This is a genomic window from Bradyrhizobium genosp. SA-4 str. CB756, from assembly GCF_000473125.1.
In the GTDB taxonomy this organism is placed as follows: Bacteria; Pseudomonadota; Alphaproteobacteria; order Rhizobiales; family Xanthobacteraceae; genus Bradyrhizobium; species Bradyrhizobium arachidis.
The window spans coordinates 7,238,306-7,293,705 of sequence record NZ_KI421499.1 but is presented as its reverse complement, the minus strand read 5'-3'; the positions used below and the strand labels follow the sequence as shown (position 1 = coordinate 7,293,705).

54 protein-coding genes (2 of these 54 running past the window's edge) are annotated in these 55,400 nt (G+C 65.4%); 28 read left to right on the top strand and 26 right to left on the bottom strand.

Annotation, left to right across the window (positions count from 1 at the left end):
* The 4 genes from BRAGE_RS0135270 to BRAGE_RS0135255 form a co-directional block, all read right to left on the bottom strand.
* Window positions 1-675, bottom strand: partial view of a CoA transferase subunit A gene (locus tag BRAGE_RS0135270; protein ID WP_027561430.1) — the 5' portion only. Its footprint begins 144 nt before the window's first position; 675 of the gene's 819 nt are visible here — the first part of the coding sequence; it begins with the start codon at window positions 673-675; its stop codon lies off the left edge, out of view.
* 33 nt (window positions 676-708) lie between these two features.
* On the bottom strand, window positions 709-2,022 hold the full coding sequence (locus tag BRAGE_RS0135265) for a tetratricopeptide repeat protein (RefSeq protein WP_027561429.1): 1,314 nt from the start codon (window positions 2,020-2,022) through the stop codon (window positions 709-711).
* A gap of 16 nt (window positions 2,023-2,038) precedes the next feature.
* Window positions 2,039-3,061, bottom strand: coding sequence for an aldo/keto reductase (locus tag BRAGE_RS0135260; protein WP_027561428.1), 1,023 nt, complete (start codon window positions 3,059-3,061; stop codon window positions 2,039-2,041).
* A gap of 301 nt (window positions 3,062-3,362) precedes the next feature.
* Entirely contained in the window at window positions 3,363-3,788 is a 426-nt protein-coding gene (locus BRAGE_RS0135255) for a PaaI family thioesterase (RefSeq protein WP_027561427.1), read from the bottom strand.
* 67 nt (window positions 3,789-3,855) lie between these two features.
* On the opposite strand from BRAGE_RS0135255, the gene BRAGE_RS0135250 reads away from it, so the two are divergent.
* Window positions 3,856-4,485, top strand: coding sequence for an NUDIX hydrolase (locus BRAGE_RS0135250; protein ID WP_027561426.1), 630 nt, complete (start codon window positions 3,856-3,858; stop codon window positions 4,483-4,485).
* A 55-nt stretch (window positions 4,486-4,540) separates the two neighbouring features.
* Entirely contained in the window at window positions 4,541-5,755 is a 1,215-nt protein-coding gene (locus tag BRAGE_RS0135245; protein WP_027561425.1) for a hypothetical protein, read from the top strand.
* Window positions 5,756-5,928: 173 nt separating this feature from the next.
* On the opposite strand, the gene BRAGE_RS0135240 is transcribed toward BRAGE_RS0135245, so the two are convergent.
* Window positions 5,929-6,231 (bottom strand): hypothetical protein, encoded by a 303-nt coding sequence (locus BRAGE_RS0135240; RefSeq protein ID WP_027561424.1) that lies wholly within the window; start codon window positions 6,229-6,231, stop codon window positions 5,929-5,931.
* 194 nt (window positions 6,232-6,425) lie between these two features.
* Between BRAGE_RS0135240 and BRAGE_RS0135235 the strand changes: the two genes are divergently transcribed.
* The 5 genes from BRAGE_RS0135235 to BRAGE_RS0135215 all read left to right on the top strand — a co-directional run bounded on the left by BRAGE_RS0135235 (window position 6,426) and on the right by BRAGE_RS0135215 (window position 11,725).
* A complete protein-coding gene (locus tag BRAGE_RS0135235) occupies window positions 6,426-6,905 on the top strand; it encodes a hypothetical protein (RefSeq protein WP_027561423.1) in 480 nt (159 codons plus the stop codon).
* Between the two features lie 368 nt (window positions 6,906-7,273).
* The gene (locus BRAGE_RS0135230) at window positions 7,274-8,221 is read left to right on the top strand and encodes a TAXI family TRAP transporter solute-binding subunit (RefSeq protein WP_027561422.1); all 948 of its coding nucleotides are present in this window, start codon (window positions 7,274-7,276) and stop codon (window positions 8,219-8,221) included.
* Window positions 8,222-8,381: 160 nt separating this feature from the next.
* A complete protein-coding gene (locus tag BRAGE_RS0135225; RefSeq protein WP_035730440.1) occupies window positions 8,382-10,496 on the top strand; it encodes a TRAP transporter permease in 2,115 nt (704 codons plus the stop codon).
* A complete protein-coding gene (locus BRAGE_RS0135220) occupies window positions 10,457-10,870 on the top strand; it encodes a DUF1850 domain-containing protein (RefSeq protein WP_035730438.1) in 414 nt (137 codons plus the stop codon). Before BRAGE_RS0135225 ends, BRAGE_RS0135220 begins: the two co-directional genes overlap by 40 nt.
* A gap of 48 nt (window positions 10,871-10,918) precedes the next feature.
* Complete coding sequence (locus tag BRAGE_RS0135215; RefSeq protein ID WP_027561419.1) at window positions 10,919-11,725, top strand: SDR family NAD(P)-dependent oxidoreductase; 807 nt, start codon at window positions 10,919-10,921, stop codon at window positions 11,723-11,725.
* A gap of 185 nt (window positions 11,726-11,910) precedes the next feature.
* Here the strand turns inward: BRAGE_RS0135215 and BRAGE_RS0135210 are convergent, their stop codons facing one another.
* A complete protein-coding gene (locus tag BRAGE_RS0135210) occupies window positions 11,911-12,681 on the bottom strand; it encodes a hypothetical protein (protein WP_027561418.1) in 771 nt (256 codons plus the stop codon).
* A gap of 69 nt (window positions 12,682-12,750) precedes the next feature.
* Entirely contained in the window at window positions 12,751-14,328 is a 1,578-nt protein-coding gene (locus tag BRAGE_RS0135205; protein WP_084334590.1) for a cation:proton antiporter, read from the bottom strand.
* An 80-nt stretch (window positions 14,329-14,408) separates the two neighbouring features.
* On the opposite strand from BRAGE_RS0135205, the gene BRAGE_RS0135200 reads away from it, so the two are divergent.
* From BRAGE_RS0135200 to BRAGE_RS0135185, 4 genes are all read left to right on the top strand, one after another.
* The gene (locus BRAGE_RS0135200) at window positions 14,409-15,173 is read left to right on the top strand and encodes a tetratricopeptide repeat protein (protein WP_027561416.1); all 765 of its coding nucleotides are present in this window, start codon (window positions 14,409-14,411) and stop codon (window positions 15,171-15,173) included.
* 132 nt (window positions 15,174-15,305) lie between these two features.
* On the top strand, window positions 15,306-16,745 hold the full coding sequence (locus BRAGE_RS50800; RefSeq protein WP_084334588.1) for a tetratricopeptide repeat protein: 1,440 nt from the start codon (window positions 15,306-15,308) through the stop codon (window positions 16,743-16,745).
* Window positions 16,746-17,025: 280 nt separating this feature from the next.
* On the top strand, window positions 17,026-18,936 hold the full coding sequence (locus BRAGE_RS0135190; RefSeq protein ID WP_027561415.1) for a propionyl-CoA synthetase: 1,911 nt from the start codon (window positions 17,026-17,028) through the stop codon (window positions 18,934-18,936).
* 235 nt (window positions 18,937-19,171) lie between these two features.
* A complete protein-coding gene (locus tag BRAGE_RS0135185; RefSeq protein WP_027561414.1) occupies window positions 19,172-19,441 on the top strand; it encodes a hypothetical protein in 270 nt (89 codons plus the stop codon).
* Between the two features lie 158 nt (window positions 19,442-19,599).
* Here BRAGE_RS0135185 and BRAGE_RS0135180 read toward each other — a convergent pair whose 3' ends face one another.
* Complete coding sequence (locus tag BRAGE_RS0135180; protein ID WP_027561413.1) at window positions 19,600-20,295, bottom strand: DUF1013 domain-containing protein; 696 nt, start codon at window positions 20,293-20,295, stop codon at window positions 19,600-19,602.
* 264 nt (window positions 20,296-20,559) lie between these two features.
* On the opposite strand from BRAGE_RS0135180, the gene ispH reads away from it, so the two are divergent.
* Genes ispH through rnhA form a run of 3 tightly spaced genes read left to right on the top strand, consistent with a single transcriptional unit; the run spans window position 20,560 to window position 22,979 of the window.
* Complete coding sequence (gene ispH / locus BRAGE_RS0135175; protein WP_027561412.1) at window positions 20,560-21,528, top strand: 4-hydroxy-3-methylbut-2-enyl diphosphate reductase; 969 nt, start codon at window positions 20,560-20,562, stop codon at window positions 21,526-21,528.
* A 6-nt stretch (window positions 21,529-21,534) separates the two neighbouring features.
* Window positions 21,535-22,518, top strand: a complete 984-nt coding sequence (locus BRAGE_RS0135170) for a homoserine kinase (protein WP_027561411.1) — start codon at window positions 21,535-21,537, stop codon at window positions 22,516-22,518.
* Entirely contained in the window at window positions 22,515-22,979 is a 465-nt protein-coding gene (gene rnhA, locus BRAGE_RS0135165) for a ribonuclease HI (protein WP_027561410.1), read from the top strand. Before BRAGE_RS0135170 ends, rnhA begins: the two co-directional genes overlap by 4 nt.
* 355 nt (window positions 22,980-23,334) lie before the next feature.
* Here rnhA and BRAGE_RS0135160 read toward each other — a convergent pair whose 3' ends face one another.
* From BRAGE_RS0135160 to BRAGE_RS0135135, 6 genes are all read right to left on the bottom strand, one after another.
* Window positions 23,335-23,820 (bottom strand): peroxiredoxin, encoded by a 486-nt coding sequence (locus BRAGE_RS0135160; protein WP_008543132.1) that lies wholly within the window; start codon window positions 23,818-23,820, stop codon window positions 23,335-23,337.
* Window positions 23,821-23,940: 120 nt separating this feature from the next.
* Window positions 23,941-24,495 carry a DUF924 family protein gene (locus tag BRAGE_RS0135155; RefSeq protein ID WP_027561409.1) on the bottom strand — a complete coding sequence of 185 codons (555 nt, stop codon included), beginning with the start codon at window positions 24,493-24,495 and terminating at the stop codon, window positions 23,941-23,943.
* 16 nt (window positions 24,496-24,511) lie between these two features.
* Window positions 24,512-26,197 carry a long-chain fatty acid--CoA ligase gene (locus tag BRAGE_RS0135150; RefSeq protein ID WP_027561408.1) on the bottom strand — a complete coding sequence of 562 codons (1,686 nt, stop codon included), beginning with the start codon at window positions 26,195-26,197 and terminating at the stop codon, window positions 24,512-24,514.
* A 193-nt stretch (window positions 26,198-26,390) separates the two neighbouring features.
* Entirely contained in the window at window positions 26,391-27,854 is a 1,464-nt protein-coding gene (locus tag BRAGE_RS0135145) for a D-alanyl-D-alanine carboxypeptidase family protein (RefSeq protein ID WP_027561407.1), read from the bottom strand.
* A 176-nt stretch (window positions 27,855-28,030) separates the two neighbouring features.
* Window positions 28,031-29,827 carry a glucan ABC transporter ATP-binding protein/ permease gene (locus BRAGE_RS0135140; RefSeq protein ID WP_027561406.1) on the bottom strand — a complete coding sequence of 599 codons (1,797 nt, stop codon included), beginning with the start codon at window positions 29,825-29,827 and terminating at the stop codon, window positions 28,031-28,033.
* An 84-nt stretch (window positions 29,828-29,911) separates the two neighbouring features.
* A complete protein-coding gene (locus BRAGE_RS0135135; RefSeq protein WP_027561405.1) occupies window positions 29,912-30,979 on the bottom strand; it encodes an ABC transporter substrate-binding protein in 1,068 nt (355 codons plus the stop codon).
* 226 nt (window positions 30,980-31,205) lie between these two features.
* On the opposite strand from BRAGE_RS0135135, the gene BRAGE_RS0135130 reads away from it, so the two are divergent.
* The 7 genes from BRAGE_RS0135130 to BRAGE_RS0135100 all read left to right on the top strand — a co-directional run bounded on the left by BRAGE_RS0135130 (window position 31,206) and on the right by BRAGE_RS0135100 (window position 36,917).
* Window positions 31,206-31,577: a hypothetical protein gene (locus BRAGE_RS0135130; protein WP_027561404.1), complete on the top strand. Its 372-nt coding sequence runs from the start codon at window positions 31,206-31,208 to the stop codon at window positions 31,575-31,577.
* Between the two features lie 116 nt (window positions 31,578-31,693).
* Window positions 31,694-32,098, top strand: a complete 405-nt coding sequence (gene hisE / locus BRAGE_RS0135125; protein WP_027561403.1) for a phosphoribosyl-ATP diphosphatase — start codon at window positions 31,694-31,696, stop codon at window positions 32,096-32,098.
* A 45-nt stretch (window positions 32,099-32,143) separates the two neighbouring features.
* Window positions 32,144-32,746: a YqaA family protein gene (locus BRAGE_RS0135120; RefSeq protein ID WP_084334586.1), complete on the top strand. Its 603-nt coding sequence runs from the start codon at window positions 32,144-32,146 to the stop codon at window positions 32,744-32,746.
* Between the two features lie 46 nt (window positions 32,747-32,792).
* Complete coding sequence (locus tag BRAGE_RS0135115) at window positions 32,793-33,323, top strand: hypothetical protein (RefSeq protein WP_027561401.1); 531 nt, start codon at window positions 32,793-32,795, stop codon at window positions 33,321-33,323.
* Between the two features lie 31 nt (window positions 33,324-33,354).
* Window positions 33,355-34,755 (top strand): aspartate ammonia-lyase, encoded by a 1,401-nt coding sequence (locus BRAGE_RS0135110; protein WP_027561400.1) that lies wholly within the window; start codon window positions 33,355-33,357, stop codon window positions 34,753-34,755.
* Between the two features lie 182 nt (window positions 34,756-34,937).
* Window positions 34,938-35,906: an NAD(P)H-dependent flavin oxidoreductase gene (locus BRAGE_RS0135105; protein ID WP_027561399.1), complete on the top strand. Its 969-nt coding sequence runs from the start codon at window positions 34,938-34,940 to the stop codon at window positions 35,904-35,906.
* A gap of 237 nt (window positions 35,907-36,143) precedes the next feature.
* Window positions 36,144-36,917, top strand: coding sequence for a thioesterase family protein (locus tag BRAGE_RS0135100; protein WP_027561398.1), 774 nt, complete (start codon window positions 36,144-36,146; stop codon window positions 36,915-36,917).
* Between the two features lie 329 nt (window positions 36,918-37,246).
* On the opposite strand, the gene BRAGE_RS0135090 is transcribed toward BRAGE_RS0135100, so the two are convergent.
* Window positions 37,247-38,809, bottom strand: coding sequence for an AMP-binding protein (locus BRAGE_RS0135090; RefSeq protein ID WP_027561397.1), 1,563 nt, complete (start codon window positions 38,807-38,809; stop codon window positions 37,247-37,249).
* Window positions 38,810-38,915: 106 nt separating this feature from the next.
* Between BRAGE_RS0135090 and BRAGE_RS0135085 the strand changes: the two genes are divergently transcribed.
* The 4 genes from BRAGE_RS0135085 (at window position 38,916) to BRAGE_RS0135070 (ending at window position 42,009) form a co-directional block, all read left to right on the top strand.
* Window positions 38,916-39,881, top strand: a complete 966-nt coding sequence (locus tag BRAGE_RS0135085; protein WP_027561396.1) for an NAD(P)H-dependent flavin oxidoreductase — start codon at window positions 38,916-38,918, stop codon at window positions 39,879-39,881.
* Between the two features lie 248 nt (window positions 39,882-40,129).
* Entirely contained in the window at window positions 40,130-40,378 is a 249-nt protein-coding gene (locus tag BRAGE_RS0135080; protein ID WP_027561395.1) for a hypothetical protein, read from the top strand.
* Between the two features lie 134 nt (window positions 40,379-40,512).
* The gene (locus BRAGE_RS0135075) at window positions 40,513-41,226 is read left to right on the top strand and encodes a hypothetical protein (protein ID WP_027561394.1); all 714 of its coding nucleotides are present in this window, start codon (window positions 40,513-40,515) and stop codon (window positions 41,224-41,226) included.
* A gap of 75 nt (window positions 41,227-41,301) precedes the next feature.
* Window positions 41,302-42,009 (top strand): hypothetical protein, encoded by a 708-nt coding sequence (locus tag BRAGE_RS0135070; RefSeq protein ID WP_027561393.1) that lies wholly within the window; start codon window positions 41,302-41,304, stop codon window positions 42,007-42,009.
* A gap of 210 nt (window positions 42,010-42,219) precedes the next feature.
* Here BRAGE_RS0135070 and BRAGE_RS56535 read toward each other — a convergent pair whose 3' ends face one another.
* Entirely contained in the window at window positions 42,220-43,632 is a 1,413-nt protein-coding gene (locus BRAGE_RS56535) for a hypothetical protein (RefSeq protein WP_063617198.1), read from the bottom strand.
* Between the two features lie 435 nt (window positions 43,633-44,067).
* Window positions 44,068-44,292: a cysteine rich repeat-containing protein gene (locus tag BRAGE_RS0135060; protein WP_027561392.1), complete on the bottom strand. Its 225-nt coding sequence runs from the start codon at window positions 44,290-44,292 to the stop codon at window positions 44,068-44,070.
* Between the two features lie 237 nt (window positions 44,293-44,529).
* Here BRAGE_RS0135060 and BRAGE_RS0135055 point away from each other — a divergent pair, with 237 nt between their 5' ends.
* Window positions 44,530-44,820 carry a hypothetical protein gene (locus BRAGE_RS0135055; RefSeq protein WP_027561391.1) on the top strand — a complete coding sequence of 97 codons (291 nt, stop codon included), beginning with the start codon at window positions 44,530-44,532 and terminating at the stop codon, window positions 44,818-44,820.
* Window positions 44,821-44,958: 138 nt separating this feature from the next.
* On the opposite strand, the gene BRAGE_RS0135050 is transcribed toward BRAGE_RS0135055, so the two are convergent.
* The 5 genes from BRAGE_RS0135050 to BRAGE_RS0135030 all read right to left on the bottom strand — a co-directional run bounded on the left by BRAGE_RS0135050 (window position 44,959) and on the right by BRAGE_RS0135030 (window position 51,329).
* Window positions 44,959-46,896 carry a sensor histidine kinase gene (locus tag BRAGE_RS0135050; RefSeq protein WP_027561390.1) on the bottom strand — a complete coding sequence of 646 codons (1,938 nt, stop codon included), beginning with the start codon at window positions 46,894-46,896 and terminating at the stop codon, window positions 44,959-44,961.
* Window positions 46,893-47,576 (bottom strand): response regulator transcription factor, encoded by a 684-nt coding sequence (locus BRAGE_RS0135045; protein WP_027561389.1) that lies wholly within the window; start codon window positions 47,574-47,576, stop codon window positions 46,893-46,895. Before BRAGE_RS0135045 ends, BRAGE_RS0135050 begins: the two co-directional genes overlap by 4 nt.
* A 104-nt stretch (window positions 47,577-47,680) precedes the next feature.
* Window positions 47,681-50,572, bottom strand: a complete 2,892-nt coding sequence (locus BRAGE_RS0135040) for a DUF2235 domain-containing protein (RefSeq protein WP_027561388.1) — start codon at window positions 50,570-50,572, stop codon at window positions 47,681-47,683.
* 239 nt (window positions 50,573-50,811) lie between these two features.
* Window positions 50,812-51,060: a GCG_CRPN prefix-to-repeats domain-containing protein gene (locus BRAGE_RS0135035; RefSeq protein WP_027561387.1), complete on the bottom strand. Its 249-nt coding sequence runs from the start codon at window positions 51,058-51,060 to the stop codon at window positions 50,812-50,814.
* Window positions 51,061-51,086: 26 nt separating this feature from the next.
* Window positions 51,087-51,329, bottom strand: a complete 243-nt coding sequence (locus BRAGE_RS0135030; RefSeq protein ID WP_027561386.1) for a hypothetical protein — start codon at window positions 51,327-51,329, stop codon at window positions 51,087-51,089.
* Between the two features lie 293 nt (window positions 51,330-51,622).
* On the opposite strand from BRAGE_RS0135030, the gene BRAGE_RS0135025 reads away from it, so the two are divergent.
* Entirely contained in the window at window positions 51,623-52,582 is a 960-nt protein-coding gene (locus tag BRAGE_RS0135025) for a helix-turn-helix transcriptional regulator (protein WP_027561385.1), read from the top strand.
* 10 nt (window positions 52,583-52,592) lie between these two features.
* Here BRAGE_RS0135025 and BRAGE_RS0135020 read toward each other — a convergent pair whose 3' ends face one another.
* A complete protein-coding gene (locus BRAGE_RS0135020; RefSeq protein ID WP_027561384.1) occupies window positions 52,593-52,826 on the bottom strand; it encodes a hypothetical protein in 234 nt (77 codons plus the stop codon).
* Between the two features lie 123 nt (window positions 52,827-52,949).
* On the opposite strand from BRAGE_RS0135020, the gene BRAGE_RS0135015 reads away from it, so the two are divergent.
* Window positions 52,950-53,420, top strand: a complete 471-nt coding sequence (locus BRAGE_RS0135015; protein WP_027561383.1) for an SRPBCC domain-containing protein — start codon at window positions 52,950-52,952, stop codon at window positions 53,418-53,420.
* Between the two features lie 16 nt (window positions 53,421-53,436).
* Here the strand turns inward: BRAGE_RS0135015 and BRAGE_RS0135010 are convergent, their stop codons facing one another.
* The 3 genes from BRAGE_RS0135010 to BRAGE_RS50780 all read right to left on the bottom strand — a co-directional run.
* Window positions 53,437-53,739 carry a hypothetical protein gene (locus BRAGE_RS0135010; protein ID WP_027561382.1) on the bottom strand — a complete coding sequence of 101 codons (303 nt, stop codon included), beginning with the start codon at window positions 53,737-53,739 and terminating at the stop codon, window positions 53,437-53,439.
* A gap of 339 nt (window positions 53,740-54,078) precedes the next feature.
* Window positions 54,079-54,327 carry a hypothetical protein gene (locus BRAGE_RS50785; RefSeq protein ID WP_231164185.1) on the bottom strand — a complete coding sequence of 83 codons (249 nt, stop codon included), beginning with the start codon at window positions 54,325-54,327 and terminating at the stop codon, window positions 54,079-54,081.
* 551 nt (window positions 54,328-54,878) lie between these two features.
* On the bottom strand, window positions 54,879-55,400 hold the 3' end of the coding sequence (locus tag BRAGE_RS50780; protein ID WP_051378254.1) for a YihY/virulence factor BrkB family protein. Its footprint extends 630 nt past the window's final position; 522 of the gene's 1,152 nt are visible here — the last part of the coding sequence; its start codon lies off the right edge, out of view; its stop codon occupies window positions 54,879-54,881.

Below are 55,400 nucleotides of genomic sequence, written 5' to 3'. Positions count from 1 at the left end.
CACGGCAACCGCAACGGTGTCGACGTAGAGCGATGGCAGCACGCCGGCGGCCGAATCCTCCGTCTCCAGCAAATTGCGGTCGACGATGCGCTCGACGGTGACCAGCGTGCGTTTGGCGGCATAGGCAAGGCCTGCGAGCTCGCGATGGCGGCCGATACGGACATTGCCGGCGCGGTCGGCCTCCGGCGCGTGAAACAGTGCGACATCGGGGGCGATCGCGGGTACCACGACCACCTTGCGCGCTTCGCCGACGGGACTGTCGATCACCTGCCAGTCGGGCCGCACGTTGAGGAGATCGCTGCCGATGATGCCGGCGATCGGCATGAACGGCACGCCCTTCTGCGCCGCGAGGAGGCCGGCGTAAATGGCGGGGCAGGTCGAATCCCGCAATGCGAAGGCGCCGCTCTTGACGCCGGCCGTGAAGCGCGGTGCGCCGCCGGCCTCGCCCAGCGACACCGCGCTGGTCTCGAGCGAGGCGATCGCGCCGGCGCCGATCAGGAGGTCGGCCTGCATGCCGGAGATCGGCACGCAGATCAGCCTGACATCGCTGATCCCCGTCTCGAGCAACGCCGCGGTCGCCGCCATCGCGACGCCGGAACTGTCGACCGGGATCGCCAGCGACTGTCCCGGCGCAATGCGCGCGACCAGCGCCTCCAGCGCGACGATCTCGGTCATGGCGTCCTCCGGTCTGTTTTTCTTAATCCTGCCTCAAGCCATCGCCGCCTGCCAGCGCGTATCGCGCAGGGACGGGCGGCGGTGCAGGCGGGCATCGAGCAGCGCGCGGGCGCGAGGCACTTCGCCGCTGCGCATGAGGGCGACGATGTAGGTGTCCTCGATCAGCTCGCGCTGGGCGTGGCTGCCGCCGATGCGCACGACCTCGCCGAGCGCGGGCGCCAGCGTCTGCACGCAGGCTCGGTAGTCCTCATCCGCGAAGGCCGCGAGCGCCCGGCAGATTGCCGGCACCACGGAGCCGGCCGGCAGCTTGCCCTCGGCGAGCCGCTGCTCGATCACGGCAAGGCGGGCAGTGAGCGCGTCGCGATTTTGCGTCGCGGCCGCGAACAGCGCCATGTGGACGTCGGCAAAGGACAGGCTCGATTTCGGAAACAGTTTTTGCGCGGCGGCGTCGGCCTCGACCCAGAGCGCCTGCGGCACGTCGTGGCCGTAGGCCGACAGGCGCCAGAGCAGCGAGGCGCTGTCGGTGACGACGTTCAGCGGTGGCGCCTGCGTGGCGGAAGGCTGCAGCACGTCGGCATAGATCGCGAGCGCGCGAGCGGCATCGCCATGCTCGAGCGCGCCGAGCGCCTGATGCCAGCGGATATGGCCGTGCAAAATTCCGGCGCGATCATAGGTTGGGATCCACTGGTCGACCAGACGATCGGCCTCCTCGATCGAGCCGTCCTCGAACATCGCATGCAGCACGGCATGCGCGGCGTGGGCGTTGGCGCGGCGCAGATCAAAACCACGTTCGGTGACACCACGGCCGCGCGCGACATCACCGTTCTCGGTCATGGCCCAGCCATACAGGGTGAGGAACCACCAGTCTTCGCCATAGTGATGCGCTACGCGCTCACACAGCTCAAACCGGGCGCGGTCGTGGTCGGCCATGCCGGAGAAGGCGAACAGGCCGAAGGCGCCGAGCGGCAGCGACAGCACGACGGCATCGCGCGGCCATGCCTCGACGTGCTTCAGCGTCGATGCGATCGCCTCGGGCAGCCGGCCCTCGATGGCGAGCGACAGCGTCTCGACATGCGAGCGCTCGCGATCGGTGCCGCGCCTGGCGACGAGCTCGCGCGCGAGCGCAGCCTTCTGCCGTGCGAGATCGCCCTGCTGGTAGAAGGCATGCACGCGGGCGCGGGCGATGTGGGCAAGCGCGAAATCCGGATCGGCCGCGATGGCGCGCTCCAGCGTCTCCGCCGTGCCGGTCCACCCCGCAAGCATGAGGTCGACGCCGTCGCGATAGTCCGATGCGGCCTCGGACGAAGTTGTGGAGAGCGGCAGTCCGTAGCGGTCTTCAAGCGCCATCGTCGCCTCCAAAAATTCAAGCCGTCCGCGCGCGGCGTCCTTCGATCGGATAGGCCGGGTCGTTGTAGCCCGGCGTCGAGGGATGACCGGGAACGACCAGACGGTCGATCAGCGCCTCATCATCGGCGGTGAAGCGGTAGTCGAGCGCGCTGATATAGCCGTCCCATTGCTCCTCGGTACGGGGGCCCGCGACGATCGAGGAGACGAACGCGGAGTTCAGCACCCAGGCGACCGCGAACTGGCCGGCGGTGATGCCCTTTTTCTCGGCGTGGCTCTTGATCTCCTGCGCGAGCTGGAGCGATTCCGGCCGCCATTCGGTCTGCATCATGCGGGTGTCGTTGCGGCCGGCGCGCGTCTCCTTGTCGGGAGCAGCATCCGGCTTGTACTTGCCGGTGAGCACGCCGCGCGCCAGCGGGCTGTAGGGTACGATGCCGAGGCCGTAATAGGCGCAGGCCGGAAAGTGCTCGACCTCGGGCATGCGGTTCATCGCGTTGTAATAAGGCTGGCTCACTGCGGGCCGGTCGACGCCGAGCCGGTCGCAGATGTTGCAGATCTCGGCGACGCGCCAGGCGCGATAGTTCGAGACGCCGAAATAGCGCACCTTGCCCGCGCGGATCAGGTCGCCCATCGCGCGCACGGTCTCCTCCAGCGGCGTCGCATGGTCTTCCTTATGCAGATAGTAGATGTCGATGTGATCGGTGCCGAGCCGCTTCAGGCTTTCGTCGGCCGCCTGCAACACCCAGCGCCGCGACAGGCCGACGCGGTTGGGATCATCGCCGGTACCGGCGTTCATGGGATTGGCGAGCTTTGTGGCGAGCACCCAGGCGTGGCGGTTGCCGGCGATGGCGCGGCCGACGACTTCCTCGGATGCGCCCTTTGAATAGGCATCCGCCGTGTCGATGAAATTGATGCCGGCGCCGCGCGCCTTGTCGATGATCCGCTTCGAGGCGGCTTCATCGGTCGGCCCGCCGAACATCATGGTGCCCAAGCAGATCGGCGACACTTTCAGGCCGCTGCGGCCGAGCTGACGGTATTGCATGGGCGGGTCCTCAACGCTTCGTTGGGGCGCAGCATAGCCGCCCAGTTCCGTCATTGCGAGCGCAGCGAAGCAATCCAGAGCTGCGTCCGCGGAGAGATTTCTGGATTGCTTCGCTGCGCTCGCAATGACGGGGTGGGGCGCGGTCATGCCCCACACTCGGTGTCATCGCCCGCGAAGGCGGGCGATCCAGTACTCCGAGACAGTTGTGATCGATCGAGAGGCCGCGGCGTACTGGATTCCCCGCCTTCGCGGGGAATGACAGCGTGGGTCTGGCGACCTGCAGTGGCAGCCTGACCGCGACCTACCCCGGCCCCTTCAAGATCTTGAACACACCATTTGCCATCACGATGCAGCGATCATCCACCGTCACCTCGGTGCTCATGAAGATCAGGCTGCGGGTCGAGCGGACCACGCGGGGGCGGGAGATCAGGATGTCGCCGATCTGGCCGGCTTCGACGAAATGGGTGTCGAGCTGCACCGTCGCCATGTATTCCTTGCCGGAGACGTAGCGGGCTGTCATGCCGCAGGTGCGGTCGGCGAAGGTCATCATCACGCCGCCCTGGACCATGCCGCGACGATTGTGATGCTTGTCTTCTGTCGCGAGCGCGAATTCGTAATGGCCGTCGACCTTGCGCTCCCACAACGGGCCGATCAGGTGCAGGAAGCCCGTGGTTTCCATGATGGTCCAGCCGTCTGATTTCAGCCTTGCGGCGGCCTTGCTCGTCATCGCTCCGTCCATTCCTGCAATGCTGTCTCTCCTCGTTTCATCAGATGCGGTCCTGGTGTAGTCAAGCATCATGAGAGCTTTCGACGATGCCACCAGACGGAATATCGCAGAGGCCTGCGCGGCCTTCGCGCGGCTGCCTGATGAGGCCGAACCGTCGGCGCTGAAGCGCGCCGCGGTCGTGCTAGCGCTGACTGAATCCAGTGACGGCGACGACACGGCCTTCCTGCTCACCAGGCGTGCATCGAGCTTGCGTGCGCATCGCGGCCAATGGGCGCTGCCGGGCGGGCGCTGCGACGCCGGCGAGACGCCGGTCGAGGCGGCGCTGCGCGAGCTCGATGAAGAGCTCGCGCTCAAGCTTTCAGCCGACGCGGTGCTCGGCCTGCTCGACGACTATCCGACCCGCTCGGGCTATCTGATCACGCCGGTCGTGGTGTGGGCCGCCGACAGTGCCGCGATCAACCCGAATCCGGACGAGGTCGCCTCCGTCCATCGCATCGCGCTCGACACGATCGAGCATGACGACGCCTTCGATTTCACCGCGATCCCCGAAAGCACGCGCCGGGTGATCCGCTTCCATCACCAGATGAGCCTGATCCACGCGCCGACGGCGGCGCTGATCTACCAGTTCCGCGAGGTGCTGGCGGGGCGTCACACCCGCGTCACCGACCTGGAACAGCCGGTGTTCGCCTGGAAATGAGATGGTAAACGGCGTGTTAACGTGACGGTTACCGGATGCCTGCTAAGAGGGCAGCATGCATCACTCGATTCGAAATTCTCTGGCGTTGGTTCCGTTCGCGTTTCTCCTGCTCGCGCCCACCGCGCGTGGCGGCGAGGCCGATGCGCTGCCGCCGGCCGTCCGCAACGCCAATGCGCAGCTGCTGTCGCAGTTCTTCGCGCAAGGTGGGGCGTCTGCTGCCGTGCTCGAATATCGCCGCAAGCTCGGGGAATATCAGGCGGCGCGCGCGGCCTTCGACGAGGAGGCCGGCGCCTATTGGAGCCAGATCTCGGAGAAGCGGAAAGGGCGCAACGCCAAGCGGCGCAACGGCCAGCAGGTCACGCTCGACGATTACGTGCTGGAGCACCCGCCGCTCTATAACGGGCCGAAGCGGCCGGTGAACCCGGAGCCGGAGGAGACGCCGGAGCGTCCCACCAGGAAGCCGATTCCCGTCGTCGCCGATCTCCTGCGCGCGGCGCAGGAGCTCTACCAGTTCACGCCGCAGCGCCCGTCCAACGAGCTCGAGTTCAAGCGCGCCTATGCGCGCTACGCGCTCGGCTCGGGGCTGACGCGCGAGCAGGCGGTGCGGGTCTATTCGTTCGAGACCGGCGGCACCGGCAGCTACGACGTGCAGGCCGGCATCGAGCATGGCGGCAAGCGCGCGATCTCGACCGCGATCGGCTACAACCAGCTCTTGACCACCAACAGCGTCGAGCTGCTGGCCGAGCAGGGCCATGAATTCATCCGCGCGCTCTCCGACAAGGTGGCGCGGACCTCCGGGCCGGCGCGCCAGTCGCTCGAGCACAAGCTCGCCGTGCTGAAGAAAATGGTGGCGCATGCGAAGTCGGTGCCCGACACCTGGTCGGAGCACGAGAAGATCGGCAACACCGCGCAGGGCTGGGCCATGCATGCCATGGTGCTCGACGTCGATGTCGGGCCGATGCTGCAGACCCACAAGCTCCTGACGTCGGTGCTGTTCGCGCGCGCCAAGGGCTTCACCCGTCCGCTCAGCGCCGCCGAGCTCGAGATGATGAACCTCACCGGCGACGGCACCGGGCTCGACATGGTGACGATGCCGCAGGCGATGCGCGAGCAGGTGCCGACCTCGAACTTCTTCCAGCGCGGCGGCTACGAGCGCAACCCGGTCGCGATCCGCCACAACACGGTAGCCAAGCTGTTGGCGGTGACGGATACGCGGATGGACTCGAACAGCAGCAATGCCGGCGCGAGGGAATTGGCGGGGGCGTTTTAAGACGCTGTCTTTTGCACCTCTCCCCGCCTGCGGGAGAGGTCGAATTCGATCGCAGATCGAATTCGGGTGAGGGGGTACAGGTCCCTCGACAAATCTCATGCGCGGAGAGAAGCCCCTCACCCCAACCCTCTCCCCGTAAGAAAGGGGCGAGGGAGCGCACCGTCATCGCCGTCCTACTGGTCCGGCCCGAACTTGAACTTGCCGTCGCCTTCGAGATACGGGCCGCTGCGCATGTAGAGCTGGCCGTTGTGGCCGATGAAGAACAGCGTGCCCTTCGGCACCTTCTTGGCGCCCTTCAAGAGCTCGCCGGCGTTGCTGGTGCCCATCCTGTAGGAAAAGGTCTTGCCTTCCTTGTCATAGGCATAGCCCGTGTCGGGCTTGAGCTCCCACGGCGTTGCCGGGGCTTGCGCGCATGCGGGCGCGGCAAATGCGCCGAGCACGGCTACAAGTGCAAACGTCTTCGTTGAAAATGCCATCATCCATCCTCCCCATCGTTGGGGCATCCGTTTTGAACAAATCACGAACGGTGTGTCCGGGTCAATTTGCGATAGCGCCGCGGCGCAGCACGTCCTGCCCAGCAGTTTGTGATTTTCCCTTCGTCCCCGCGCGACTATGTTCCGCTTTCAGTCTAGAACGCAATTCGACAAAAATATTGGTGGGGGTGATTCGGATGAAGCATGTGATGAGAGTTTGCCCGGCTGCCGCGCTGCTGCTGACAATGCTGGCGCCGGCCGCCAGGGCCGATGACTACCAGCTCAGCCACAACCAGCGCATTTCCTGCAGCCGCGGCCTTGCCCCGGGCAAGCTGAACACCGCGACCTGCAAGTCCTACACCTATCTCTTCAACACCAAGACCTCGGAATATTTCCGTTGCCAGGTCTCGCTGGCGCTGACCCGCGACAACAAGGAGGTCATCAACGTCCAGACCGACGGCGGCTGCACCAAGAAGCCGCGCATCTTCGAGACCGACGGCAAGTACGATTTCGACGCGACCGAGACCGAGCCGCCGAACACCAACTCGTTCTTCGGCCCCGGCGGCTATTCGATCTGGGCCGCCGACGTCACCGCGCAGAAGGTGCGCGGCTGCATCACCATCTCCTCCGGCCTCGGCTCCGACATCTCCAAGTGCCTGGACATGACGTTCCAGTGATACTGCGCCGTGACGCGCGCTTGATCGTCGCCCCGTAGAAGGTGAGCTCCCTCGCCCGCTTGCGGGGGAGGGTTGGGGAGAGGGTGTTGCCGCAACGGGATAATCCCCAGGAGGAGAAAGCCCTCACCCGCGCCTTCGGCGCGACCTCTCCCGCAAGTGGGAGAGGTTACATCGAGTCCAGCGGCACGAGTTCTTGACCCTCACTCGGGTTCGCTCGCATCCGCCTGCGCCACCTCGCCGCACCGGCCGGTTCCCAAAAAGTCGAGCCGGAACGGCCGTTTACCGCAGTGCTGTTTTGCCTTTTGGATGGGTTGACCCGCATCCCTCATCCGGCCAATTTCGCGGCCGGTTTGGGGAGTACAACAACCATGAAACGGACGATTTTCGGCGCGGCCGCGGCTCTTGCTCTGGCGGCGTCGGTACCTTGCGCGCATGCGCAGTCTTTCATCAACGTGCTGACCGGTGGCACCTCCGGCGTCTACTATCCGCTCGGCGTCGCGATCGGGAAGATCTACGGCGACAAGATTCCGAACGTGAAGACGCAGGTGCAGGCCACCAAGGCGTCGGTCGAGAATTTGATCCTGCTGCAGCAGGGCCGCGGCGAGCTGGCGTTCACGCTGGGCGACTCGCTCAAGGCTGCCTGGGATGGCGAGGAGGAAGCCGGCTTCAAGAACAAGCTGGACAAGCTGCGCACCATCGGCGCGATCTATCCGAACTACATCCAGATCGTCGCGACCGCCGAGAGCGGCATCAAGACGCTGGCCGACCTCAAGGGCAAGAGCCTGTCGGTCGGCGCGCCCAAATCGGGCACCGAGCTGAATTCCCGCGCGATCCTGGCGGCGGCTGGCATGAGCTACAAGGACCTCGGCAAGGTCGAATATCTGCCCTTCGCCGAATCCGTCGACCTCATGAAGAACCGCCAGCTGGGCGCGACGCTGCAGTCGGCCGGCCTTGGCGTCGCTTCGCTGAAGGACCTCTCGACCTCGGCCTCGATCACCGTGGTGTCGGTGCCGAAGGAGACCGTGGACAAGATCGGCCCGCCCTTCATCTCCGCGACCATTCCGGCCAACACCTATACCGGTCAGGACAAGGACGTGCCGACCGCGGCCGTGGTGAACTATCTCGTCACCAGCTCGGCGGTGTCGGATGATCTCGCCTATCAGATGACAAAGCTGGTCTACGAGTCGCTGCCCGAGCTCGCCAACGCGCACGCCGCCGGCAAGGAGATCAAGCTCGAGACCGCCGCCACCGGCAGCCCGGTTCCGCTGCATCCCGGCGCGATCCGCTATTACAAGGAAAAAGGGCTGATCAAGTAAGTTCGGCTCTCGCAGTAGGCGTCATGGCCGGGCTTGTCCCGGCCATCCACGTTCTATGGGCAGGCGAGAAAGATCGTGGATGCCCGGGACAAGCCCGGGCATGACGGCGCGGGTGGACCGTGCCAAGCTATAAGCGCTGGACGGCTGAGGACGATTTAAAATGCTGGAAAAGACAGAGGGCACCGCGGCGGCGCCCATCAAGGTCGAGTTCGATAATTTCGAGCATGGTTTTCCGGAAGGCTTCGGCCCTGGCTGGTGGGGCACGCTCGCCTATTGGGTCGGCATCGCGTTCGCGACCTTCCAGCTCTATGTCGCCGCCTTCAATTATCTGCCGAGCCAGGTGGTGCGCGGCGTCCATGTCGGCTTCCTGGTCCTGCTCACCTTCGGACTGATCGCCAATTTCACCGCGAAGAGCAATGCGGGCCGTGCGCTCGGCTGGGTGATCGGCGCCGCCGGTTTCTTCTGCGGGCTCTATCAATGGATATTCTATGCCGATCTGATCGCGCGCGACGGCGATCCGACCAAGCTCGATCTCGCGGTCGGCACGCTGCTTGCCGTGCTGATCTTCGAGGGCACGCGGCGCCTGATGGGCGCGGCGCTGCCGCTGATGTGCGGCGCGTGCCTGCTCTACTGGTTCTTCGGGCAATACCTGCCGTCGCCGCTCAATCATCGCGGTTATGATTTCGACCAGATCGTCACGCATCTGTCGTTCGGCACCGAAGGCTTTTACGGCGTGCCGATCTACGTCTCGGCGACCTACATCTTCCTGTTCATCCTGTTCGGCTCGTTCCTGGAGCGCGCCGGCATGATCCAGCTCTTCACCGACGTCTCACTCGGCCTGTTCGGCCGCACCCGCGGCGGCCCTGCCAAGGTCGCGGTGTTCGCCTCGGGCATGATGGGCACGATCTCCGGCTCGGGCGTCGCCAACGTCGTCACCGTCGGCCAGTTCACCATCCCCCTCATGATCAAGTTCGGCTACCGCCGCGCCTTCGCCGCGGGCGTCGAGGCGACGGCCTCGATGGGCGGCCAGATCATGCCGCCGGTGATGGGTGCAGTCGCCTTCATCATGGCCGAGACGCTGGGCGTCCAGTACTCGGAGATCGTCAAGGCCGCTGCGATCCCCGCAATCCTCTATTTCGCCTCGGCGTTCTGGATGGTGCATCTGGAAGCCGGCAAGCACGGCCTCGTCGGCATGAAACGCTCGGAGATCCCGAGCGCGTGGAAGGCGCTGGTGACGCGCTGGTACCTCGTGCTCCCGCTCGCCGCTCTCGTCTACATGCTATTCGAAGGCTTTACGCCGCTTTATGCCGGCAGCATGGGCCTTGCGCTCACGGTGGCCCTGATCCTCGGCACCGCCATCACGACCGGCGCGTCCTCGAATGTGATCCGCACCATCTTCTGGGTCGGCCTCGCGCTGGTCGTCGCCGCGCTGTCGCGTGACGGCCTCCAGATCGTGCCGGTCGCGAGCGTCGTGGTCGGGCTGATCGTGATCACGGCCTTCATCCGCGGCGGGCTGAAGGCCTTGCGCGAGTGCCGCGATGCGCTGGCCGAGAGCGCCAAATCCGCCATCACCGTCGGCATGGCCTGCGCCATCGTCGGTGTCATCATCGGCATGATGTCGCAGACCGGCGTCGGCACCATCTTCGGCAGCTGGGTGATCGGGCTCGGCGAGAAAAGCCTGTTCCTGGCGCTGATCATGACCATGCTGCTGTCGATCCTGCTCGGCACCGGCATTCCGACCATCCCGACCTACATCATCACCGCCGCGCTGGCCGCGCCGGCGCTGGCGAAGTTAGGGGTGCCCCTGATCGCGAGCCACATGTTCGCGTTCTATTACGGCATCATGGCCGACCTCTCGCCGCCGGTGGCGCTCGCCGCGCTTGCGGCGGCGCCGATCGCGAAGGAGAATCCGGACAAGATCGGCTGGGAGGCGATGCGCATTGCGCTTGCCGGCTACGTCATTCCGTTCATCTTCGTCTATTCGCCTGCGCTGATGCTGCAGGCCGGCGATCCCATGGCGGCCAAGCTCGGCTTCTACGGCGCGGTGGCGCTCGCGAGCTTCAAGGCGCTGGTGGCGATCGCGCTGTTCGGCATGGTGGCGATCGGCTTCCTGTTCACGCGGCTGACGCTGCTCGAACGTGTGGTCGCGCTCGGCGCCGCGATGTGCCTGCTCGGCGATTTCGCCTTCAGCGACACCGCGGGCTTCGTGCTCTCGGCTGCGCTGGTGCTGTGGCAGTGGCGGCAGCGCCCGCCGGCAGCAGTCGAGGCGGTGTGAGCCTCTGCTTCGCAACAGCGGGAGGCGTGAAGGCGCTCGCGCTGTCCGCCTTCACGCTGGTGTGGACGCATTCGATCGCCAGGGTCGACTGGCAGGAAGACTGGCGCGTGACGCCCGCCGGCCTTGAGCTGGTGCAGGCCCGCGTCAAAGGCACCGGGCCCGGAATGGAGCCGCCACCCGAGGCGCGGCTGGTCGACGGCTGGTTTCAATGGCAACCGAAACGCGCGCCGATGCCGGAGGTGGTGCTGGGCAATTCCGGCGCGGCAGGAGAATGGCGGCTGTGCCATCACGGTACGTGCCAGACGCTTTCGGAGATTGTCGGCCATCCCATCGGTGCTAACGTCACCACGATGAAGATTTGCAGCGATCCGTAGCCCGCCACGCCCGGGCTACAATCAGAACAACAACACGGGAGAGACGCGATGGATCGGCTCAAGGGCAAGGTTGCGATGGTGGTTGGCGCCGGCTCGATCGGGCCGGGCTGGGGCAATGGCAAGGCGACCGCGGTGACTTTCGCGCGTCAGGGTGCGCAGGTGTTTTGCGTCGACCGCAACGGCGCGGCGGCCGAGGAGACCGCGAAGATCATCACCGGCGAAGGCGGCAAGGCGGCGGCCTTCACCGCCGACGTCGCGCGGCCTGCCGAAATCGAGGCGATGGTCGCTTCGTGCCTCAAGGCCTATGGCCGCATCGACGTGCTCGACAACAATGTCGGCATCGCCGAGATGGGCAGCGTGGTCGAGGTCACCGAGGAGAGCTGGGACCGCGTCTTCAGCGTCAACCTCAAGAGCGCCTATTTCGCCATGAAGCACGTCATCCCCGTGATGGTGAAGCAGGGCGGCGGCTCGATCATCAACATCTCCTCGATCGCCTCGATCCGCCACATGGGCATCTCCTACGTCACCTACGGCACCTCGAAGGCGGCGATGAATCAGATGACGCGCACCACCGCGATCGAGTTCGCGCGCCATCATGTCCGGGTGAACGCGATCCTGCCCGGCCTGATGAAGACGCCGATGGTGGAGCATTCGGCGGGCCTCGCCAGCAGCTACGCCAAGGGCGACGTGGAAGCGATGTGGCGCGCCCGCGACGCGCAGGTGCCGATGGGGCATATGGGCGATGCCTGGGACGTCGCGAATGCGGCGCTGTTTTTGGCGTCGGACGAGTCGAAATATGTGACGGGGATCGAGCTCGTGGTCGACGGCGGGATCACGTGCAAGGCGGGGGCGTAGCCCCAATCTCCGCTGTCGTCCCGGGGCGCGCAAAGCGCGAACCCGGGACCCATAACCACAGGGAGAAGTCGTCGCGCGAGCTGGTAACTCCGAGTCTTCGCCAAACCACTCCCTGTGGCTATGGATCCCGGATCGGCGCTTCGCTTCGCTGCGCTTGTCCGGACGACAGTGGAGTGTTTGGCGCCCTACTGCGCCAGCGCCAGAATCCCGCCGGCAAACGAATGCCACGCCGCGGTCTCGCTGATCGGCCAGTTCAGGAACTTCACCGCCAGCATCGCGAGCGTGCCGTAGATGTAGACCGGGTGCACGCGGCCCTCAGTGCGCCAGTCGCGCACCATGGCGACGACGAGCAGCAGCGAGGCGACCACTGCCGGGGCGATCGTGACCGGCACCGGCGGCGGGCCGGGCGGTCCGGGAGGGGCGAGGAAGGTCAGGAACCAGCGCGCGATCGCGGCATCGAGGATCGAGACCGCGGCGAGCAGCATCAGGCGCTTGTGAAGCTCGGGCCTGCGCGTGTTCATGATCGCGAGCACGAACACGATGGCGAAGAACGCGATGCCGCTCATCGGCACGATCGAGAAGGCGATGCCGGCGTCGGTCTGCCCGAGCGCCGCGGCGTGCTTCATCGACGTGACCGAGGCGAGGAAGCCGAAGATCGTCATCGCGGTCGCAAGCGACACGCCGGCGATGCCGAGCGCGCGGTGATTGACCACGCGGCCAGAAGCCGCGAGCCAGGTCTGGAGCACGAAATAAAGCGTCCAGGTGAAGAACAACAATCCGTGAAAATGAATCACCGGGCTTGCGGAAAATGTCCGGTGGACGAGCGGCATCCAATATGTCGGTGCGAAGCCGAGGAATGCAGTGGCCGCGCAGGCCAGGGCCATGTGGAGATAAAAATATCGTGCAGGCGACGCATCACGCGCGCGTACACGACGGTCGTCGATCAAGGTCGTCATCAGGAATGTGTCTACGACGACACCATCAGGTTCAACGCCGGATCGCTTGTGTGATCTGGCGCACGTTGCCTATCCCCCGGCGCTCAACTCCGCGCGATCGAGCTCTTCCTCGACCCGGTGGAATGCATCGTCGCCGATCACTTCGGTATCGCGAAGGCCGAGGATCGACTTGCGCGCAGCCTCGATGGCGCGGAGGCGCAGCGCGTCGGCGGGGAGACGGCCGTGGGCGATTCCGCCGTCAGGATCGTCATCCGCCTGCATCAGGATGGCGCGGTATTCGAGCCGCAAGATTTCGGCTTCCTCCGAGGGATCGTCTTCGATCGCATCGAGCGCGGCGCGATAGGCGACCGCGCGGGCGCGCGCGACCTCGAGGCCGACGGGATCGTCGTCCTTGAGGCCGAAGGCCAGGATCAGCGGGCGCAGGGTCAGGCCCTGGATGATCAGTGAGCCCAGCACCACCGCGAAGGCGATGAAGACGATGAAGTCACGATAGGGAAAATTCTCGGGCAGGGCGAACGCGGTGGCGAGCGTGACGAGCCCGCGCATACCGCACCAGGAGATGATGAGGCCGCCTTTCGGCGAGGCGACGGCCTTGGGATCCTTCGGATGATAGAGCCCGCGCGCGATCAGCACGCGCAGCGTGGTGCGGTAGAAGGTGATCCAGGCGAGCCGCACCAGCACCACCGTGAGCAGGATCCAGGCTGCGGCTACGCAATATTCCCAGCGCACTTCCGTATCCAGCCGCGTCCAGATCGGCCGCATCTGCATGCCGATCAGCATGAAGGCGAGCACGTTGAGGACGAACACGATCGTCTCCCACACCGCATAGGACGGCACCCGCAGCCGTGCCGGCATGCGCGCGCCCGCCGTGCGCGCGATGGTGATGGCGTAGACCACGATGGTGAGGATGCCGGAGAGGCCGAGATGCTCAGCCGCGATCCAGACCATGAAGGTGGTGGCGAACTGGACGATAATCGCGCTCGGCGCCTCCTTCACGCGTTCCAGGAACAGCGGGATGATGCGTCCCGCCAGAAGACCAGCGAGGACGCTGCCGACCAGCCCGAGCGCAATCGTCGGCGCGACCTCGCTCCATTTCAGGTGCTCCATAACGACCGCACCGACCGCGATGCGATAGATCAGCAGCGCGCTGGCGTCGTTGAGCAGGCTCTCGCCCTCCAGCACCTTCACCATCCGATAGGGCAGCTTCACCTGGCTCAGGATCGCAACCGCGGCTGCGGCATCCGGCGGTGCCACGATGGCGCCGAGCGCAATGGCCGCGGCCCAGGGCATGTCGGGCATCAGCCGGTGCGCGACGAAAGCCACGCCGATCGTAGTCAGGCCAACCGCGGCCACCACCAGGGTGGAGACCGGAACCCAGTTGTTGCGCAAATCGCGCAGCGAGGTGTCGAACGCGGCGTCCATCAGCACCGGTGCGACAAAAAGCGCCAAGGCAAGGTCGGGTTCGAGCGTCCAGGACGGGCTGTTCGGCACGAAAGCGATCAGGGCGCCGCCGATGGCCAGAAAGGTCGGGTAGGGGACCTTGATCCGACGCGCCGCCGCCGATAATGCAACGGCGCCGAGCAGAAGCGCGATGATCCATTCGAATGTCGACACGTCGATCCCCGAGACCAATTTGAGCGGCGCCACAAGCTAGCACCAATCCGGCCGTATGGTGGATAGTACGGCCTCAAGGCAAGACCGAAGACGACCTTCCGACTGCAACGAGCATGCGTTTTCAAAATCTCATTCAACTGGCAGGTGTCGTTCTGCTCTCCGCGCTCTCGCTCGCCGCAGCCCATGCCGCGACCGGCGGCGAGCCGGCCGCGGTGCCGCCGGTCGATGTCGCGCCATGCCTCGCGGCGACCGCGGCCGACGACATCGACAAGGCCGCCGCCGCCTGCGCGGCCGTGATCGACAACGAGAAGACGGCGAAGGCGGACCTGGTCAAGGCGCTGATCGCGCGCGGTGCGCTCTATGCGCGGCATGACCAGATCGACCGCGCGATCGCCGACGACAGCCGCGCGCTCCTGCTCGACCCCACGCTCGCCGATATCTTCAACGCGCGCGGCGAGCTCTGGCTGAAGAAGGGCGACAAGCCCAAGGCGGTGCAGGATTTCGGCGCTGCGCTCAAGATTGATCCGAACCACGAGAAGGCCAAGGCCAATCACAAGGCGATGGCGCGCGAGCTGGAGCGGATCGGGGCGCAGATGGCGGTCGCCGGCAAGCCCAGCTTCAACTGCGCCCGCGCATCCCGCGCCGTCGAGAAGGCGATCTGCGCGAGCCGCGAGCTCGCCGATCTCGACCGCGAGATCTACGGATCGCATTTGCGCGCCATCCGCGAAGCCCAGAGCCCGGCGGAGGCGCGCAAGATCCAGCACGAGCAGGACGAGTTCATCGCCCGGCGCAATGCTGGGTACGGCCGGCCGGGGTATGATCTGAAGAAGGCGATGCAGGAGCGGCTGCAGCGGATCAACGGCGTGGACGGGTATTGAGTGCCTCCTTCGCCTCTCCCCGCAAGCGGGGCGAGGGGGCGATGCGCCGGTGCATCCCTAACAGGTCCAAATTGAACCCATTCTTTTCCCGCCGCGACAATGGTGAAAACCTGATGTCACGGAGCCTTCCTGATGTGCGGCACGCCTTCTTCCGCGCAAACGTTCCCGTTTGCCAAGATCTCGCTGCGTAGCTTCCTCCTCGGCGCGGCGATGAGCCTGGCCCTTGCTGCTCCAGCCTCTGCCGCCGACTGCGTCATGGGCACCAAGGCCGCTCCGGCCGAGCTGATCCCGGCCTGCAGCGCCATCATCGACCAGGCTTCGAATTCGACGAGCGACCGTGCCGCGGCGCTGCTGGTGCGCGCCGACGCCAATGCGCGCACTTCGGGCGGCCTCACCCAGGCGCTGCGGGACATCGACCGCGCCATCGCGCTCGACGGCAAGAACGCAAAGGCCTGGCGCCTGCGCGGCGACTTGCTGCGCGAGGCCGGTGGCGACCTCAACCGTGCCGCTTCCGACCTCAGCAAGGCGATCGAGCTCGACCCGCAGGATGCGGAGGCCTACGAGCTGCGCGGCGTGGTCTATACCAGCCAGCGCCGGCTCGACCGGGCGCTTGCCGATTACGACCAGGCGATCAAGCTGAAGGGCGATTATGCGCAGGCCTGGTCCGACCGCGGCGTGACCTATTATCTCGGCGGCGACAACGAGAAGGCGATCCGCGATCTCAGCGAAGCGCTGCGGCTCGATCCGAACCGGCCGCGCAGCTACACCAATCGCGGCGCGGCCTACAAGAAGCTCGGCCAGCTCGACAAATCGGTCGCCGACGACGGCGAGGCGATCAGGCTCGATCCGAAAGTGCCGGAATATTACGACAATCGGGGCCTCTCGTTGGCCGCGATGGGCGAATACGACAAGGCGATCGCCGATTACGATCAGGCGCTGCGCCTCGTGCCGCGGCCGAACTTTTTCACCAACCGCGGCGATGCCTATCAGTACAAGGGCGAGTTTGGGGCGGCGCTCAGCGACTACGAGGCTGCGCTGAAACTCGATCCGAATTTCGCGCTGACCTACAACAATCGCGCCGTGCTCTACAAGAAGATGGGCGAGCGCAGGAATGCGCTGGCCGATTACGAAACCGCGCTGAAGCTCGATCCCGGCAACGAGAACGCCGCGAATGGCCGCCGCACCACGATGGCGGAGATCGCGAAGTTCGGCACCGAGGCGCCGCGTCCGCTCGCGGCGAATTCGGGCAATGGCCCGTCGTTCGATTGCGCGAGCGCCAAGCGCGAGGTCGAGAAGGTGATCTGCGCCGATCCGCAGCTCGGCATGCTCGATCGCCGGATCGCGGAGACCTATGAGCGCGTGCTGAAATCCCTGAACCGGCGCTCGGCGGATGATCTGCGCAAGTCCCAGCGCGATTTCCTCGTCACGCGCGATGCGAGCTTCCGCCGCCCCGGCTATGATCTGAAGAAGGTCATGCAGGATCGGTTGCAGCGGTTGAATGCGATGGAGGAGAGGGCTGAGAAGCCTCTACGCGCACACTGCGTTCCCTCCCCCCTTGCGGGGGAGGGTTAGGGAGAGGGGGAGCCACAAACTCTAGACTGAGTTCGTGGCCACCCCTCTCTCCCGCTCTCCCCCGCAAGGGGGGGAGAGGGCCCACCTTTGCTGTGGCTCCAGCTTGCCTCGATGGCCTTTCTTCCCGCCTACCAAAAGGCCCATCCTTTTCAGCTTGAACCGCGGCCCGTTCCCGGGAAAATAGCCCTCAAACAAGGCCGGCACTTGATCCGGGTCATGGCGGGACGTCCGTCGTGCCGCAAGGTCAGGGCCAGGCGAATAAAGGGAACGGGAGCGCGGAATGAACGCCCAGGGTGGAAGCAAGTATCACGAGGTCCATGCGCGCTCGCTGGCCGATCCGGAAGGGTTTTGGGCCGAGGCGGCCAAGGAGATCGACTGGATCGAGCCGCCGAAGAAGATCTTCGATGCCTCGCAAGGCGTCTACGGCCGCTGGTTCACCGGCGGCGTGGTCAACACCTGCTACAACGCGCTCGACCGCCATGTCGAACGCGGCCGCGCCGACCAGGTCGCGCTGATCCACGATTCGCCGCTGACCAGCAGCATCACCAAATTCACGTATGCGGAGTTGCTCGGCGAGGTGCAGGCGCTCGCCGCCGTGATGCAGGATTTCGGCGTCGCCAAGGGCGACCGCGTCATCCTTTATATGCCGATGGTGCCGGAAGCCGTGGTCGCGATGCTCGCCTGCGCGCGCATCGGCGCGGTGCACTCGGTGGTGTTCGGCGGCTTTGCGGCAAAGGAGCTCGCCACCCGCATCGACGACGCGCAGCCGAAGCTCATTCTCTCCGCGAGCTGCGGCATCGAGCCGGGCCGCATCGTGCAGTACAAGCCGCTGCTCGACGAGGCGATCAAGCTTGCGTCTGCGAAGCCCAAGGCCTGCATCGTGCTGCAACGTCCCCAGCTCGTCTGCGATCTCACACCCGGGCGCGATTATGATTGGGCAAGCCTGCGCCGCAAGGCGCTGAACGAAGGCAAGAAGGCGCCTTGCGTGCCCGTCGCCGCCACCGATCCGCTCTACATCCTCTACACCTCGGGCACCACGGGCATCCCCAAGGGCGTCGTGCGCGACAATGGCGGTCATCTCGTCGCGGTGAAATGGTCGATGTTCAACCTCTATGGCGTCAAGCCGGGCGAGGTCTGGTGGTGCGGCTCCGACATCGGCTGGGTGGTCGGCCACAGCTACATCATTTACGGCCCGCTGCTGCATGGCGCGACCTCGATCATGTATGAGGGCAAGCCGGTCGGCACGCCCGATGCCGGCGCGTTCTGGCGCGTCATCTCCGAGCACAAGGCGGTGGCGCTGTTCACCGCGCCGACCGCGTTCCGCGCCATTCGCAAGGAGGATCCGGACGGCAAGTTCATCCGACAATATGACCTGTCGACATTCCGCACGCTGTTCCTCGCCGGCGAGCGCGCCGATCCGCCGACGGTGGAGTGGGCGGAGCAGCAGCTGAAGGTGCCCGTGATCGATCATTGGTGGCAGACCGAAACCGGCTGGTGCATTGCCGGCAATCCGGTCGGCCTCGGCATGCTGCCGGTCAAGCACGGCTCGCCGACGGTGCCGATGCCGGGCTATCAGGTCGACGTCGTCGATGAAGCGGCAAGGCCGGTTGCTGCGAACACGATGGGTTCGATCGTCATCAAACTGCCGATGCCGCCGGGTTGCCTGCCGACGCTGTGGAATCAGGATGCGCGCTTCAAGGAGGCTTACCTCAGCGAATTCCCCGGCTATTACAAAACCTCGGACGCAGGCTACAAGGACGAGGACGGCTATGTCTTCGTGATGGGCCGCACCGACGACATCATCAATGTCGCTGGCCACAGGCTCTCCACCGGCGGCATGGAGGAGATCCTGGCCTCGCATCCTGACGTGGCCGAATGCGCCGTGCTGGGCGTCAAGGATGCGATCAAGGGCGAGGTGCCCTGCGGCTTCCTGGTGCTGAAAGCCGGCGTGAAGCGCACACCGAACGAGATCGAGAAGGAGATCGTCGCGCTGGTGCGCGAGCGGCTCGGCCCCGTCGCCGCCTTCAAGCTCGCCATCACCGTCGGCCGCCTGCCCAAGACCCGCTCCGGCAAGATCCTGCGCGGCACCATCAAGAAGATCGCCGATGGCGAGGCCTGGACCATGCCGGCCACGATCGAGGACCCCAAGGTGCTGGATGAGATCGGCGAGGCGCTGAAGGGGCGAGTGTGACGCGATCTCCGGCCGTCGTGCCACCGGGACGCCCCCGCCGCTCCAACCTCTGCTGTCATCACCCGCGAAAGCGGGTGATCCAGTACTCCGCGGCCGGAGTTGTGTGCTCCAATGCCCGCCGCGGAGTACTGGATTCCCCGCTTTCGCGGGGAATGACAGCGAGTGGGGAACGGCGTCCGGGACTTACAATCTCCTCATTCCGCGCTAAACAGGGCCGACCAATCGAGGACCTCGTATGCCACTCGCCACCGCGCCGCGCCTGCTTGCAGCCGTAGCTCTCGCCATCGCTCTTTCCGCCTGCTCGGCGCGCTACCAGACGCCGGTGGCGATGGGCGGCGACGATGACGATGCGGTGTGCCAGAGCCGCGGCTACGCCCAGGGCTCGCCCGAATATGTGGCCTGCCGCAAGGACCGCGACGTCCAGCGCAATGCCGCGACCGCCCGCGCCGACCGCCGCCAGCGCGATCTCGGCGAATATATGCTGAACCATCCCGAGCGGCCGTAATGTGAAGTGCCGCATCGTGCGCCCCGCATTCGGTCAGCGGCACCGCGAGAGGCATTGACGCCACGACATCGAGGGTGACGCTTCCACAAAACAAAAGCGCGGCAGGTTTCCCTGCCGCGCTTTTTGTTTGCATTCGATCGTCAACGAAGAGCGGAGCCTTACTCCTCGTCGTCCTCGTGCTTCTTGCCGCCGAGCGTCTTGAGCTTGGCGAACACGGCGTCGACGTTGAGGTCGTCGCTGGACTTCTCCGCCGGCTCGTACTCGTCCTTCTTGGTGGTCTCGGAGGCCGGCAGCAGGGTGGCGCCGCCATAGGCTGCGTCGATTGGCTTTTCCTTCGCCGCGCGCTGCACCTCGAAATCGAGCTCGATCTGCGAGCAGAGGCCGAGCGTGACGGGGTCGATCGGGGTCAGCTGCGAGGTGTTCCAGTGCGTGCGGTCGCGCACGCTGGCGATGGTGCTCTTGGTGGTGCCGACCAGGCGCATGATCTGGGCGTCCTTGAGCTCCGGATGGCTGCGCAGCAGCCAGAGGATGGCGCTCGGGCGCTCGTGGCGGCGCGACACCGGGGTGTAGCGCGGGCCCTTGCGCTTAGGCTGGGGCGGCAGCACCACCTTGCTCTCCTGGAGGCGGAGCCGGTAATCCGGGTTCTTCTCGCCCTTCTCGATCTCCTCGCGGGTGAGCTGGCCGTTGGAGAGGGGGTCCATGCCCTTGATGCCCTGGGCGGCGTCGCCGTCGGCGATCGCACGCACCTCGAGGGGGTGCATCTTGGTGAAATCGGCGACCTGGTCGAAGGTCAGCGCGGTGTTGTCCAGCAGCCAGACGGCGGTCGCCTTGGGCATCAGAGGTGCGTTGCTCATGGCAAATCTCCTTTGTGCTTCGCCCACCCCTCTGGAGGCGAAACCGGTAGTCATCAGCGATGACAGGGAATTCGCGCTATATAAGCCGGGAGGGGCTAGCCACGCAATGGTTCTGCTATAGATAGTGCCTTGACAGCGCCCGAAAGGGGGCCCAATTCCCTTTGCAGACCCGGTAAAGTCCAAGCAAACCCTTTTTAGCCCTTTCCAGCCATCGACCGCCCCCGCCAGAAGGCGAAACGGGTGATTCGGTCCCGAGATCGCTCAATGTCAGCCAAACCAGACCTCAAGATCGTGCTTTGTTCTCCCCGCGGCTTCTGCGCCGGGGTGGTCCGGGCGATCGATACCGTGGAACGGGCGCTCGATAAGTACGGCGCTCCCGTCTATGTTCGCCATGAGATTGTGCACAACAAGTACGTCGTCGATGGGTTGAAGAAGAAGGGCGCCATCTTCGTCGAGGAGCTGGCCGAAATCCCCGAAAACACCACCGCGCCGGTCGTGTTCTCGGCCCATGGCGTCCCCAAGTCGGTTCCGGCCGACGCCCAATCCCGCAACCTGTTCTCGCTGGATGCGACCTGCCCGCTGGTGACCAAGGTGCATCGCGAGGCTGCGATCCACTTCAAGCGCGGCCGCGAGATCTTCCTGATCGGCCATTCGCATCATCCCGAGGTGGTCGGCACGCTTGGCCAGCTGCCGACCGGCGCCGTTACCCTGATCGAGACCGCCGAGGACGCCAAGACCATCAGTCCGAAGGACCCAAACAACCTCGCCTTCGTGACCCAGACCACGCTGTCGATCGACGATACCGCCGAGATCGTGGCGCTGCTCAAGGAGCGCTTCCCGAACATCAACGGCCCGCACAAGGAAGACATCTGCTACGCCACCACCAACCGCCAGCTCGCGGTGAAGAAGGTGGCGCCGGTGGTTGACGCGCTGATCGTTGTCGGTGCGCCCAATTCGTCGAACTCGCAGCGCCTGCGCGAGGTCGCGGAGCGCGAGGGCTGCAAGATCGCCGTGCTGGCGCAGCGCGCCGCCGACATCGACTGGGACAAGTTCGGCAACATCTCGAGCCTTGGCATCACCGCGGGCGCGTCCGCGCCGGAAGTGATCGTCGAGGAGATCATGGACGCCTTCGCCGAGCGCTACACGCTGCATGTGGAGACGGTCTCGGCCGCGGAAGAGAACGAGTTCTTCCCGCTGCCGCGTCAGGTGCGCCCCGAAGCCGCCGCTGAGTAGACTTTTATGGCGGTCTACACCGACGTTGCCGCCGACGAGCTTGCGGATTTCCTGAAGCAATACGATCTCGGCGAATTGCTCTCCTACAAGGGCATCGCCGAGGGCGTAGAGAATTCCAACTTCCTGCTGCACACGAGCAAAGGCTCGTTCATCCTCACGCTCTATGAGAAGCGCGTGGCGAAGAACGATCTGCCGTTCTTCCTCGCGCTGATGACGCATCTGGCCGAGCACGGCGTGACCTGTCCGCTGCCGGTGAAGGCCAAAGACGGAGAGGCGTTGCGTGAGCTGTCGGGGCGCCCCGCCGCGATCATCACCTTTCTCGAAGGCGTCTGGCCGCGCAAGCCGAACGCTGCGCATTGCGCCGGCGTCGGCGAGGGGCTCGCCAGGATGCATCTGGCCGGCGCGAATTTCGCGATCAAGCGCGCCAATGCGCTCTCGGTTGCGGGCTGGCGGCCGTTGTTTGACGCGGCGGCAAGTCGCGCCGACGAGGTGCAGCCGGGCCTGCGCAGCTTCCTTGCCACTGAGCTCGACCATCTCTCGAGTGGCGTCTGGCCGACCGATCTGCCCGAGGGCGTGATCCACGCTGACCTCTTCAACGACAACGTCTTCTTTCTCGGCGACAAGCTCTCGGGGATCATCGACTTCACCTTCGCCTGCAACGACATGCTGGCCTATGACGTCGCGATCTGCCTCAACGCCTGGTGCTTCGAGCCGGATCATTCCTTCAACGTCACCAAGGCGCGCGCTTTCCTCAATGCCTATGGCCGGGTGCGAAAGCTGAGCGAAGCCGAGGAGGCCGCGTTGCCGCTGCTGGCGCGGGGCGCTGCGATCCGCTTCCTGCTGACGCGGCTGGTGGACTGGCTCAACGTGCCGCCGGGCGCGCTGGTCAAGCCGAAGGATCCGCTGGAATATTTTCGCAAGCTGCGCTTCCACCAGAGTGTTTCCGGCGTGCGCGATTACGGGCTGATGCCGTCAGGACTGGTTGCGTGAGCGAAAAGCCCGTTGTCACGATCTATACTGACGGTGCCTGCTCGGGAAATCCGGGGCCCGGCGGCTGGGGTGCGATCCTGAAGTTCGGCGACAAGGAGAAAGAGCTGAACGGCGGCGAGCGCCATACCACCAACAACCAGATGGAATTGATGGCGGCGATCTCCGCGCTCGAAGCGCTGAAGAAGCCGTGCACCGTCGATCTCTACACCGACAGCCAGTATGTCCGGCAGGGCATCACCGGGTGGATCCACGGTTGGAAGCGCAACGGCTGGCGCACCGCCGACAAGAAGCCGGTCAAGAATGTCGAGCTATGGCAGCGCCTCGATGCGGCCTTGAAGCAGCACGACGTCCGCTGGCACTGGGTCAAGGGCCATGCCGGCCATCCCGAGAACGAGCGGGCGGATCAGCTCGCGCGGGACGGAATCGTCAAGGCGCGGTTGCAGCAGCGGGTGGGGGAGTAGTGCTCCGTCATTCCGGGGCGGTGCGTAGCACCGAACCCGGAATCTCGAGATTCCGGGTTCGCGCTTCGCGCGCCCCAGAATGACTTCAAGCTTACAGCTGCCCGAGTCTCGTAGGGTGGACAAAGCGAAGCGTGCCCACCTTTTTTCAATCGAGGCAAGATGGTGGGCACGGCGCTGACGCGCCTTTGCCTACCCTACGGCACCGCCTCATTCTCAACTGTCATCGCCCGCGAAGGCGGGCGATCCAGTATTCCAGAGGCGGTTGTGATTGAGCCGAGAAGCCTCGGCGTACTGGATGCCCCGGTCAAGCCGGGGCATGACAGTGTCATTTGTGGCTAAGAACGGCGCCTAAAGCTTACAGCTGTCCCAGCAGCGTATCGCCGCCGGAGACCTCGACCTTGCCGGGCATCGCCTCGAGGTTCAGCTTCTTGACCACGCCGTCCTCGACCAGCATCGAATAGCGCTTGGAGCGGATGCCGAGGCCGTTGGCGGAGGCATCGAGCTCCATGCCGATCGCCTTGGCGAACTCGGCATTGCCGTCGGCGAGGAAGATGGCCTCGTCGCGCTGGTCGGTGTCGCGCTTCCAGGCGTTCATCACGAAGGCGTCGTTGACGGAGACGATGGCGATGGTGTCGACGCCCTTGTCCTTCATGGCGTAGGCGTTGAGGAAGATACTCGGCAGATGCATCTTGTGGCAGGTGCCGGTATAGGCGCCGGGCACGGCGAACAGCGCCACCTTCTTGCCCTTGAAGATGTCGTCGGTGGTCTTCACCTGCGGGCCTTCCGCCGTCATCACGCGGAATTTCGCCTCGGGCAGCTTGTCGCCAGTCTGGATCGCCATCGTCAGTCTCCCTGAAAATCGGTCCCGCTTTTTAGACCGTGGCGCCGGCCTGCACAATATTGCCGGCAAGGGAAGTGATGCGCAAAGCCGTGGGGGCGGCCGCCCTTCACCGCGATGTCATCAACCGGCAAAACCGCCGCTGTCGAGGAAGGCCTGCTCCTCCGCGGTGGTGTCGCGGCCGAGGAGGGGGTTGCGGTGGGGAAAGCGGCCGAACCGCTGGATGATGTCGGCGTGCAGGCGGGCGTATTTCAGGTTTTCGGCATTGTCGGTGTTTTCAAACAGCGCGACGCAATGCAGCTGATCGGGCAGGTGCTCGGAATGCATGAAGGGCAGATAGAGGAATTCAAGCAGGATCGGATCGACCCTTTTGTTGACGCCGCGCGCGATGGCGCGGCGGGCGACCTCGCGCGCCAGCGCGTCGCTGGCGAAGGCTTCGCGTGTGCCGCGAAACATGTTGCGGGGAAACTGGTCGAGCACGATGACCTGCGCGAGCGCGCCGTCGTCGCTGTCTTCCCATGACGCCAGCTCGCCGGCGACGGCCTTCTGCCACAGCGCCAGAAAGCGCCGACTGACCTCGGCGTCGAACGCGTCATCGCGCTCGTACCAGCGCTCGCGGCCGGATTCGCGCCAGAAGGCGAGAATGCCGGCCGGCGTGTTGTCGCTCACGTCAGTCATGAATCCGCGATGCGGCTCACGCCGCCTCGGCCTTCTTCTCGTCGCGCAGCTGCCGGCGCAGGATCTTGCCGACATTGGTCTTCGGCAGGTCGGTGCGGAATTCGATGTGCTTGGGCACCTTGTAGCCGGTGAGCTGCTCCTGGCAGAACCTGATGACGTCCTCCGCCGTAAGGTTCGGGTCCTTCTTGACCACGAAGGCCTTCACCGCCTCGCCCGACTTGGAATCGGGGATGCCGATCACGGCGCATTCGAGCACGCCGGGGTGGCTCGCGATCACTTCCTCGATCTCGTTCGGATAGACGTTGAAGCCGGAGACCAGGATCATGTCCTTCTTGCGGTCGACGATCTTGGTGTAGCCCCTCTCGTCCATCACGCCGATGTCGCCGGTGCGGAAATAGCCGTCGGCGGTCATCACCTTGGCGGTCTCCTCCGGCCTGTTCCAGTAGCCCGACATCACCTGCGGGCCCTTGGCGCAGATCTCACCGGGCTGGCCGAGCGGGACTTCGTTGCCGTCGTCGTCGCGGATCGAGATCCAGGTCGAGGGCACGGGGATGCCGATCGATCCCGAGAACTCGGTCGTGGTCGCGGGATTGCAGGTCAGCGTCGGCGAGGTCTCCGACAGGCCGTAACCTTCGGCGATGAAGCAGCCGGTCACCGCCTTCCACTGCTCGGCCACCGGGCGCTGCACCGCCATGCCGCCGCCGTTGGAGATCTTCAGCTTGGAGAAGTCGAGCTTCTTGAAATCAGGATGGTGCATCAGCCCGTTGTAGAGCGTGTTGACCGCCGGGAAGCTGTTGACCTGGTATTTTGCGAGCTCCTTGACGAAGCCGGCGATGTCGCGCGGGTTCGGGATCAGCAGGTTACAGCCGCCGGCGCGCACCGCGAGCAGGTAGCACGCCGTCAGCGCGAAGATGTGATAGAGCGGCAGCGCGCACACGATCATCAGCTGCTCGACATGCGGCGGCTGCGCCAGCGCCGGCTGAAGCCAGGCATCGTTCTGCAAGACGTTGGCGACGATGTTGCGGTGAAGCAGCGTGGCGCCCTTGGAGACGCCGGTGGTGCCGCCGGTATATTGCAGGAAGGCGACGTCGCCGGGCGAGAGCTTCGGCTTGTTGAAGGTCAGGCTGCGGCCGGTCGCGAGCGCGTCGTTGAAGGACACCGCGCCCGGCAGCGAGAAGGCCGGCACCATCTTCTTGACGCGGCGGACGACGAGATTGACGATCATGCCCTTGAAGCCGAGCAGATCGCCCATGCTGCCGACGATGACATGCTTCACCGGCGTTTTCGTGATCACCTGCTCGACGGTGTGGGCAAAGTTCTCCAGCACGATGATGGCTTCGGCGCCGGAATCCTTGAGCTGATGCTCGAGCTCGCGCGGGGTGTAGAGCGGGTTGACGTTGACCACCGCGTAGCCGGCGCGCAGCACGGCCGCAGTCGCGACCGGATATTGCAGCACGTTCGGCATCATGATCGCGACGCGGGCGCCGCGCTGCAGGCCGCGGCCCTGCAGGTAGGCGGCGAGCGCCAGCGACATCTGGTCGAGGTCGCGATAGCTGATCGACTTGTCCATGCAGATGAACGCCTTGCGGTCGGCGAACTTGGTGAAGCTCTCCTCCAGGAGGTCGACCAGCGATGCGTATTGCGTCGGCTCGATGTCGGCGGGCACGCCGGGCGGGTATTGCTTGAGCCAGATGCGCTCCATGGAAACTCCCCTCTCTTACACCTGAGCCCGTTGTGTCTCGGGCTTGCCTCATTGCCGGCAGTATCGAGCCTGCCGGAACAGGTGGCAAGCCGTCGTGGCTTAGGGCAAAGGCCGGGGAGTGGCTACTGGAATCGTCGCAAATCGGTTTGCCGCAACTGCGAAGCGCGGGCTGTGATTCAATTCCGAGGCGGCGTTAACTGTTGTTCGCGGGCTTGGCAGCAGCCGGCTTGGTCGCGGCCTTGGGCTTGGCGGGTTTTGCCGCCGCTTCGCCGCTCGCGGGCTTCTCGGCAGGTTTCGACGCTGCATCCGGCTTGGCCGCGGCATGCCTGGCGGCCGGCTTGGCTGCGGTCTTGCTGTCGCCCTTCGCATTGTTCTTCGCATCGGGCTTGGCCGCCGCTGTCTTCGGCTCCTTCGGCTTGTCCGCGGGTTTGTCGGCGGCGTCGGGCTTCTTGGCGACGCGCGACTTCTTGCCACGCGCTTTGGGCGTCGCCTGCTGGTCAGCATCGGCGGCCACCGCCGCGATGAGGGCCGTGCCGGTGCGGGTCGGGCCGGTATAGACCAGCACGGGCTCGGCCGCCGCGGGAGCGGTGGCCATCAGCTCGGAGGCCTTCATCAGCGGCGGCTGGAGGCCGGCCGTGAAAAAGGTGACCTGGGCTTCGCCGCCGGTGGCCGAGGCCGATCCGGCGGTGCCGCCATTGGTGGCGATCAGCGCATCGTCGTCGTCGCTCGCCGGGCGCTTGCGATGGCCGCCGCACATCTCCTCGCGCAGATTCGGCGGCGAAGCGTCGACCGGCACCAGCTTGTCGACCGTGCCGAGCGAGGGGCGGAGCCAGGTGAGATTGTCCTGGCTGAAGCCGCGCTCGAGCAGCTGCGCCGCCTTCACCGCGCGCGCGGTGCCGGAGTTGGCGCCGAGCACGACCGCGATCAGCCGGCGGCCGTTGCGCGTGGCGGAGGCGACGAGATTGTAGCCGGAGGCGCAGATGAAGCCGGTCTTGAAACCGTCGGCGCCGGGATAGCGGCCGATCAGCTTGTTGAAATTGCCGGTGACGCGCTTGCCGAAGCGGATCGCCGGGATGTGCACGTAGTATTCGTATTCGGGCAGGTCGCGCAGGAACGAGCGCGCGAGAATGCCGAGGTCGCGCGCGGAGGTGATCTGGCCGTCGGCGGGCAGGCCGTTCGGATTGACGTAGCTCGTCTGCGTCATGCCGAGCCGCTGCGCGGTGTCGTTCATCATCGCCGAGAAGCCGTCGATCGAGCCGCCGACGCCTTCGGCGAGCACCACGGCCATGTCGTTCGCCGACTTGACCATCATCATCTTCAGCGCGTTGTCGACGGTGAGCTGCGTTCCCGGACGGAACCCCATCTTCGACGGCGACTGCGAGGCGGCCGTCGGCGACACCGTGAGCAGCGTGTCGAGCGTGAGCCTTCCGTCCTTCACCGCCTTCAGCGTCACATAGGCCGTCATGATCTTGGTGACAGAGGCCGGATACCACGGAATGGTCGCGTTCTCCGCCTGGAGCACCTTGCCGCTGTCGGCTTCGATCAGCAGCAGCGCTTCGGCACTCGCCGCGCGCGGCGCGAGCAGTGCGGCGCATGCGAGCGTCGCAGCGAACAGGCTGAACAGGGATTTGCGAAGCAGCGGGCGAATGGCGTGCACTATCCGATTCCGGTCCTTGGAGACCCGCCTGATACGGCCGGCTCTCGTGATCTGACGTTCGGTTCTGAAATCCGGCGCCGCCGCTTGCGGCGTCGCAAACCTATACCGGCTGGTGCGGCGAGAATAGGGGGATCGGTGCGGTATTCCGCAATGAAATAGGCCGAATTTCGACGGTCCTATGGGGACTTGACCGCAGTCGCGGCAGTCTCGCCCGCCGTCACGCTGGCCCGTGCGTTTTCCTGAACCATGAACTGCGCCCTGGCGAGCTCGGCGAAATGGCCGCCTTTGGCCACGAGTTCATCGAAAGTTCCGCTTTCGATCACGCGGCCATTCTCGAACACCAGGATCCGTGTTGCATTGCGGATGGTCGACAGACGATGGGCGATCACGAAGGTGGTGCGGCCCTTCATCACTTCGTCGAGAGCGGCATTCACCTTGGCCTCGGTGACGGCGTCGAGCGCGCTGGTCGCCTCGTCCAGGATCAGGATCGGCGGATCCTTCAGCAGCGCGCGGGCAATCGAGAGGCGCTGGCGCTCGCCGCCAGAGAGCATGCGGCCGCGCTCGCCGGCATTGGTCTCGAAGCCGCCGCTGCGCTCGATGAACTCGATCGCCTGTGCGCGCTCCGCGGCCTTGCGCATCTCGGCTTCGGTCGCATCCGGCTTGCCGACGCGAAGATTCTCCGCGATCGAGCGGTTGAACAGCAGCGCTTCCTGGAACACGACACCGATGTTCCGCCGCAGCGAGGTCAGCGTCACGCCGCGCACATCCATGCCGTCGATCCTGATGAAGCCGGATTGCGGGTCGAAGGCGCGATGCAAGAGCGCGATGGCGGTGGACTTGCCGGCACCGGTCGGGCCGACCAGCGCGATGGTCTGGCCGGGCAGCGCGGTGAAGGAGAGGTCCTCGATCGCAGGGCGTTTACCGTCATAGGAGAAGGTGACGTCGTTGAACTCGACGAGGCCGGAGAGCCGCCCCGCGTCGATCGCATCGGGGCGGTCGTGCACCGCGGGCACCGCATCGAGCACGCCGAAGAACTCGCGCAGGCGCGGCGCTTCCATAAAGACGCTGTTGATGAAGCTCACGACCTGCTCGAGCTTCTGGATCAGCAGCGTCGCAAAGCTCACGAACATCACGATCTCGCCGACCGAGGTCAGGCCCTGGTCGTGCAGCGCGATGCCGAGCGTGAAGATCGCGAGCACCGTGATGGTGGTGGAGGCTCGCGTGATGACGGTGACGAGCGCCCACCACGACAGCACCGGCATCTGCGCCGCCAGCAGCTCGTCGGCGACCGAGCGCAACCCCTTCACCTCGGATTCGACGCGGACGAAGCTCTGCACCAGCGCGACATTGCCGAGCGCGTCGGAGGCGCGCGCGGAGAGCTCGCTATAGTGCTCCTCGACCGCCATCTGCATGCCGAAGGTCTTGCGCACCACGAAGGTCGTCAGCGCGGTGAAGACGACGCAGAGCACGAACAGCAGGATCGCCAGCCGCCAGTTCAGATAGAGCGAGAGCGGCAGCAGCACGACGACCGACAGGATCGCAGCAAAATGCTCGCGGAAGAAGCCGAGCCAAAGCCGCCACAGCGCGTCGGTGCCGTTGAGCATCACCTTCATCAGCCGGCCCGAATGGGTGCCGGAGTGGAAGGTCAGCGGCAGTTGCAAAATGTGCTCGAAATAGCTGGTCAGCACCGCCTGGCGCTGGCGGTGGGAGAGCCGGTCGGCTTGCAATGCGACGAGCGCGTTGCAGGCGATGGTGAACAGCCCGAACGCCACCCAGGCACCCAGGAACGGCCAGGCCGAGTTGGAGCCGGCCACCGTCTTGCCGGAGAGCACGTCGACGATGCGGCCGAACAGCACCGGCTCGGCGAATTGCGAGGCCGCGAGCAGGAGATTGGCGACCGCCAGCAGCCAGCCGAGCCGCGCTTCCTTGCCGAGCAGTTCCAGAACACGGGTGTAGAGACGGAATATGGACATGCGGGCAAGCAACTCGGACGGCTGATGGAGCCGCATTTTAAGCAGGGATCGCCCGCGAGATACAGCGGAAGCTTGCGGTTTTGCTCAGTTGACGAGCCGGCTTGCGACCGGCGGAAGGAACCGGTCGTCGAAGATGTCGGCGGCCGCCGGGCGTTTGCGGAATTTGAAATCCTGCGCGATCTGGTCGATCGAGCGCTCCAGACGCGCCGGGTCGATGCCGCCGAGGCCGTTGCGCCTGACCTCGTCGGTCAGGATGTTGTCGGCGAGCACGGTGCGCAGGCGCTCGAGCTCGAGCTCGAGGTCGCGGTCGCCGTCGTCGATGCGGCTTGCGGCCTCATCCGCCGCACGCGCCGGCTCCTTGACGGTGGCGTGGATGCCCGCGATCAAGGCGCGAACGAATCCCTTCACCGCGTCGGGCTTCGCCGCGGCGAAAGCGGGATTGGCCACCACGGCAAAACCGTAGGCCTCGCAGCCATAGTCGGCAAAGCGCAGCACGACGAGATCGCTGCCGGGCACGCCGCGGTCGCGCAGATTCACCGCAGAGAGATGGCTGAAGCCGGCCACGGCATCGACCTGGCCTGCGGAGAGGATCGGCTCACGCACGGCAGCGCTGATCTTGTGGAATTTCACGTGCGAGGTGTTGATGCCGTTCCGCTGCGCCAGCGCGGGCCACAGCCGCATCGACAGATCGCTCTCGGCAACGCCGACGGTCTTGCTGTCGAGATCGGACAGCACATGGATGCCGCGACTCCGCCGCGCAACGATGGCGTAAGGCGCGCGGTTGAACAGCACGAACACCGCCTTGACCGGCGCCGCATCGTCCTTGTCGCGAAAGCGGATCAGCTCGTTGATGTCGACAAGCGCGAGCTCGCTGTCGCCCTTGGCGACGCGCGCGAGCGCCTCCGGCGATCCGGCGGCGCTGTTGAAGGAAACGTTGAGACGTTCGGCACTGAGGCCGCCGTCCTTTGCGGCCAGGAAGAACGGCGCCATGCTCGCATCGATCGGGCGATCGAACGTGAAGTGGATCGCAGTGGACGGTGCGGCGGTATCGGCCGCCGCGACCTCGCGTGCAGGCAGAGCGGCGAGCGAGATTGCGAGGGCGAGCACAAGGGCCGGCAGGCGGCAAAGGGCGATCGTCTTGAATCCAGACATCAGTGGCGCCGGTCCCGCATTGTTATGATTTCGTGACGCTTGCAGCGCCGGCTGGCGGGCAGTCTGTCAACGCCAACATGAACGGCGGATGAGCGGAGGTTGCGTCACGATTACGCAACCCCGTTCAGCTTGTGTTGGGGTTGGGGAACCCAACATGGATGCGGGTGTTTGAGAGACATGAGCCTGTCTCAAGGCACCATTGAAGGTCCCAAGGAGGGTCCAGGACATGTTTGACAGATTTTCCAAGTTTGGCGGCCGCAAGGCCGTCCTTGCCACGGCCGCAGTACTGGCGTTGACCGCTGCCGCCCCGACCGCCTCCTATGCAGGCGGCCGCCATTGGCATGGCGGCGGCGGCGCGGCCTTCGCCGGCGCGGCCATTGCAGGCGCCATCGGCACCGGCCTTGCGATCGCCGCGAGCCGTGACGCCTACGCCTATGACTACGGTCCAGGCTATGGCTATTACGGCGGTCCGGCCTATTACAGTGCCCCTGCCTATGGCCCCTATTACGGTCCGGGCCCCAACTACCAGTACCAGCGCTATGGCGGCTCGGCGCCGTCGGAGCTCTGCGGCCAGGGCTATGTCCAGAACTGCTACTGACCTTGGCTACCAAAGGTTGACCACAACCGGCCGTCGCGGCGCCGCGACGGCCGGTTTTTTGCTTTTGCTGCCGTACGTTAACGCGCTCGCCACCGGTTTAGAGTATTTTCGCGTACATGAGTGATTCGCTTGAGCGGCTATATCTGGCTGTGCTCGCGGCCAGGGACCTTGATCCGGCAACATCGCGCACCGCGCGGCTGTTTCAGCGCGGCCCCTCCAAAATGGCTAAGAAGCTGGCCGAAGAGGCTATCGAAGTCGTGATCGACGCGGTTAACGGCGATAGCGAAGCCGTGGTCCGCGAGAGCGCCGACCTGCTCTACAACCTGACCGTGCTCTGGGCCTCCGCCGGTGTGCGCCCCGATGACGTCTGGCGCGAGATGGCGCGGCGGGAAGACATGCTCGGCATCGCCGAGAAGCTGCCGAAGTCGCCGATGAAACTGCCCAAAGTCGCGTCACCGCGCATCTCGGCGCGGCGGCCAATTGTCGCCCTGGAAGGGCGGGCGGGGCGCAAGCGCCACTAGGGCGTCACAAATCGCTCAAAAACTCGCGATGGACAAATCCGTCCCATGGTGCTTCATCGCGGCGCCATGCTGAAACGTATCTACGACTGGTGCATCGACGCCGCCCACAAGCCCTACGCGCTCTGGATCATGGGAGCCGTGGCTTTCGCAGAAAGCTCGTTCTTTCCGGTTCCGCCGGACGTGATGCTGATCCCGATGTCGCTGGCGCGCCCGCAGCGCGCCTGGGTCTATGCCGCGGTCTGTACCGTCACCTCCGTGCTCGGCGGCCTGCTCGGCTACGCCATCGGCGCGCTGCTGTTCGACTCGGTCGGCCACTGGCTGATCCAGGTCTATGGCCTCGGCGACAAGGTCGAAGCCTTCCGCGCCTCCTATGCGGAATGGGGCGCCGTGATCATCCTGCTCAAGGGCCTGACGCCGATCCCCTACAAGCTCGTCACCATCACTTCGGGCTTTGCCGGCTATAGTCTCATTCTCTTCATCCTGTGCTCGATCGTCGCGCGCGGCGGCCGCTTCTTCATCGTGGCGATCCTGCTCAACCGCTACGGTGACTGGATCCGGCACAAGCTCGAGGAGCATCTCGGATTGTGGGTGGCGATCGGCGCCGCCGTGCTGGTGCTCGGCTTCGTGGTGGCGGTCAAATTGATCTGACCCGCAACGCTTTGCCGCTGCGCCGGCTTCGGCTACGGTTGCCCTCATGATGGTTCGATCCGGCAATCCGGCTGTGAGATTCGGGACGACGACTTCAGCAGTGCTGCTGATCCTGCTCGGCGGCAGCGAGACGGGATGGCCGCAATCCGCCCCTCCCTCGCTCGGTCTCCAGGAGCAGGGACCGCAGGCCGCGCCGCCGCCGTCGACGCCTACCCCGCCGACGCGCGAGGAAAATCCCGGCCTGATCAACGAAATGGGCAAGCTGTTCGACAAGCTGCCCTCGATCCTGCCGCCGATCAAAAGCCCGAGCGAGACCATGAGCGACCTGTCGCGGCTGGCAACGCCCTCGACCATGGTCTCCGGGCGCGTGGCGTGCCCGGTCTCGTCCAACGGCGCGCCCGACTGCAAGCTTGCCGCCGACCAGCTCTGCCGGACCAAGGGCTACAAGGAAGGCAAGAGCATCAACGCCGACTCCGCCGAAAAATGCTCGGCCAAGGTTCTGATTCCGGGCCGGCAACGCAAACCTGACGATTGCCGCACCGACACTTTCGTGACCAGCGCGCTATGCCAGAACTGATGCGGTGACGCGCGAGCAGCTAGGAGCGCCCATGAGCCGTATGGAGCAGGACTTCCTCGGACAGCGTGAGATCGCCGACGACATCTATTACGGCGTCCAGACCATCCGGGGTAAGGAGAATTTCCACATCACCGGCATTCCGATGAACCAGGAGCCTTATTTCGTGAAGGCGCTTGGTTTCGTGAAGAAGGCCGCCGCTATGGCCAACCGCGATCTCGGCGCGATCGACGCCAAGGTGGCCGACGCGATCATCCTGGCCTGCGACCGCGTCATCGCCGGCGACATGATGAACCAGTTCGTCACCGACTTCATCCAGGGCGGCGCCGGCACCTCGACCAACATGAACGCCAACGAGGTGATCGCGAACCTCGCGCTGGAGTCGCTCGGTTTCAACAAGGGCGACTATCAGCACGTCAGCCCCAACGATCATGTCAATTACGGCCAGTCCACCAACGACACCTATCCGACCGCGTTCCGGCTGGCGCTGATCCTGCGGCTCGAGAGCTACATGACGGCGCTACGCCAGCTCCAGGAGGCCTTCTTCGCCAAGGGCCGCGAATTCGACCGCGTGCTGAAGATGGGCCGCACGCATCTCCAGGACGCTGTGCCGATGTCGCTCGGGGCCGAATTCCGGGGATGGGGCACCACGATCGGCGAGGAGGTCGACCGCATCTCGGAAGCACGCGCGCTGCTGCGCGAGATCAATCTCGGCGCCACCGCGATCGGCACCTCCGTGACCGCGGCGGTCGGCTATCCCAAGCTCGCGGTCCGGCATCTGAGCGCGCTGACCGGCGTCGATTTCATCCTCGCCGGCGATCTCGTGGAAGCGACCTCCGACACCGGCGCCTATGTGCAGCTCTCCGGCGTGCTCAAGCGCACCGCGAGCAAGCTGACGAAGATCTGCAACGACATCCGCCTGCTCGCCTCGGGCCCGCGCGCCGGCTTCAACGAGATCAACCTGCCGCAGCTTCAGCCGGGCTCCTCGATCATGCCGGGCAAGGTCAATCCCGTGATCCCCGAGGTCGTCAACCAGACCAGCTTCCTCGTCATCGGCCTCGACACCACGGTGACGCTGGCGGCCTCCGCCGGCCAGCTCCAGCTCAACGTGATGGAGCCGGTGATCTCGTTCGCGCTGTTCTTCTCGATCCGCACCATGGAGCGTGCAGTGAACAGCCTGCGCGAGAACTGCGTCGTCGGCATCACCGCCAATGAAGACCACACCCGCAACATGGTGCTGAACTCGCTCGGCATCGTCACGGTGCTGAAGCCGCTGCTCGGCTACAAGCAATGCGCCGAGATCGCGCGCGAAGGCTACAAAAGCGGCAAGTCGCTGCACCAGATCGTGGTGACCGAACGCAAGCTGTTGACGCAGGAGAAGTGGGACGAGATGTTCTCGTTCGAGCGGCTGATCAATCCGGATTTGATCGGGTAGGCGCCGTCATTCCGGGGCGCGCGAGGCGCGAACCCGGAATGACGGCGGACGAATTCCGCGCGTTGGAATTGCGGTAACTGCATCCGCCGCGGCTGCAAAACGCAATACTTGACAGTGGAAAGATTGCCTTGTTGGTATGGCTCCCAGCTTCCATTTGACCGTCACAAGAGGACCGTTCCGCAATGTCCATGCCCGCCCTGTTCAAGGGGCGCCTGTCGATCCCCGTGATCGGCTCGCCGCTCTTCATCATCTCGGTGCCCGATCTCGTGATCGCGCAGTGCAAGGCGGGCGTGGTCGGCTCGTTCCCGGCGCTCAATGCGCGGCCGCCGGAGCTGCTCGACGAATGGCTGGCGCGGATCACCGAAGAGCTTGCGGCCTATGACCGTGCTCATCCCGACAAGCCGTCGGCGCCGTTCGCGGTCAACCAGATCGTGCACAAGTCGAACAACCGGCTCGACCACGACATGCAGCTCTGCGCCAAGTACAAGGTGCCGATGATCATCTCCTCGCTCGGCGCGCGCGAGGAGCTCAACCAGGCCGTCCACGGCTGGGGCGGCATCGTCTTCCACGACGTGATCAACCAGAAATTCGCCCACAAGGCGATCGAGAAGGGTGCCGACGGCCTGATCCTGGTCGCGGCCGGCGCCGGCGGCCATGCCGGCACCATCTCGCCGCTGGCTTTCGTCGCTGAGACGCGCAAATGGTTCGACGGCCCGATCGCGCTGTCGGGCGCGATCGGCAACGGCAAGGCGATCCGCGCTGCGCGCATCCTGGGGGCCGACTTCGCCTATATCGGCTCGGCCTTCATCGCCACCAAGGAAGCCAACGCGGTCGAGAAGTACAAGGAGATGATCGCAGGCTCGACTGCCGACGACATCGTCTATTCCAACCTCTTCACCGGCGTGCACGGCAACTATCTGAAGCCGTCGATCCTCGCGGCCGGCATGGATCCGGAAAACCTGCCGACCTCCGATCCCTCCAAGATGAATTTCGGCACCGACGCCTCCGGAGAGCGCGCCAAGCCAAAGGCCTGGAAGGAAATCTGGGGCTCGGGCCAGGGCATCGGCAGCATCGAGGGCGTCGTGCCCGCGGCCGAGCTGATCGCGCGCTTCAAGAAGGAATACGACGAGGCGATCGACCCGCCGTTGTGATGTAGGCCATCGCCCCACATCTCTCTCATCCGTCGTCCCGGACAAGCGTAGCTCTCGACAACGCGTAGCGTTGTCTAGAGCGGAGCGCCGATCCGGGACCCATAACCCCAGGGAGGAGTTTGGCGAAGGCTCGTGGTTACCGGTCTTGCGCTACAACTTCTCCCTGGGGTTATGGGTCCCCGCCTTCGCGGGGACGACACCGGTTGCTGCGCGCCGAGTTTGCTCCACGGAGACACGATGACCGCCATCTACCGCGTCGACGGCGACAACGTCGTCACCAGCCCGGACGCTGCCGGTCCCTGGGACCGGCGCATGCAGCACGGCTCGGCGCCGGCCTCGCTGGTGACGTGGGCGGCCGAACGCATCCCGGCGCCCGTGCCCATGAATATCGCGCGCGTCACCATCGATTTGATGCGTCCCGTGCCGGTGGCGCCGCTCACCATCGTAACCGAGGTTTTGCGCGAGGGCCGCAAGATCCAGCTCTGCGAAGTGAAGCTTCTGGCTGACGGCGTGCAGGTCGTGGGTGCCACCGTGCTCAAGATCAAGGCGAAGGCGCAGGCACTGCCGGATGACGTCAAGGAGCTGCCGGTCACGCTGCCCTCGCCGGAGGATTCGCTGGTCGAGGACGGTCACGCCGCCACCAGCCCGTTCGTGCGATCGGTCTCGATGCGCGCCGCGCGCGGCCGCTTCGGCCAGGCCGGCGCGGGCGCGATCTGGTTTCGCGTCGACTATCCTCTGATCGAGGGCGAAGCGATCTCGCAGGCCATGCGCGCCGTGGTCGCCGCCGACTTCTCCAACGGCACCGCCTCGACGCTCGACTTCCGCGCCTGGACCTACATCAATGCCGACCTGACGGTGAGCTTCGCGCGCCAGCCGGTCGGGGAGTGGATCCTGCTCGACGGCGAATCCTGGATCGGACCTGACGGTGCTGGGCTCGCGATGTCGCGGCTGGCGGATCGGCAGGGCTATTTCGGCCGCGCCGTGCAAAGCCTGGTGATCGAGAAGCGGTGAAATGACGGCAAGCGCGCCATGGTTGCACCTGGCGCCGATTGAACGGCAGACTTCCGCCGCCGCGGAAGGGATGCTCGGCATCCTGCCAGTTCATATTCCGTAGAAGATCTTGATCTCCCACAGCACCACGACGATAGCCGTGATCAACGTGATCGCGGCGACTGCACTTTCCAGGGAAGCGACTCTCATGCGTTACTCCGCTTCCCAGCCCCGTCAGCTGGTCTAGGTGATTCCCTGATTCGCGGGCAATCGGGTCGGCATTGCCGGCGCACACTCCGTTGCGCGCTGTGGTGTCGGAGCCACAATGACCACCGTAAAATCCCGGGGATTTACCCCACCATCCGGTCCCGCCCGCTCCAAAACCCCGCGCGCAGCACCTTCTTGTCGACCTTGCCGACGCCGGTCATCGGCAGCTGCTTGACGAACTGGATCTGTTTCGGCGCATGCGCGGAGCCTTTTCGCGCCCGCACCATGTTGATCAGCTCGTCCGGATCGGGCCTGACGCCCTCGCGCGGCACGATGATTGCGGTGACGGCCTCGCCCCATTTCTCGTCGGGGACGCCGACCACCGCGACCATCGCGACATCGGCGTGTTGGGAGAGCACGTCCTCGACCTCGCGCGGAAAGATGTTGAAGCCGCCGGTGACGATCATGTCCTTCTTGCGGTCGAGGATGAACATGTAGCCGCGCTCGTCCTTGCGCGCGATGTCGCCGGTGTGCACCCAGCCGTTCTTCAGCGTCTCGGCGGTGATGTCAGGGCGCTTCCAGTATTCCGCCATCACATGCGGCGCGCGCACGCAGATCTCGCCGGCCTCGCCCGTCTCCACCTCGTTGTCGTTGTCGTCGAGGATCCTGACCTCACAGGCTGAGATCGGGAAGCCGCAGGACGAAAACAGCTCCGGCGTCCTGGGATCGTGATCGGCCTTGCGCAGCACCGAGACCGGGTAGCATTCGGTCTGGCCGTAGAGCTGCGAGAACACCGGTCCGATGCGTTCGATGCTTTCGACCAGCCGGCTCGGCGACATCGCGGAGGCGCCGTAGAGCACGAGCTCGAGCGAGGAGAGGTCGGTCCTGCTCAGTGCGGGATGATCGAGCAGCACATAGATCATGGTCGGCACGAACAGGGTAAAATTGATGCGCTCGCGCGCGATCGTCGCCAGCACGGCTTCGGGATCGAAGCCCTTCAGCATGTGCACGGTGCCGCCGCGCATCAGCGTCGGCAGCACCTTCGTACCGGCGACGTGGCTGATCGGCGCGACGGTGAGATAGCGCGCGGCATCGGGGATCTCGAAGTCGGCGAGGATCGCGGCGGCAGCTCCGGCGTTCTCGCGATGGTAGCGCAGCGCGCCCTTGGATTTGCCCGTCGTGCCGCCGGTGTAGTTCAGAGTGGAGAGATCATCGAGACCTGCGAGGCACTGTGCGCTGACATGGCCAGCGCTCTCGATCGCCGCCAGCAGATCGACGCCGTATTCGGCCGGCCCCATGGTGAAGACGGCCTTGAGCCGGGCAGCTTGCGCGGCGAGCTCGCCGCCGCGATCGCGGAAGGCGGCGGCATCGACCACCAGGACTTCGGCTTCCGAATCCTCGAGCTGGAATAGCTGGTCGCTCTGCGATCCCAGCGGGTGCAACCATGTGATGCAGCACCGCGACAATTGCGCGGCGACACCGGCGCACCACGTATCGGCGCGGTTCGCGGTCAGGAAGGCAACGCGCGCACCTCGCTGCAAGCCGAGCCGCATGAACACGCCCTGGATGCGTCCGATCAGGTCGATGGTGCCTTGATAGCTCAGCGATCCGCCGGGCCAAGCGAATGCCGTGCGGCCAGGATAGCGCGCCAATGCCCGTAGCGTCTGCGCGCAAGTCGGGGACGATGCGTGGAGCTGATCGGACATATGTTTCCTCGTTGTCTTGTCATTGGCTTCTCGCGTGCCAATGTTTGCGCAACGCTAGCACAGAGAAGGCGGGATGGAACGGCAAAGCCCGTGCAAGGAGGCGTGAGTGACATCCGATCGACTGCGACTCTTTCGTGATCGCCTCGCGCTGCCCTTGATTGCAGCGCCGATGTTTCTGGTGTCGGGCGTCGAGCTCATGGTCGCGGCCTGTCGCAATGGCGTGATCGGCAGCTTTCCCACCGTGAATTGCCGCAGCACGGAACAACTCGATACGTGGTTCAGCGAGATCGAAGCGCGGCTGCTGCAGCACGAACGACAGGCCGGCCGCAAGGCAGCGCCGCTCTGCCCGAACCTGATCGTGCACCGCTCCAATGCGCGGCTGGAACAGGATCTCGCCGTGCTGCTGAAGCACAAGCCTGAAATCGTCATCACATCGGTCGGCTCGCCCGAGCCGGTGTTGAAGCCGCTGCACGATGCGGGCGCACTGGTACTGGCGGATGTTGCCTCGATCCGTCACGCCGAACGCGCAGCGGAAGCTGGTGCCGACGGTCTCGTGCTGCTCACCGCGGGCGCAGGGGGGCAGACTGGCTGGCTCAATCCGTTCGCCTTCGTCCGCGCGGTGCGCTCGTTCTACGATGGCATCATCGTGCTCGCGGGCGGCATCAGCGACGGCCAAGCGCTGCATGCGGCCGAAGTGCTCGGCTGCGATCTCGGCTACATGGGCACGAAGTTCATCGCGACGCGCGAGAGCATGGCGGACGACCGCCACAAGCAGATGCTGGTCGAGAGCAGCGCCGACGACATCCTGCTGACCACCGCGTTCACGGGCCTTCAGACCAGCATGCTGAAGCCGTCGATCGCCGCCGCCGGCCTTGACCCCAATGATCTACCGGCGCGCGGCGCGATCGACATCGGCAAGGACATCGACGTCGCAGCGCGTGAGAACCGGCCCAAACGCTGGCGCGATATCTGGAGCGGCGGGCATTCGACGTCGGGCGTGACCGACGTGCCGGCGGCCAGCGATCTCGTTGCGCGGACCATCGCGGAATACCGCGAAGCGGTTGGGCGGTAAGCTCTTCGCCTCTCCCCGCGCGCGGCGGGTGAGGGGGAGCCTCCGCGAGGGCAGCTGTTACCGCGATTGTGGAGACAGCCCCTCACCCCACCCTCTCCCCGTAAGAACGGGGAGAGGGAGAGGAGGCGCCAGCGCATCCGTCACAGTTAATCCCGCATATCTCCGGCCCGGCCCACTTAACGGCAGATTAACCAAGCCCCGCCAAGAATCCCCTCACGGCCGCCAATCAGGACCGAGAGGGACAGGCGATGGACTTCGATTTTCTCAACAGCAAGACAGCCGCGACGCTGGACGAGATCCGCATCCGCGTCGCCCACGCGCTGGCCCGCCACCCGCTGTGCCGAAACGTGCGGTTCGACATCGTCAGCGTTCCCCGCACCCGTCGCGGCGGCAACTGGACGGTGACGCTGCAATCGGTCGAACCGCGCGCGGTGTGGGAGGCCTCCGAGATCGTCGCCGACATCCAGGACGCCTACGACCTGTCGGCAGCTGCCTGATTTCCTTGGCCTTTTCGGGAAATGTCGTCGCAGGCATGCTGATTGTCGCAGCGACGGCACACTCGAGCCTTATTTCGCGCCCTTTTTCCGGGCATCCCTAACAAACTCGTGAAGCGATCGTTCCGGAGAGACGTTTGTCCAGAGCCATCACCATCGTCGTGCTGACCTGTTTCCTCGTCCTCGGCGCCGCCACCACCGCCATTCTCGGCCGCGACAGCGTGCCCAGCGTCAGTGCCGAGATGATCGCGCAGACGCCTCCGCCCAAGCCGCTCGCGACCAATCGCGCTGCCAAGGCCGACCGCCTGGTTCCGACGCTGGCACTGGCCTCGGCTGCAATCGACCCGGTTCAGGTGCCGGCCGACAAGCTTTCGCAGGCGCCCGTGCTGACCGAGCCGCTGCGCCAGGCCTTTGCCGCTGCCACGCCGTCGGATTTTCCGATGCCCAAGGCAAGCGCGCACCAGGCGCCCGCCGCCGCCGAGATTCCCGCCGTCGAGGTCCCGGCCAAGCCGAAGGTCGTCGCCAAGCCGCAGCCGCAGAAATCCTATTCGCTGCTGTCCGACGTTCAGATCTCGGGCATCAAGGATCGCCTGAAGCTGTCGTCGTCGCAGGAATATTACTGGCCCTCGGTCGAGACCGCACTGCGCAACGTCGCCCGCAAGATCCAGGCGAACAAGCTGTCAAATCCGAACGCACCGCCCAGCGCGCAGATCGATCCGAATTGCGACGAGGTCCAGCAGTTGAAGTCGGCCGCGATGCCGCTGCTGTTCCAGCTGCGTGACGACCAGAAGGAAGAAGTGCGCAAGCTCGCCCGCCTCATCGGGCTCGAGAAGGTCGCGCAGCAGATCTGAGGCGCGGTTCCCCGCCGATATCAGGAACATCCGGCAATCCTCATGCGTTGCCCGCTCGAAACAGGGAGTGGGCCAATGCGCGCCTCGACAGCTTATTTCGTCGGTGCCGGAACGATCGTTGCCGCCATCGCCATTGGCCTCGGCGGCGGCATCGTCGCCGGCAACATCATGAATCCGATCGCGCCGAAGCAGGGGGCGGACGCCAGCAAGATGGCGCAGCGCGCTGCAGCCGCCGCACCAGACAACACGCCCGCGACCACCAATGCACCGTCCGAGCGCGTTCAATACCTCACCGGCTCGCAAGCCTTCGGAGCGATGGTTGCCGCGCCCGCGCAGGCGCAGGACGAAGCCAAGTCTGCGACCAAGTCCGAGACGCAGACCACTCAGGCGAGCGCCGAACCGGCGGCTCCGCGGCCTTCGCAAGCCGCCGCAGTCGAGCCGCCCAAGGAGCAAGCCAAGCCGGCACCTGCATCATCTCCGCAGGGCGCAAAACCTGCCGAGCAGCAGGCGTCGACGGAGCCGTCCTCCTCACCTGACAATGCCTATGCCAAGGCCAAAGATTCCGACATGAAGCGCGCCGCCTCGGAGCGGCGCCGGGCGGAGCGCCGTGAGCGCTGGGCCGAGCGCCGTCACTCCGAATCCCGTGAACCGCGCGGCATGCGCGACCGCACCGATTGGGACGATGTCGCGCGCAACATCCGCGAAGACGCGCGCGATTATACGAACCGTCCGCGCAGTGGCGTCCCGCAGATCAGGCTGTTCGGGTCCGACGACGATGATTAGCGCCTGAGACGTCTGCCCCGCCGCCGCGCGCGTTAACCCAAGACCGCCAGCGCGGTGGGCGCTGCGACAGAGTGCCTCGATTCTTTCCAACTACCTTCGGTTGTTGTACGCTCCGGCCGTTTCAGGCTCGAGGCAATTTATTATGTTGGCGCGATTTCCCGTGGTCGTTGCCAGTGCGCCGGGGTAGCCAGATCGCGGGTCCGCCGCGCCCTATTTCGGCGACTGCGATAAAGGGACGTTGCCCTGCGTCCATTTCTCGACCTTGCCGAGAATGCCCCACAGCGTCATGGCGATGAAGATCGGCACACCGATCTGCGGCACCAGGGCCAAGCCCCCAGCCGCGGCCGGGAGGGCCGCACCGGCCGCCATGCCCGCACCGCCGAACAAGCTCGAGGAGCCGATGATCGGCGCCAGCCACGACGCGAGGGTGCCGAAGAGTCCGATCGCAGTCTTCTTGCCGTTGAGGAGCTCACCGATCGTCTGCCCCAGCGCGCCGTTGACCTGGCCAAGTTGCGGAATCTGCTTGGTGACCTGCGGCAGGACGAGCTTGAGGATCTCGTCGATGAGCTGCTTGGTCGGATCGGCAGGATCGAGAGCCGGCGCGGGCGCCGGGGGGACCACCGAGCCGGGCGCTGCGTTCTGGCCCTGTGCGACTTTGAGCAGCAGCTGGATAATCGCACTGATATCGTTGGCTGGAAGCGGCATCTTGATGGCTCCGTCCTTCACGAATTTCTGCAGCAAGGCGACAATTGGCAGCAGGGCCTGGGCATTCGGTTGCGGGCCCTGAGCGGCGCCCACGAATTCCCAATCGACCACGCCCTTGCCCGGGATGCTGATCGCGCGCGCGGCGCCCGGCGTGAGGTCGATGCCGGCGCCGTTGGTCCGCCGTCCCCTCATATCGGTCCCGGATTCGGCCTGCGGTCTTGCGCCTTTCTCCCAATAGGGGTCGTTGATGTTCCACGGCCCGACATCGACGATGTTGCAGACGACGGATTTTCCACTCGCCCTGTTGGTGACCCGCACCTGAGGCCGCGGTCCCGCGAAGCGGAATGGCAGCGCGACGCCGAGCTCCACATCGTCGATGCGGTGGCCGTCATAGGCGCTCTTCTCGTCCTGATCGGCGCTGCCACCGAACACGGTCGCGGTGATATTCGCGCAACGGCTGCCGCCAAGCGTCACGGTCTCGGGAATGATCTTGGCACGCCGCATCAGGTTGGCGTCGATCTGCCATGGCGACGTGTCGTCATAGAGCGTCGGCGTGTCCATGACGGAAACATGGACATGATGCGTGTGGGCGTTGGCGCCGTTGTAGGGACGCCATTGCCAGGGCGAAACGACGCTCGAGGCGATCCGGCGATTGGAGATGATGTACTTGATGCGCTTGTCCTGCGACTGGCGCAGCGCTTCGGCGATATCGCCTGCGTCGACGCCGTGGGCCGGATCATGGCTGATGTCCAACGCGGTCACCACGCCGTTAGCGTCAGGGTTGTGATCGGACTTGCGCGCCTGATGGGATGTGTCGCCGAGCATCCCGTCGCTCGATTTGTCGCGTCCGGGCGCCATATCGTTGACCTGCTTGAGCAGGACTTCAAGGCTCTTGGCGGGCCGCCAATTGATGCTCATTGGAGCGCTCCAAATTTCAAAGCACAAATGGTCCGCGATCGCGGCCTTCAACCAGGCCAGATCAGGTCGATAAAAATTCCCGATTGCCGCGAAAGGTGCGGGCCGGGCGACAATGCGTGCGTGTAACCCGTCTAAACTGGCGTGCAATCTTTCGTTGTGCAAGATGCGGGAACGCGAAATCTCGGGCGCTGAGGCGACCTGCGACAGTGCGGCGCGGAGGTGGGGCCGTCCGGGCGCCGTCCCAAAAATGGACACGTGCGGGAGCCGCCGGCGATCTTGCCGTGCGGCCCGCCTTCAAGGGCTGCATTGCAGCCCGCACAAGCCGGGCCAAGCCGGCGACAATCGGGCCCTGCGTCGAAGGGCGCTCATGTCGCGAGCTGCTTGCGCGCTGCCTTCTTTCACGCGGAAAGACGGCAGCGCAGTTCGCGTCGACGACTATCCGCCGTGCGATTCCACCACCTTGCGGCAGCTGTCGGAGAGCTTCGACTTGTTCTCGCGCAGGCAGGCATTCATCTGCGGCGGCTTGCCGATATGCTCGGCGCAGAATTTGCTGGCGTCGCTGCGGCAGGCCATCTGCTCCTGCGGTGTCGGACCGGATTGCGCTGCGGCGGGCAGGGCGGTGGCGGCGAGCAGCAGCGCGGCAAGAACCGAAATCTTCATAAAGCACCTCTTTTGGGATTGTCGTTTGTCCCGCCTGGGATCAAGCGGGCCGGACCATCTCGCGAAGCCGTGCGCGCGGTCCATGCCATGTTCATGGCATCGGCTCGCGCTGATCGCCGCCGCACCCCCATCTTCATGGCATGTATCCGTGCGCCGTCTTTTGCCATTCACAGCTTCACGTCGGCTGCGAAACCCGGTGATTGCATCGGGACGCCGAACGCGAACGAGGAGAGCAAGATGTCGAAAAAAGCGGGAGCGCTGAGCGCCGGGCTGACGGTGATGATGCTGGCGGGTGCGGCAACGGTCGCGCTGGGCACGAGCCCGGCGCAGGCGGTGGTGTATTGCAAGACGGTCGGCGTGCCCAAGGGCTGCGTGGTGCGGCCGACCGCGGCGGTGGTGGTCGCGCCCGGGGCCCCGGTTGCCGCGGCAGCGGTGGCAACGCCCGGGGTCGGCGCGCCCGGCGTTGGCGTTCGCGCAGGCACGCCGATGAACCGCGGCGGTCCGGTCAATCGGGTCGGCGTGCGCTGACGAGTTCGTTCGATTGAGTTGATTGCATCGTTTCGGGCAACGGAGCCCTGCGGACGAACACCCCCCGTCCTCCGCAAGGCAGACAATCCGGCCCGTTCCCTCTCTCCGTGCGTCCCACACGCTCGGGGAGGGGGTTTTTCAGCCGGCGGCGGCGTCGCTGTCGGGAAAGATTCGCGGCAATTGCAGCCGCACGCGCGTGCCCGAGCCCTCCGAGCTCAGATCGAGCACGGCGCCGCAGCGCGCGGCGCGGCTTCTCATGTTGCGCAGGCCGCGCGCGGTCTGGCTCGCGCCCGCGGCTTCGCCATTGCCGGCGAGCGCAAAACCGCAGCCGTCGTCCGTCACGCTGATCACGCCATACGGCCCCTGGTCATTTCCCTGGCCCCCCTCCAGCGTCTCGATGGTCACCGCGATGTGGCGGGCCTTGGCGTGCTTGACCGCATTGGTCACGGCCTCGTCGAGGATGCGCACGATCTGGATGACGTGCCAGGGCCGCAGCTCCGGATGCAGCGGCAGGCCCTGCGGCGTCGTCACGCGCCAGTCGAGCGCGATGTCGTGCGGCCGCAATTGCGCCGTCGCGCGCTCGCGCCAGGAGCCGAGCGCGAGCATCAGGTCGCCGCCGATGTCGTCCATGGAGTCGATGACGAGACGCAGATCCTTCAGCGCCGCGCGGGCTGCGTCGGTGATGGTCGCGCCCTCATGGCCGCGCTCGGACAGTGCCACGATGCTGACGAGCTGGCCGCCGAGACCGTCATGCAGGTCGCGCATCAGGCGTGTGCGTTCGTTGGCGAGCGCGGCGGCGCGGGCGCGCTCTTCCTCGCGGGCAAAGCTCGCCTTCAGCCGCTCCTCGGCCTCGCGCACGCGGGTCACGAGCTGGCCTGCGAAGCTGTCGACCTGGTTCAGCGCGCGGGCAAAGCGCCAGGTCAGGCCGGCGCCGATCGCCACCAGCATCGCCGAATAGGACAGGCGCGAGACGAAGATGCGCTCGTTGGTCACGATCTCGAACACCGACAGCATGTCGTGGATCCAGCAGGTCAGCACGATCGTCACCGCGCAGCCGATCGTGAAGCTCGCCGCGTCCTGCCGCCGGATCACCGCGGCCGTGGTGACGCAGGCCATCAGGAACAGGCTGAGCCCGACCGTGGGGATGCCGAGCACCAGGAACAGGATGCGCGGCAGCGGCGGTCCCGCGATCAATCCGACCACGAATATGATCAGCCCCGGCGCGAACAGCAGGATGCCGTAGCGCGGCCAGCGCCAGCCGAAGAACAGCACGCCGAAGGCGACGATCAGCGCGCTCTCGATCGGCGCGGATGCGAGCAGCACCGCGGGCAGCCGCGACACGGTGAACGGCGGCACCGGCGGCGGCATGAAGGCCTGGATGACGCCGAGCACCATCGCAGCCGCCAGTACGCCATAGACCGGCTCGCGTCGCCGCATCAGCCACATGATCGCGAGGATGACGGCGAGGATCGACTGCCAGGCGGAGAACACCACCTGCAATGTGACGAACAGCAGCGTGCGCGTCTCATAGGCCGGACGCAGGGCTGCATCCGGCCCGACATAGACGGTGTCGAGAAACCCCTTCAGCGGTCCCCATACGAACAGCCGCACGGTGATCTCGTTGCTGCCGTCGCGCAGCAGCGAAGCCGGGATGAGCGCGATCTGCGGCGTGTTGCGGTCCGGCCGGTTGGCGTTGGCGTCGCGGCGGGAATCGAGCACGACGACGCCGTTGACGGCGACCTCCGCCGCGTTGCTGAAGCGCGGCAGGTAGACCGACCATCCTGAGGCCGCATCGCCGCTTCTGAAGGTGAAGGTGCCGGTATAGAGCGGCGGGTCCGCCAGCGAATAGCGCGAGGCGGTGAAATGCGGCAGCGTTACGGGACGCGTCATGCCGTCCTCCCGCAACGAGAAGGCCGTCACGGCATGATCGTCGGGATCGCTGGGCTGGAGCAGCCGCAGTCCGAGAATGGTGGCGATCACGATCAGCGCCTGGAGTAGCAGATAAGGCACGAGGCGCGAGGCCAGCAGCCGGCGCCGCGCGGGTTTGACCGGTGCCTTCGCCGCGATCTCGCTCACAGCTTGATCAGGCCCTGCTGCACCGCCTCGAACACCGCCTCGCTGCGCGTGTGCACCTCGAGCTTGCGATAGATGTTCTTGATGTGGCCGGGCACGGTCTGCCTGGACAAGCCGAGATGGCTGGCGATCTCGGCGTAGCTGAAGCCCTTGGCGATGCCCCAGAGGATGTCGATCTCCCGCGGGGTCAGCCTTGCCGTGTTGAGCACGGGCCCGGGGGGCGGCTCCGCCGAATTCTGCGCGGCACCTTGTGTTCTGCGGACGATGAAACGGGCGATCGAGGCCGAGATCGGCGAATGGCCGGCGACCAGATCGCGCACCGTGGTGGCGATGTCGGTAGGGAAGGCGTCCTTCAGGAGATAGCCGGTGGCGCCGACCGTGATCGCGGAGATCACGCTTTCCTCGTCGCCGAGCGCCGAGATCACCATGATCTCGGTGTCGGGAAAGCGCTGCCGGGTTTCGCGGATCAGCTCGATGCCGTGGCCGTCGGGCAGCCTGAGATCGGTCAGCAGCACGCGCGGCGCGCCGTCGCCGAGCGCGGAGCGGGCCTCACCGAGCGTGCCGGCGCTGCGCACCTCGTAGCCGGCCTTGACCAGCGCATCCTGGAGCCGCCAGCAGGTCGGTGCGTCGTCCTCGACGAGGAGGATAGTGATCGCCTCACCCGTCTCGCCCTGTTCGCTCATGTTCATCGTCCCGCACCGCGTGTCCCCCGCGGCGCGAGCCAGTTTATCCGCAGCCCACTTGCCGTGACACCCATAATCATGGGGCATCGACAGCCAGGTCGCTCCTACCGGGCAGACACGGTCTGCGCCGGCTTCTCAGGCGGCTGTGGCGGCACGGGAAGCCGCTGCACCTTGATCCGCGCCGTGCCGCTGTTGTTGTCGTAGAATTTCTCGGTCCGCCCCTGGAAGGGCGCGAGCCACCATGGCGTGAAGCAGCAGGGCAGCACGGTCGGAAAGATCTGGACGGCGTCGTTGACGTAGAAGAAGAGCTCGCCGGAATCCGGCGCGACGAACTCGGCGACTACACGACCGGTCAGATTCTGCCTTTTCCACACCTCGCGGGCCACCGGCAGGTCGTCGGCCTGGATCGGCAGAAAACCGTCCAGCGCCTTGAGCTTCGCGCGGTGCGGATCGTTGTCGCCGAGCTCGTCCTCGACGCGGACCCAATATCTGTGGTCGGGACTCTTCTCCAGATCGTCCTCCGCCGGAAGCGTCGGGTCCTTCCGGCGCGGCAGCACGTCCGCCGGCTCGACATTGATGGCCGTGAGCGGAATATCGTTTATGCCTTTCGAGCCAATGCGCACCACCGGCTGGAACCAGTCGGCGCCGTAGAGCCGGCGCATCGGCAGGAAGATGTAACGCGCGAGGTCCGTCCCGAAGCCGTTCACGCCGGTCATGATGGTGCGGTCGAACCAGGGCTCGTCGATGTCGAGCCAGACGCGATATTTGCGGCCTTTCTCGACGGCCAGTCCGCTCCACCAGCAGAAGTCCCTGGTCTCGAATACGCTCCCCGCAGACAAGGCCTCGTCGAGCACGGGCTTGCCGCGTTCGACGCGCGGGCCGCTCGCGGTCTTGACCTCCGGCGCTGAGCAGACCCTGCCGAGCGCGACACGGCCGGTGAAGTAGCTGGTGGATACCATCAGCAAAGCCGAGCTGAAGATGATGAACAGGAAGCCGATAGGCATGAGCCGCCTGGCAAACAGGGTTTGCGCCCAGCCCATATTGTGGCGCATCCAGTTGCCAAATCTGAGCGCGCGGCCGGACGTTGTGATGTGTTCCCGGCTTGCCTTGCGGCGCGGCGTATTCCAGGCGAGCCGCGCACGCTCCTGGATGTTGTCGCGCAGCACGGAGTTCTTGTTCCACACCCAGAGCGTGAGCAGCAGCACGGCCGAGGTCAGGACCGGATAATAGGTCGCGATGTCGAGCCACGGCGTCGCATAGGCCGGCAGCACGTGTCTCAGGATATTGGTGAGCGGCGCCACGACCGCGCTGAGCAGCCAGTCGGTGTCGGTGACGCGCTTCAAGAACCAGGTGTCCCTCAGGCCGCCGTCCTCAGATGAGCCGACTAGGCCGCGCGCAATCCACGGAAAGACGGCGATGAAGGCGACCATGAACAACAGTGAAAAATAGGCGACGCGCCGCCACCACACGGTGTCGCGCGTCAGGCTCGACATGCCGGGGTCCGGCGTGCTCATCGTGATGAAGGCTTCGGCCTCTAGCTTGCGTCGCGGGCCCGTGGCCTTTGCCAGATAGGCGATCTTCAGGAGTGCGCGGACGAGCTGCTCCTCGAGCTCCTTTTCTCTCTCGTCCGTTTTCTTCGACTGCAGCGGCAGCGTCGTTCCGGCCGGCAGGACCGCTCCGTCGGGAGGTCTCGTTCCGTCCGGTAGCACCGTCCCGTCGGGAAGTCTCGTTCCGCCCGGCAGCACCGTTCCGTCCGGGAGCTTCGTGTCGTTCGGCAGCAGCACGCGGCAATCCGCCGGAAGCATGATCGGCGCGTAATCGTCGCAGCCGAACAACATCCGCTCGATGACGGCGAAATGCACGACTGGCTCCCCGCCATTCTCGCGGCCGGCCAAAATCGGGCGCGGCCCGTAGCGGTACAGCACCGCTGCGCCGCTGCGTGAATCATGCCGTGGTCCGATCGCCGATTGATAGTCCTGGAAATGCTCGATCTCGCCGTCCTGGAAGCGCAGCCTGCCGCCGAGCTGCTCGACCATCCAGACCAGCGGGACAAAGGACAGCGTGGATTCCGGATAGCCGCCGCCGATATCGGAATGAACGCCCGCGAACCACACTTCCTTGACGATCTGCTCCCGTCCCAGATGACTCTGATCGATCCGCAGCGGATGGAAAGTGGTGCGCTCGTCGTCCAGAGCGAGCGCGTGACAGGCCTGCCTGACCTTGTGCGACAGGCGATGATTGCGGAACGAGATCGGCCAGATCGCCCAGTCGACGGCGAGGCGAAGCTCCTCGATCGGCACGCCGAACGCCTCGACGGTGTCGAACAGTCCGAGGAATTCGATCTCGACGTCCTTGCGCACGCCCATCTTGCTGCGCACCTCGGCGTAGGAGCGATGTCCGCAGAGCCAGTGATAGATGAACAGCAGGAAGTCGCGGATCCAGCGCGTGACCCAGATCGTCGGCAGGCTCTTGGTCCAGGGCACGGTGTCCCGGCGATATTCGCGCCAGGCGGCCTTGGCGTTGCGCTCCATCTCAGCATGCGACACCGGCGTGTCGTCGATCACGGCAGGCATGAGGCCCTGACTGGAGATCATGGCCGCCAGCGTGCGGGCGGTGAAGGCGCCGCGGCTGAAGCCGAAGATGTAGATCTCGTCGCCCTCGCGCCAATTCCAGCACAGGAAGCGGTAGAGCTTGCGGACGTTGCCGGGCACGCCGATGCCGGTGGCGCCGTCGAGCGCGGCGAGCGGCGCCCAGCCGGCGGTGCCGACACCCTTGATGTAGTGTGCGATCTGATCCGGCTGGGTGTGGTCGAGCGCTTCGTAGAGCCGCCAGACGCTGGATTCCTGGGTGGTGAACGCGTTGCCCGTGCCGTCGGCGAACAGCACCAGCTTGCGCGGCGCCGGTGCGTCGGGTGCATTCGCCGCAACCTTTGGATCATCGTGCGTATGGTCCGGCCGTGCAGGACCGCCTTGCAGCGCCTCGTCCTGGTGCGTCATGCGCTCCTCCGAAAATTTCAGGCGGATGCTTTAGGGGCCCGCTCGGGCGGCATCCTTCAAATTCATCCGTGATTTCATCGTGAAGTAATGGATTTCACCCGGAATCGCGCCGAGGGAGCAAAAAGGATGGCGGCGTCCTGCCCCGGTTGTCTATGAACTCCGCCACAATCGGCAAAGAAAAAAGCCCGGGCGGGCCCGAGCTTTGAGTCCGATTTGCGAGGCGGCCGTCTGGCCGGCTGTTACCTACCGTTGCCGCGGCACGCGCCGCCGGGACCGATATGGTAGCCGCGCGGGCAGGCATGCGCGGCGGGGTTGGCGTAGTTTCTGAGGCAACCGCCATAGGGGCCGCGGTGCCAGCCCTTGCCGCAGCCGCCGGCGACCGCGATCACGTCGCCATTGGCGCTGGCAAGCGGGGCGAGCGGCATGGCCTGAGCAGAAGCTGCGATCGCGCCGAGCGCGAGGCTTGCGGCAAACACGATGCGCATCATGTGGTGTGCTCCCGAATGCCGTTGCGTCAATGGCTTGCGGCGAAGGCGATGCCCGCGCGCACCTCGGTGATCGCCTGGTCGATCAAGCCCATCGCCTTCTCGCGATGGCCGCCCTTGTTCGGCTCGGCCTTGCCGAGCTCGGCGCGGGCCGATTGCAGGATCGCAATGGCTTCGTCCATGTGCGGCTGCGCGCCCAGGGCATAACCGATGCAGAGGCTGGTCGCGATGGCGCCGCCGAGCACGAGGCTGCGGGGTAGAGAGGTTCGCATGTCGTCGTCTCCTCCAGCGGGCGCGAGGCCAGGGGCGCCCGTTTGCCCGGATGCCGTCATCGTGTGGGGATACCGCATCCGCCGCCTGAATAGGGCCCATCTGCGCAGGCCGTCTTGGACTGTCCGGCGCCGGAGGGGTGGGGCCTTGGACTGACCGGCGCCGCTTGATTCACGTTGGCGTGCTGATAGCGTGCGCGCGCCGGTCTTCAGCGGGCATTCATTCCGGTCCTGACAGGCTGGCGCCGCTTTCGTGCACGACCTTTTCCCAAAAGTCTTTTTCGAAAGTTCTTTCGATGCCCGTCATCAGGAAGGCGCTCTCGACCGACATGCTGCCTCAGGACCTGTCCGACCGGCAGCGCTTCATCCGCTTCGCGGAGCTGTTCGAGCATTTTTCCAACACCGGCGAGCTCGATCCTGCGTCCGACGTGCCGTTTCGCGCCACCATGAACTCGATCCACATCGGCACCACCATGCTCGGCCGCTGCGACGGCAGCTTCGTCGCGGTGCGGCGCGACAAGCGACAGGTGATCGAGACCGGCGACGACCGTTTCTGCCTCGCGCGCAACAGCGGAGACCGCCCGTCGCAGATGATCCATCGCGGCCGCGAATTCACCATGCGGCCGGGGTCGATGGTGCTGCTCAAGCTCGACGAGCCGTTCTTCGCCGCCGACGGCGCGAGCCACAAGCGCTTCACCAACGTGCATCTGCCGGTCGACACGCTGCGCGCGATGGTCTGCGATGTCGACGATCTGGTCGGCCGCGAGCTCGAGCCCGGCGGCGCGCTGTCGCTGGCGATGGACTACAGCGATCTCCTGCTCCATCATCCCGCCGCCGCGGTCGAGGCCGGGATGGCGATCGCCGGCCATTTGCTCGATCTCGCCGCGATCGGCCTCGGCGCCCACAGCGACGTTGCCATCGCCGCGCGACGCCGGGGTCTGCGCGCCGTGCGGCTCAAGGCCGTGCTGTCGATCCTGAACATGCGCTTCCACGAGCCGGATTTTTCTGCGCAGAAGCTCGCGGCCGCCGCCGGCCTCTCCGAGCGTTACGTCAACGAGCTCTTGTTCGAGGCCGGCGCCAGCTTCACCACCCGCCTCACCGAACTGCGCCTGCGCAAGGCCGCTGACCTGCTCGCCCATCGCGAGGGCCGAATCAGCGACATCGCCTTTGCCTGCGGCTTCAACGATCTCTCTTATTTCAACCGCTGCTTCCGCCGGCGGTTCGGGCTGACGCCGACTGCGGCTCGGGGGAAGTGAGGTACGCCTTTTACAGCGTATCCATCCTCGGCGGCGGATAGTGCCGCGCCAGCACCGACAGAGACAGATGCCGCTCGCCCTCCGGCAGCTCCAGATAGGCCAGCACCAGCGGCCGCTTCCAGTCGCCGACGCCGAAGTCCATCGCCATCCATTTCTGCGGCTCGGGGCCTTCGAGGCCCCGGACCCAGACGAAATAGCGGGGGAGGTCGTCGGTCTCCGCTTCCGTCGTGCGTCTCCTGGCCATCAGAGCTGCTCGCTGCATCGCTACGCGTTGCGGTAGGATATAGGTATCGGCGCGGCGAAGTCGAACGGCTTGCTGCGGATGGTCCTCATCGCGGCCTGCCGGTGCAAGCCGGAAAGCCTGGAAATGACCTTCAAGACGGTGACTGAATCGATCCGGATCGCGGAGAAGCCGGGACGTGTTTGGGATGCGCTCACCGATCCCCAGGCGGGCGAGAGATGGCGCAACGCTCATTTCAAGACAGACTGGCGCATCGGCGCGCCGTTCGAGATCGAGGCCGTGATCGGGACGAAGCGTTATCGCGACAAGGGCCGCATCCTCGCGGTCGAGCCACCGATGCTGCTTCGCTACGCCTATTGGTCCCGCGTCTCCGGTCTGCCGGACCATCCTCAATCCTGGTCGACCATCACCATGGCGCTCCGAGCCGACGGCGCGGAGACGATCCTGACGGTCGACCAACTGGTGCCCCCTTCACCTCCGCGTTCAGGACCCGGATGGGAGATTGGCGAGGACTCGGGCTGGAAGCATGCAGCCTTCTACTGGCGCAGCGCGCTCGCGATGCTGAAGCGCGCTGTCGAGGAAGAGCGCGGGAGCTGACGCGGAAGCGCTCCCGTCACTGCCAGAGCCGGCTCTCCGCCACGCGGTTGATGTCGGCGAGCCGGCGGTCGGCGTCGGCGTTCGGGTCGATGCTTGCGACCAGCGTCAGCAGACGCTGATAGGCGCCGTCGGCGACCTCGACCGGCAGCGGAGCCTCGTCAAACGCCTCGACATAGCTGCCGACGAGGCTGCTCAACAGGCGGCACAGGCCGCGCTGCTCAGGGTCGTCGCGACCGAGCGTCTCGAGCTTCTGCTGGAATGTCCGGAAGGTGCGCAGGCCGTGGTGCTGCTCTGAAAGCCACGCGTGCAGGTCGTTCATAAGAGCTCCTTCGAGTTACGGAAGAAGCTACCGGCTTATACAGTGGGGATGTGACAATTGGAAGGGAGGGGATGTTGAGGCAGTCCGTCTTCGCCAAAGGGCTTCGCCTGACACGCCTCTTCGCTCTCGCATGGCTGCGCCACGCGAAGGGCGAAGCGTGGTGCCCCTGGCCGACAATCACCTAGTACCATAACTAATTGAATTTGAGGTCACTTTTGTCATCAATTGCCACCGATACCAGCATAAATACCAGCAACGTGAGTTAGCTGGCAAAAAAATAAGTGCGTGGCTTCACGAAAGGAGGCGCGCCGGCTGCCGCCGTCCTCCGGGAGGGAGTGCCTAAGCTGTGACCGGACCGGATGGCGGCATACCTTCGAAGATCTTGTCGATCGTGAGCCGTGGTTCGTCCAGCGAGACCGGCTTGCGAAGCAGCGGGTGTCCCTTGAGTAGCGACGGAAGAACCTCGGGGCCGTAGCCGGACGCGAATAAGAACGGTTTGCGGCGAAGGGCTATCAGATCCGCCACGGGATCCACGTAGCGGCCGTGCAGATTGATGTCGAGGATGGCGAGGTCGTACTCGGCCGTCATGGAAGGACGAGGCGCTCTCGATGTCTCCAGCCTCACCGGCCACGCGATGACCGAGTTCGTCGAGCATGCCGGACAAGTTCATCCTTATTAGGACCTCGTCCTCGACCAGCAATACCGCGAGCGAGCGCTTCATGACTATAGGGTCCTGGCGAGAACCTGCGTTCGCGTTCCTTGCGCTGTGTAGCCTCTCACTAAGACCGCGGCAAATCCATGGGGAATGGCTGCTTCGCAGGTCCACACTTCTGGAAATGGAACTACTTGAGAATTCGCTCGGCGCGGCATGAATTCGTCGGAGAAGAGGCCGCCCGCATCGGTGCGGACGGCTTCAAAAGTTCGTCGCTTCTGGCTACGCTGCCTTCTCGTTCACGCGAAGGGCCATCGTATTGAGCTCCTCGTCCGTCGACTTATCCTCACCGAGGTTCTGCTGAGAGGAACCGAAGCGCAGTCGCCGCGCTCGAGCTTTTTGGCCCGACGATCAGGGCTCCGTAGCGCGCGTGTTTACGCATTCGCCTGGTGGCGAACCGGTCCAGGTAGATGTGGAGCGCGCGGTTTCACGACCGGGCGGTCCCGACGGTGTCCGCCATCTTCGCGCCTCTGACGCCGAGCGGCTTAGGCTCTCCCGTCGTCGTGTCGCGCGCCGTCTGGTGCTCCATCTCCGCGTTGAGCTCGGCACCCAGGAGGATCACGATGGCCGAGATCCAGAGCCAAGTCATAAATCCTATCACCGCGCCTAAGGACCCGTAGGTGGCGTTGAAGGTGCCGAAATTGGCTGCGTAGAAAGAAAAGATCGCGGAGGCCGCAAGCCAGAGGATGGTGGCGGCGGCGCTGCCCCAGGTGATCCAGGTCCACCGCGGCGCCTCGCGGCTCGGGCCGAACCGGTAGATGCAGGCCAGCGCAAGGGCCAGAGCGACGAAAAGGGCCGGCCAGCGTCCGATCCGGACGAGAAGGTCCGTCGCATTCGACAATCCTACGTACTGCAGCACCACGGGGACGACGACGACGGCGCCCAGCGCTGCCAACACGAATGCGATTGCGCCGACGGTGAATCCGAGCGAGATCGCGTTCAGCTTCAC

What these genes read in the sequence shown, in the direction of transcription:
- BRAGE_RS0135265 (WP_027561429.1), bottom strand. Translation starts at nt 2,022, where the DNA reads ATGGCGCTTGAAGACCGCTACGGACTGCCGCTCTCCACAACTTCGTCC.
- BRAGE_RS0135260 (WP_027561428.1), bottom strand. Translation starts at nt 3,061, where the DNA reads ATGCAATACCGTCAGCTCGGCCGCAGCGGCCTGAAAGTGTCGCCGATC.
- BRAGE_RS0135255 (WP_027561427.1), bottom strand. Translation starts at nt 3,788, where the DNA reads ATGACGAGCAAGGCCGCCGCAAGGCTGAAATCAGACGGCTGGACCATC.
- BRAGE_RS0135245 (WP_027561425.1), top strand. Translation starts at nt 4,541, where the DNA reads ATGCATCACTCGATTCGAAATTCTCTGGCGTTGGTTCCGTTCGCGTTT.
- BRAGE_RS0135240 (WP_027561424.1), bottom strand. Translation starts at nt 6,231, where the DNA reads ATGGCATTTTCAACGAAGACGTTTGCACTTGTAGCCGTGCTCGGCGCA.
- BRAGE_RS0135235 (WP_027561423.1), top strand. Translation starts at nt 6,426, where the DNA reads ATGAAGCATGTGATGAGAGTTTGCCCGGCTGCCGCGCTGCTGCTGACA.
- BRAGE_RS0135230 (WP_027561422.1), top strand. Translation starts at nt 7,274, where the DNA reads ATGAAACGGACGATTTTCGGCGCGGCCGCGGCTCTTGCTCTGGCGGCG.
- BRAGE_RS0135225 (WP_035730440.1), top strand. Translation starts at nt 8,382, where the DNA reads ATGCTGGAAAAGACAGAGGGCACCGCGGCGGCGCCCATCAAGGTCGAG.
- BRAGE_RS0135215 (WP_027561419.1), top strand. Translation starts at nt 10,919, where the DNA reads ATGGATCGGCTCAAGGGCAAGGTTGCGATGGTGGTTGGCGCCGGCTCG.
- BRAGE_RS0135210 (WP_027561418.1), bottom strand. Translation starts at nt 12,681, where the DNA reads ATGACGACCTTGATCGACGACCGTCGTGTACGCGCGCGTGATGCGTCG.
- BRAGE_RS0135200 (WP_027561416.1), top strand. Translation starts at nt 14,409, where the DNA reads ATGCGTTTTCAAAATCTCATTCAACTGGCAGGTGTCGTTCTGCTCTCC.
- BRAGE_RS50800 (WP_084334588.1), top strand. Translation starts at nt 15,306, where the DNA reads ATGTGCGGCACGCCTTCTTCCGCGCAAACGTTCCCGTTTGCCAAGATC.
- BRAGE_RS0135190 (WP_027561415.1), top strand. Translation starts at nt 17,026, where the DNA reads ATGAACGCCCAGGGTGGAAGCAAGTATCACGAGGTCCATGCGCGCTCG.
- BRAGE_RS0135185 (WP_027561414.1), top strand. Translation starts at nt 19,172, where the DNA reads ATGCCACTCGCCACCGCGCCGCGCCTGCTTGCAGCCGTAGCTCTCGCC.
- BRAGE_RS0135180 (WP_027561413.1), bottom strand. Translation starts at nt 20,295, where the DNA reads ATGAGCAACGCACCTCTGATGCCCAAGGCGACCGCCGTCTGGCTGCTG.
- ispH (WP_027561412.1), top strand. Translation starts at nt 20,560, where the DNA reads ATGTCAGCCAAACCAGACCTCAAGATCGTGCTTTGTTCTCCCCGCGGC.
- BRAGE_RS0135170 (WP_027561411.1), top strand. Translation starts at nt 21,535, where the DNA reads ATGGCGGTCTACACCGACGTTGCCGCCGACGAGCTTGCGGATTTCCTG.
- BRAGE_RS0135160 (WP_008543132.1), bottom strand. Translation starts at nt 23,820, where the DNA reads ATGGCGATCCAGACTGGCGACAAGCTGCCCGAGGCGAAATTCCGCGTG.
- BRAGE_RS0135155 (WP_027561409.1), bottom strand. Translation starts at nt 24,495, where the DNA reads ATGACTGACGTGAGCGACAACACGCCGGCCGGCATTCTCGCCTTCTGG.
- BRAGE_RS0135150 (WP_027561408.1), bottom strand. Translation starts at nt 26,197, where the DNA reads ATGGAGCGCATCTGGCTCAAGCAATACCCGCCCGGCGTGCCCGCCGAC.
- BRAGE_RS0135140 (WP_027561406.1), bottom strand. Translation starts at nt 29,827, where the DNA reads ATGTCCATATTCCGTCTCTACACCCGTGTTCTGGAACTGCTCGGCAAG.
- BRAGE_RS0135135 (WP_027561405.1), bottom strand. Translation starts at nt 30,979, where the DNA reads ATGTCTGGATTCAAGACGATCGCCCTTTGCCGCCTGCCGGCCCTTGTG.
- BRAGE_RS0135130 (WP_027561404.1), top strand. Translation starts at nt 31,206, where the DNA reads ATGTTTGACAGATTTTCCAAGTTTGGCGGCCGCAAGGCCGTCCTTGCC.
- hisE (WP_027561403.1), top strand. Translation starts at nt 31,694, where the DNA reads ATGAGTGATTCGCTTGAGCGGCTATATCTGGCTGTGCTCGCGGCCAGG.
- BRAGE_RS0135120 (WP_084334586.1), top strand. Translation starts at nt 32,144, where the DNA reads ATGGTGCTTCATCGCGGCGCCATGCTGAAACGTATCTACGACTGGTGC.
- BRAGE_RS0135115 (WP_027561401.1), top strand. Translation starts at nt 32,793, where the DNA reads ATGATGGTTCGATCCGGCAATCCGGCTGTGAGATTCGGGACGACGACT.
- BRAGE_RS0135110 (WP_027561400.1), top strand. Translation starts at nt 33,355, where the DNA reads ATGAGCCGTATGGAGCAGGACTTCCTCGGACAGCGTGAGATCGCCGAC.
- BRAGE_RS0135105 (WP_027561399.1), top strand. Translation starts at nt 34,938, where the DNA reads ATGTCCATGCCCGCCCTGTTCAAGGGGCGCCTGTCGATCCCCGTGATC.
- BRAGE_RS0135100 (WP_027561398.1), top strand. Translation starts at nt 36,144, where the DNA reads ATGACCGCCATCTACCGCGTCGACGGCGACAACGTCGTCACCAGCCCG.
- BRAGE_RS0135090 (WP_027561397.1), bottom strand. Translation starts at nt 38,809, where the DNA reads ATGTCCGATCAGCTCCACGCATCGTCCCCGACTTGCGCGCAGACGCTA.
- BRAGE_RS0135080 (WP_027561395.1), top strand. Translation starts at nt 40,130, where the DNA reads ATGGACTTCGATTTTCTCAACAGCAAGACAGCCGCGACGCTGGACGAG.
- BRAGE_RS0135070 (WP_027561393.1), top strand. Translation starts at nt 41,302, where the DNA reads ATGCGCGCCTCGACAGCTTATTTCGTCGGTGCCGGAACGATCGTTGCC.
- BRAGE_RS56535 (WP_063617198.1), bottom strand. Translation starts at nt 43,632, where the DNA reads ATGAGCATCAATTGGCGGCCCGCCAAGAGCCTTGAAGTCCTGCTCAAG.
- BRAGE_RS0135060 (WP_027561392.1), bottom strand. Translation starts at nt 44,292, where the DNA reads ATGAAGATTTCGGTTCTTGCCGCGCTGCTGCTCGCCGCCACCGCCCTG.
- BRAGE_RS0135055 (WP_027561391.1), top strand. Translation starts at nt 44,530, where the DNA reads ATGTCGAAAAAAGCGGGAGCGCTGAGCGCCGGGCTGACGGTGATGATG.
- BRAGE_RS0135045 (WP_027561389.1), bottom strand. Translation starts at nt 47,576, where the DNA reads ATGAGCGAACAGGGCGAGACGGGTGAGGCGATCACTATCCTCCTCGTC.
- BRAGE_RS0135040 (WP_027561388.1), bottom strand. Translation starts at nt 50,572, where the DNA reads ATGACGCACCAGGACGAGGCGCTGCAAGGCGGTCCTGCACGGCCGGAC.
- BRAGE_RS0135035 (WP_027561387.1), bottom strand. Translation starts at nt 51,060, where the DNA reads ATGATGCGCATCGTGTTTGCCGCAAGCCTCGCGCTCGGCGCGATCGCA.
- BRAGE_RS0135030 (WP_027561386.1), bottom strand. Translation starts at nt 51,329, where the DNA reads ATGCGAACCTCTCTACCCCGCAGCCTCGTGCTCGGCGGCGCCATCGCG.
- BRAGE_RS0135025 (WP_027561385.1), top strand. Translation starts at nt 51,623, where the DNA reads ATGCCCGTCATCAGGAAGGCGCTCTCGACCGACATGCTGCCTCAGGAC.
- BRAGE_RS0135020 (WP_027561384.1), bottom strand. Translation starts at nt 52,826, where the DNA reads ATGGCCAGGAGACGCACGACGGAAGCGGAGACCGACGACCTCCCCCGC.
- BRAGE_RS0135015 (WP_027561383.1), top strand. Translation starts at nt 52,950, where the DNA reads ATGACCTTCAAGACGGTGACTGAATCGATCCGGATCGCGGAGAAGCCG.
- BRAGE_RS0135010 (WP_027561382.1), bottom strand. Translation starts at nt 53,739, where the DNA reads ATGAACGACCTGCACGCGTGGCTTTCAGAGCAGCACCACGGCCTGCGC.
- BRAGE_RS50785 (WP_231164185.1), bottom strand. Translation starts at nt 54,327, where the DNA reads ATGACGGCCGAGTACGACCTCGCCATCCTCGACATCAATCTGCACGGC.